The organism is Frateuria sp., from assembly GCF_035695185.1.
GTDB lineage: Bacteria > Pseudomonadota > Gammaproteobacteria > Xanthomonadales > Rhodanobacteraceae > Frateuria_A.
Map to the genome: position 1 here is coordinate 1 of NZ_DASSES010000037.1, position 40,992 is coordinate 40,992.

General features: G+C 70.1%; 31 protein-coding genes. 11 read left to right on the forward strand and 20 right to left on the reverse strand.

What is annotated here, in order from left to right; genetic code table 11:
* From VFH59_RS02625 to VFH59_RS02640, 4 genes are all read left to right on the forward strand, one after another.
* Positions 1-411 (forward strand): copper resistance protein B (locus VFH59_RS02625; protein WP_325163335.1); only part of this gene is annotated, 411 nt, incomplete at its 5' end.
* A gap of 88 nt (positions 412-499) precedes the next feature.
* The gene (gene dapB, locus VFH59_RS02630; protein WP_325163336.1) at positions 500-1,300 is read left to right on the forward strand and encodes a 4-hydroxy-tetrahydrodipicolinate reductase; all 801 of its coding nucleotides are present in this window, start codon (positions 500-502) and stop codon (positions 1,298-1,300) included.
* Between the two features lie 133 nt (positions 1,301-1,433).
* Positions 1,434-1,712, forward strand: a complete 279-nt coding sequence (locus tag VFH59_RS02635) for a hypothetical protein (RefSeq protein WP_325163337.1) — start codon at positions 1,434-1,436, stop codon at positions 1,710-1,712.
* Between the two features lie 211 nt (positions 1,713-1,923).
* A complete protein-coding gene (locus tag VFH59_RS02640; protein WP_325163338.1) occupies positions 1,924-3,333 on the forward strand; it encodes a deoxyribodipyrimidine photo-lyase in 1,410 nt (469 codons plus the stop codon).
* Between the two features lie 10 nt (positions 3,334-3,343).
* Here VFH59_RS02640 and VFH59_RS02645 read toward each other — a convergent pair whose 3' ends face one another.
* The 9 genes from VFH59_RS02645 to VFH59_RS02685 form a co-directional block, all read right to left on the reverse strand.
* Positions 3,344-3,850: a TspO/MBR family protein gene (locus VFH59_RS02645; RefSeq protein WP_325163339.1), complete on the reverse strand. Its 507-nt coding sequence runs from the start codon at positions 3,848-3,850 to the stop codon at positions 3,344-3,346.
* 45 nt (positions 3,851-3,895) lie between these two features.
* Positions 3,896-6,577 (reverse strand): malto-oligosyltrehalose synthase, encoded by a 2,682-nt coding sequence (gene treY / locus VFH59_RS02650; protein WP_325163340.1) that lies wholly within the window; start codon positions 6,575-6,577, stop codon positions 3,896-3,898.
* A gap of 178 nt (positions 6,578-6,755) precedes the next feature.
* Positions 6,756-8,849, reverse strand: a complete 2,094-nt coding sequence (gene malQ / locus VFH59_RS02655) for a 4-alpha-glucanotransferase (RefSeq protein WP_325163341.1) — start codon at positions 8,847-8,849, stop codon at positions 6,756-6,758.
* A 97-nt stretch (positions 8,850-8,946) separates the two neighbouring features.
* Positions 8,947-10,716 carry a malto-oligosyltrehalose trehalohydrolase gene (gene treZ, locus VFH59_RS02660; protein WP_325163342.1) on the reverse strand — a complete coding sequence of 590 codons (1,770 nt, stop codon included), beginning with the start codon at positions 10,714-10,716 and terminating at the stop codon, positions 8,947-8,949.
* Positions 10,713-12,824, reverse strand: coding sequence for a glycogen debranching protein GlgX (gene glgX, locus VFH59_RS02665; protein WP_325163343.1), 2,112 nt, complete (start codon positions 12,822-12,824; stop codon positions 10,713-10,715). Before glgX ends, treZ begins: the two co-directional genes overlap by 4 nt.
* A 100-nt stretch (positions 12,825-12,924) precedes the next feature.
* On the reverse strand, positions 12,925-15,102 hold the full coding sequence (gene glgB / locus VFH59_RS02670; RefSeq protein ID WP_325163344.1) for a 1,4-alpha-glucan branching protein GlgB: 2,178 nt from the start codon (positions 15,100-15,102) through the stop codon (positions 12,925-12,927).
* On the reverse strand, positions 15,099-18,401 hold the full coding sequence (gene treS / locus VFH59_RS02675; protein ID WP_325163345.1) for a maltose alpha-D-glucosyltransferase: 3,303 nt from the start codon (positions 18,399-18,401) through the stop codon (positions 15,099-15,101). The genes glgB and treS overlap by 4 nt, the downstream gene beginning before the upstream one ends.
* Positions 18,402-18,555: 154 nt before the next feature.
* Complete coding sequence (locus VFH59_RS02680) at positions 18,556-21,687, reverse strand: maltotransferase domain-containing protein (protein WP_325163346.1); 3,132 nt, start codon at positions 21,685-21,687, stop codon at positions 18,556-18,558.
* A 113-nt stretch (positions 21,688-21,800) separates the two neighbouring features.
* On the reverse strand, positions 21,801-22,016 hold the full coding sequence (locus tag VFH59_RS02685; protein WP_325163347.1) for a DUF3606 domain-containing protein: 216 nt from the start codon (positions 22,014-22,016) through the stop codon (positions 21,801-21,803).
* A 199-nt stretch (positions 22,017-22,215) separates the two neighbouring features.
* On the opposite strand from VFH59_RS02685, the gene VFH59_RS02690 reads away from it, so the two are divergent.
* Complete coding sequence (locus VFH59_RS02690) at positions 22,216-23,028, forward strand: NAD-dependent protein deacetylase (protein ID WP_325163348.1); 813 nt, start codon at positions 22,216-22,218, stop codon at positions 23,026-23,028.
* A gap of 96 nt (positions 23,029-23,124) precedes the next feature.
* Here VFH59_RS02690 and tadA read toward each other — a convergent pair whose 3' ends face one another.
* Entirely contained in the window at positions 23,125-23,631 is a 507-nt protein-coding gene (gene tadA / locus VFH59_RS02695) for a tRNA adenosine(34) deaminase TadA (protein WP_325163365.1), read from the reverse strand.
* Positions 23,632-23,753: 122 nt separating this feature from the next.
* Between tadA and VFH59_RS02700 the strand changes: the two genes are divergently transcribed.
* Together VFH59_RS02700 and VFH59_RS02705 are read left to right on the forward strand one after the other, a co-directional pair.
* The gene (locus tag VFH59_RS02700) at positions 23,754-24,386 is read left to right on the forward strand and encodes a peroxiredoxin-like family protein (protein WP_325163349.1); all 633 of its coding nucleotides are present in this window, start codon (positions 23,754-23,756) and stop codon (positions 24,384-24,386) included.
* Positions 24,387-24,418: 32 nt separating this feature from the next.
* Positions 24,419-25,186, forward strand: a complete 768-nt coding sequence (locus VFH59_RS02705; protein WP_325163350.1) for an SDR family NAD(P)-dependent oxidoreductase — start codon at positions 24,419-24,421, stop codon at positions 25,184-25,186.
* Between the two features lie 16 nt (positions 25,187-25,202).
* Here VFH59_RS02705 and guaA read toward each other — a convergent pair whose 3' ends face one another.
* The 3 genes from guaA to folD form a co-directional block, all read right to left on the reverse strand.
* Positions 25,203-26,783 carry a glutamine-hydrolyzing GMP synthase gene (gene guaA / locus VFH59_RS02710; protein ID WP_325163351.1) on the reverse strand — a complete coding sequence of 527 codons (1,581 nt, stop codon included), beginning with the start codon at positions 26,781-26,783 and terminating at the stop codon, positions 25,203-25,205.
* Between the two features lie 136 nt (positions 26,784-26,919).
* Complete coding sequence (gene guaB, locus VFH59_RS02715; RefSeq protein WP_325163352.1) at positions 26,920-28,377, reverse strand: IMP dehydrogenase; 1,458 nt, start codon at positions 28,375-28,377, stop codon at positions 26,920-26,922.
* 153 nt (positions 28,378-28,530) lie between these two features.
* Complete coding sequence (gene folD / locus VFH59_RS02720; RefSeq protein ID WP_325163353.1) at positions 28,531-29,382, reverse strand: bifunctional methylenetetrahydrofolate dehydrogenase/methenyltetrahydrofolate cyclohydrolase FolD; 852 nt, start codon at positions 29,380-29,382, stop codon at positions 28,531-28,533.
* 163 nt (positions 29,383-29,545) lie between these two features.
* On the opposite strand from folD, the gene VFH59_RS02725 reads away from it, so the two are divergent.
* Positions 29,546-30,118: a GNAT family N-acetyltransferase gene (locus VFH59_RS02725; protein ID WP_325163354.1), complete on the forward strand. Its 573-nt coding sequence runs from the start codon at positions 29,546-29,548 to the stop codon at positions 30,116-30,118.
* A gap of 56 nt (positions 30,119-30,174) precedes the next feature.
* On the opposite strand, the gene der is transcribed toward VFH59_RS02725, so the two are convergent.
* From der to ndk, 7 genes are all read right to left on the reverse strand, one after another.
* Positions 30,175-31,575 carry a ribosome biogenesis GTPase Der gene (gene der / locus VFH59_RS02730; RefSeq protein WP_325163355.1) on the reverse strand — a complete coding sequence of 467 codons (1,401 nt, stop codon included), beginning with the start codon at positions 31,573-31,575 and terminating at the stop codon, positions 30,175-30,177.
* A gap of 29 nt (positions 31,576-31,604) precedes the next feature.
* Entirely contained in the window at positions 31,605-32,819 is a 1,215-nt protein-coding gene (gene bamB / locus VFH59_RS02735) for an outer membrane protein assembly factor BamB (RefSeq protein WP_325163356.1), read from the reverse strand.
* Positions 32,816-33,466, reverse strand: a complete 651-nt coding sequence (locus VFH59_RS02740) for a tetratricopeptide repeat protein (protein WP_325163357.1) — start codon at positions 33,464-33,466, stop codon at positions 32,816-32,818. The genes bamB and VFH59_RS02740 overlap by 4 nt, the downstream gene beginning before the upstream one ends.
* 238 nt (positions 33,467-33,704) lie before the next feature.
* Positions 33,705-34,682, reverse strand: a complete 978-nt coding sequence (locus VFH59_RS02745) for a helix-turn-helix domain-containing protein (RefSeq protein WP_325163358.1) — start codon at positions 34,680-34,682, stop codon at positions 33,705-33,707.
* Positions 34,679-35,464, reverse strand: a complete 786-nt coding sequence (pilW, locus tag VFH59_RS02750) for a type IV pilus biogenesis/stability protein PilW (RefSeq protein ID WP_325163359.1) — start codon at positions 35,462-35,464, stop codon at positions 34,679-34,681. Before pilW ends, VFH59_RS02745 begins: the two co-directional genes overlap by 4 nt.
* Positions 35,454-36,617 (reverse strand): 23S rRNA (adenine(2503)-C(2))-methyltransferase RlmN, encoded by a 1,164-nt coding sequence (gene rlmN, locus VFH59_RS02755; RefSeq protein ID WP_325163360.1) that lies wholly within the window; start codon positions 36,615-36,617, stop codon positions 35,454-35,456. The genes pilW and rlmN overlap by 11 nt, the downstream gene beginning before the upstream one ends.
* Positions 36,618-36,679: 62 nt before the next feature.
* Positions 36,680-37,105 carry a nucleoside-diphosphate kinase gene (gene ndk, locus VFH59_RS02760; RefSeq protein WP_209618137.1) on the reverse strand — a complete coding sequence of 142 codons (426 nt, stop codon included), beginning with the start codon at positions 37,103-37,105 and terminating at the stop codon, positions 36,680-36,682.
* 228 nt (positions 37,106-37,333) lie between these two features.
* Between ndk and VFH59_RS02765 the strand changes: the two genes are divergently transcribed.
* From VFH59_RS02765 to VFH59_RS02775, 3 genes are all read left to right on the forward strand, one after another.
* A complete protein-coding gene (locus VFH59_RS02765; protein WP_325163361.1) occupies positions 37,334-37,948 on the forward strand; it encodes a TetR/AcrR family transcriptional regulator in 615 nt (204 codons plus the stop codon).
* Positions 37,949-38,028: 80 nt separating this feature from the next.
* Positions 38,029-40,398 (forward strand): 3-hydroxyacyl-CoA dehydrogenase/enoyl-CoA hydratase family protein, encoded by a 2,370-nt coding sequence (locus VFH59_RS02770; RefSeq protein ID WP_325163363.1) that lies wholly within the window; start codon positions 38,029-38,031, stop codon positions 40,396-40,398.
* 119 nt (positions 40,399-40,517) lie between these two features.
* The coding region (locus VFH59_RS02775; protein ID WP_325163364.1) for a beta-ketoacyl synthase N-terminal-like domain-containing protein at positions 40,518-40,992 on the forward strand (475 nt) is incomplete at its 3' end.

The window sequence follows — 40,992 nt, forward strand, 5'->3', positions numbered from 1 at the left end:
ACGCAACTGGGCGTGCGCACGGACACCGGCGAAGGGCCGGACCGCCAATGGGTCGCCTTCGGCATCCAGGGCCTGGCGCCCTACTGGTTCGAACTGGAGGCAACCGGCTACGTGGGGCCCGCGGGGCGGACCGCCGCGCGCCTGCGCGCCGATTACGAGCTGCTCTTCACCCAGCGGCTGATCCTGCAACCGGAGTTCGAACTCGACGCGTACGGCAAGGCCGACCCGGCGCGCGGGCTGGGCAGCGGCCTGGCCGACGCCTCGCTGGGCCTGCGCCTGCGCTACGAGCTCCGGCGCGAGGTGGCGCCGTACGTGGGCGGGGTCTGGATCCGGCGCTTCGGCGCCAGCGCCGACCAGGGGCGCGGCCGGTTGGAGTGGCAATGGGTGGCCGGCGTGCGCATCCAGTTGTAAAGGTCGCTGCGCCCGGCGAAGGCGCGGCGGCAAATCCACTGACGCTATCCTTGTGCGCACGAGCAACACGGGTAAGGAGCCATCGATCATGAGTCTCGACGTCTGTCTGGCGGGTGCGACCGGCTGGGCCGGTTCGGAACTGGCCAGGGCGATGGCGCACACGCCAGACCTGACCCTGGTGGCCGCGGTTGGGCGCCGGCATGCCGGGCAGGACCTGGGCGTGGCGCTGGGTGGCAAGCCACTCGCCTGCCCGGTCTTCGCCAGCGCCGGCGAGGCGCTCGCACGGCACTGCGATGTGTTCGTCGAATACACCGGCGTGGCGACGGCCAAGGCCAACATCCTCGCCGCCCTGGAGCACGGCGCCCACGTGGTCGTCGGCTCCTCGGGCCTTGGCGACGAGGACTACGCGCAGATCGATGCGGTCGCGCGCGCGAAGGACCTGGGCGTGCTCGCCTGCGGCAATTTCGCGTTGACGGTGGTGCTGCTGCAGAAGTTCGCCGAGATGGCGGCCCGCTACATCCCGCAATGGGAGATCATCGACTACGCGCACGACGACAAGCGCGACGCCCCCAGCGGCACCGCGCGCGAACTGGCCAGCCGGCTGGGGCGCGTGCAGACGCCACAGCCGACGGTACCGCTGGAGCAGACCCTCGGCGTCCGTGATGCGCGCGGGGCGACGCTGGCCGGGTCGCAGGTGCACTCGATCCGGCTGCCCGGCTTCGTGATCGGCGCCGAAGTGATCTTCGGCATGCCCGACCAGAAACTCACCCTGCGCCACGATGCGGGCAGCAGCGCCCGCCCCTACGTCGACGGCGCGCTGCTGGCCGTGCGCAAGGTGCCGGCGTTGCGCGGCGTGCATCGCGGACTGGACCGGGTGCTCGATCTCTGAACGGGGGCCAACCGGCTGGGGCCCGGCGCCTGCCCGACAGGTGTTTTTAAAGCATCGGCAGCCTTCTTTTCGCGCTCCGTAGACAGCCCGAAAAAGAAACTACATCCAGTTGTTTTGGAAGGTGTTTCGCCCGATGACCATGAACGTCCGCAGCCCCTCTACCCTCCGTCGCCATCCCGGCTTCATCCGCGATCACGACTGGACCATCAACGGACCGGCGATCGGACCGGAGCAGACACCGCGCTGGCCGACCGACGAGGACGCCCCGCAGGACCGTCGCCACTCCGAGATCGAATGGCCGATCGAGGACCGTCGCACGCCGCGCGTGCCGGTGCCGACCCCGGAACGCGAGGAGGAAGACGAGTTCCCCTGGATTTCCCCCACGCAGCCGGCCACCTGCTGGCTGATCTGAAGCGACAGCGGATGCTGACAAGGCGCGGCGACGGCCGCGCCTTTTGCATGCCCGTCCGCCGCAGCGCAGGCAAACCAGCCCGACGCCCGCCTGCCTGTCGGCCAGGCATGCGCGACATTGAGCGAGGCCCGGCGCGACGCTAGGCTGCGCCGATGTCCCGCTCCCCGCATCCCGGCGCGCGCAGCCTCACCCCGCACACCGCCGACCTGCGATGAGCGTCGCCCTGGTGCTGTTCCGGCGTGACCTGCGCCTGGCTGACAATCCCGCCCTGAGCGCCGCCTGCGCTTCGCACGCCCGCGTCCTGCCGGTGTACGTGCACGCGCCCGAAGAGGAAGGCGATTTCCCGCCCGGTGCCGCCAGCCGGTGGTGGCTGCACCATTCGCTGGCCGCGCTGGCGGGAGCACTGCGGGAACGACAGGCCGGCCTGCACCTGGCCCGCGGCCCCACGCTCGAGACCCTGCTTGCGCTGGTGGCGCAAAGCGGCGCGACCGCGGTGTACTGGAACCGGCTCTACGAACCGGCCGCGATCGCGCGGGACACCCGGCTGAAGTCCGCGTTGCAGGAACAGGGTATCGAGGTGCACAGCCACCCTGCCGCCCTCTGGTGCGAGCCCTGGCGCATCGCCACCGGGCAAGGCGGGCCGTACCGGGTATTCAGCCCGTACTGGCGGACGCTGCGCGCGCAACTGGCGTCGGAAGCGCCCCTGCCCGAGCCGTCCCTCGGGGAGTGGCGTGAAATGAACGGCGCGCTGCCGCTGTCCTCGCTCGGCCTGCTGCCGGACCGGCCCTGGGATGGCGGCCTGGCCGCGGCCTGGCGCCCCGGCGAGGCGGGCGCACACGAGCTGCTGGACATCTTTGCCGACGATGCGCTGGCGGACTACGCGCAGGTGCGCGACCTGCCGGCGCGCCACGGCACGTCACGGCTGTCGCCGCACCTGCACTTCGGCGAGATCTCGCCGCGCCAGATCCACCACCGGCTGGCCGCGCGCAACGAGCGTGCCGGCGGCCGCCTCGACCTCGAACCCTACCTGCGCGAGCTCGGCTGGCGCGAGTTCGCCCATCACCTGCTGTACCACTTTCCCGCCACCCCCACCACGAACTTCAACCCGCGCATGGGGGACGGGCTGTGGGAGGCGCCGGATGCGCACTCACTGGCACGCTGGCAACAGGGGCGCACCGGCATCCCGCTCGTCGATGCGGGCATGCGCGAGTTGTGGCACACGGGCTGGATGCACAACCGCGTGCGCATGATCGTGGCCAGCTTCCTGACCAAGAACCTGCGCCAGCACTGGCGCCACGGCGCCGCCTGGTTCTGGGACACGCTGGTCGACGCCGATCTGGCCAACAACACGATGGGCTGGCAATGGGTGGCCGGTTGCGGGGCCGACGCGGCACCCTACTTCCGCGTGTTCAACCCGGTCACCCAGGCGCTGCGCTTCGATCCGCAGGGCCGCTACCTGGCGCGCTGGCTGCCCGAGCTGGCCGCGGCACCCGCGCCGTTGCGGCACGAGCCGTGGAAGGATCCCGCGCTGCTCCGGCGCAGCGGGTATCCCGCGCCGATGGTCGACCTGGCGCGGTCGCGCCAGCGTGCGCTGCAGGCCTACCGGCAAGTCGGGGGCTGACGGGCCGGGTTCATCCCAGCACCGTCGGGTTGAGTTGCCACACGCGCCAGTTCAGCGCCGCGGCGAAGCTCACCCAGCCCAGGTACGGCAACAGCAGCGCACCGGCGACCGGGCGCACGCGCCAGAACGCCAGCACCGTCGCCAGCAACAGCAGCCACAGCACGGCGATGTCCACGAACGCCCATCCGCCCAGCTGCCAGCCGAAGAACAGCCAGCTCCAGGCGGCGTTGACGGCCAGCTGCGCGACGAACAACCCCAGCGCGCCGCGACGCCGGTTCCAGCCGCCGGCGCGCCAGACGCACCAGGCAGCCAGTCCCATCAGGGCATAGAGCAACGTCCACACCGGCCCGAATACCGCCGCCGGCGGCGCCCAGGACGGCTGCACCAGCTGGGCGTAGAACGCGCGGGCCTGGAGGGAGGCCGCTGCACCGATGGCCGCCGCGGCGAAGCTGAGCAGCCACCAGCCGGCCAGACCCAGCCAGGGATGGCGTGGTTCCGACGGATGCGCGTTCGTCATCTGCATGCTCCTCGCAGGGCCGGCCGCTGCACGGCCGGCGCCGGATCAGGACGCCAGCGGTTCCAGCACCGCGACCGGCAGCGGCGCCAGCCAGGCGGCCGGCGAGAGCACGTCGCCGACGCTGGCCACGCCTTCGCCGAACAGGCTGCGGTAGCGGCCGGGCGTGATTCCGCGTACACGCGCCCCGGGCGACAGCAGGCTGGCGCTCGCGGCGGCGTCCCAGTGCGGATCGCGCGCATCGAACAGTACCCCCGCCGTATGGCGCAGGGCCAGCACGACGACTGCCTGGCCGTCGAGTCCGCGTTCGAAGGCCAGCAGCCGGTTGCCGGCGTCCGCGCCGCCGGCCTCGACCGTCAACTGGCGATAGCCACCCTGGGCGAATGCCGCCGGATGGCGCGCGCGCAGCTGCAGCAGCTCGTGGAGCAGGCGCTGCTTGAGCGCGCCGTCGCGCCAGCGCCGCAGCAGGTCGTCCCAGGCCGCACCGGCGGCCAGCGCGGCGCGGTGGGCCGGGAAGTCGACCGGGTGGCGGTTGTCCGGATCGACCAGGCTGAAATCCCAGAACGTGGTGCCCTGGTAGGTGTCCGGCACGCCGGGGGTGGTCAGCCGCAACGTGGTCTGCACCAGGCTGTTGGCGGCACCGGCGGCGGCGATGCGCTGCACGAACGCGTGCAGTTCGCCGGCGAAGCCGCTGGCCGGCGCCAGCAGGGCGGCAAGGAAGCGCTCGCAGGCGTCCTCATAGGGCTCGTTGGGACGGGTCCAGCGCGAACGGCGCTTGGCTTCGCGCAGCGCCTTGCGCTGCCACTGCGCGATGCGTTCACGGAAGGCGGCCAGCCCGTCCGCATCGTCCGGTGCGAGCGTCAGCGGCCATGCGCCGACCAGGGTCTGGTACAGCATGTATTCGTCCGCCGGCGAGGGCGCCGTCGCCCCCTCGAGCAGCGTATGCAGCGAAGCGTTGCGCTCGCGCCAGCGCTGCACGGTGCCGGCCCAGTGCGGCACCACGGCGGCCTGCGAGAGCACCGCCAGGCGGGCACGCGCATCCTCGCCGCGCTTGTGGTCGTGCGTGGCGGTGGCCAGCAGGTTGTGCGGGAAATCATGCGCGCGCTCGGCGCACAGCGCGTGGAAGGTGGGGATGTCCAGCGCCAGGTGACCGGGATCGGCGCCGACCTCGTTGCGGGAGAGCAGCCGGCCGTAGCGGTAGCAGGCGGTGTCCTCCACCGCCTTGGCCGCCATCGGCGAGGTGGCCTGCTGGAAGATGCGCATCGCCCGTTCGCGCGCCTGCCGCACGCGGCCCGGCGGCAGGCCGCGTGGCGCCTGCCCACCGAGCCAGGCGGCCACCTCGGCGAGCAGCTCGCGGTCCTCGATGCGCACGTGGTGGCGTGCACGTGCATAGGCCTGCTGGAACACCGCCTCGTCGACCGCGTCGCGGCCCAGCCCGCCGGCATAGGTGCGGTAGACCGGGAAGTGCACCAGCAGCTCCACCAGGACGCGGCGGATCGCCGGCAGGCTGACGTCGCGGGTCGAGACATCGGCGCGTGCCGCGTCGAACAGCGCGCGGGCGGTACGGTCCAGCTCCGATTCGAAGCTGTCGACCAGGATCTGGCGCCGCGCGGCACTCGCCACCGCCGCGAAGTCCGCGCGCTCGCCACTGATGGCCTGCCACAGCTCGGTCAGCATCCCCTCGCCGGCGCCGTCGTGCAGCAGCGCGCCGACCTGGTCCATGAACTCGTAGCCGGTGGTGCCGTCCATGCGCCAACCCTGCCGCAGCCGTTCGCCTTCGGCGAGGATCTTCTCCACCACCAGGTAGGCCGGGCCGCGCGGCGCGTCGGCCGGACGCTGGCGCTGCAGGCGGCGCAGCCGGTGGCGCAGCTGGCGACAGTAGCGGTGCGGGTCGGCCAGTCCGTCGACGTGGTCCACGCGCAGGCCATCGATCAGGCCCTCGGCATAGAGCCGGAACAGCAGCGCGTGGCAGTCCTCGAACACGCGCGTGCGATCCATGCGCAGGCCGGCCAGTTCGTTGATGTCGAAGAAGCGCCGGTAGTCGATCGTGTCGTTGGCCAGCTTCCACAGCGCGAGGCGGTAGTGCTGCTGTTCCAGCAGGGCGTGCAACCGCTGGAAGCCGTCTTCGTGCCGGCCGTCGTGCGCGGCCAGCACGGTGGCCGCTTCCCCTGCCCCGCGCAGCGCGGCGATCGTGGAGGGCGCAAGCGGCAGCGGGCTGTCGTGCACGCGCAACCCGTATTCCGGCCCGTCTCGCTCCAGCCGCACGTCGCCGTCGCGCAGCGCCTGCGCATACGGCTTGCCGAGGATGGGCAGCAGCACGTGTCCGCGCACCAGCGGATCGGGGCTGCGCCAGTCGATGTCGAAATAGCCCGCGTAGCGACTGGCGCGGCCGTGGCGCAGCAGGTCCGTCCACCAGGCGTTGCCGGGACCGGCGAACATGTGGTTAGGCACGATGTCCAGCACCAGGCCCATGCCCTGCGCGCGCAGTCGCCGGACCAGCCGGCGCAGCGCCGGCTCGCCGCCGAGCTCGGGGTTGACCTGGTGGTAGTCGACGACGTCGTAGCCGTGGTTCGAACCGGGGCGCGCGGCGAACAGCGGCGAGGCATAGAGGTGGCTGATGCCCAGGTCGGCGTAGTAGTCGACCTGCGCAGCGGCATCGTCGAGGGTAAAGCCGGCATGCAGTTGCAGCCGGGCCAGCGCGCGCGGCGGGACAGGTGCGGGATCGCTCACGGCAAGGCCCTTCGGCTTCGCCTCGCTGCGTCCAGGGCGAACGGAGGAGAGGATCCTCCGGACGGAAACCTCCGCCCTTCCGAAAGGTCCGGGGTGAGGAAGCGGGTTTGCGGCAGCCCCCCGCGGACGCACCGTCGTGCTTCCCGCGGCGTCGAGACAGCGCGGCGCAGCCGTGCAGTCATGACACGCCACGCGCGGCGGCGACGGCTCCACAGCAGGCCTGCGCCACCGGACCGTCGAACAGCGCGGCGGCCGACTCGGGCAACCGGCGGCGCCAGTTGGGATGCATTGCATCGGTGGGACCCGGCAGGTTGGGCTGCTCCGGCAACGCCAGCAGGTCCTCGGCCGGGATGACCACCAGCGGCGCCGGCGCACGGGCGACGTGACCCGCCGCGGCGATGGCCACGGGGGCCACGTCCTCCGGCGAGGGCGGGCGATTCTCGTCAGGCGAGCCACCGGCATCCTGTGCCGCGCCCGAGGCACAGAGCGCGCGCCAGAGGCGTTCGCGGTCCATCGCGCGCTCGGCGGCCTCGTCGACGCCCGGCTCGGCCAGGCCCGTGCGCGCGCGCCACTCGATATCGCGCCCACTCCACCAGCCGGCCACCGTCGGCACGTCGTGGGTGGAGGTGGTCGCCATCGCCTCGGACGACCAGTGCGCCGGCGCGATGAAGCCGCGATCGGCCGCACGCTCGAACCAGAGCACGCGAATGCCCAGCGCGCCGGCCGCCGCGAGGCGCTGGCGGAAGTCGGCCGGCACCGTGCCGAGGTCTTCGCCGATCACCACGGCGCGGTAATGGTGCGACTCGATGGCGAGCAGCCGCAGCATGTCGTCCAGCGGGTAGCGCACGTAGGCCCCCTCGGTGGCGCCGAAGCCGTGCGGCACCAGCCACAGGCGCTTCAGGCCCAGTACGTGGTCGATGCGCACGCCGCCGGCGTGGGCGAGCGCGGTCCGCAGCATGGCCAGATAGCCGGCGTAGCCGCTGCGCTCGAGCCCCCGCGGCGAGAACGTGGTGAGCCCCCAGTCCTGCCCGTTGCGGTTGAGCAGGTCCGGCGGCGCACCGACCGAGAGGCCGTGCAGTACCTCGCCATGGTGGCTCCAGGCCTGGCTGCCGCCCGGATCGGTGCCGACCGCCAGGTCCGAGATCAGCCCGATCGCCATGCCCGAGGCGCGCGCGGTGTGCTGGGCGTCTTCCAGGCCGCGCTGGGCGAGCCATTGCAGGAACGCATGGAAGGCCACCTCGCGGCCGTGTTCTCGCGCGAAGGTCGCCACCGCCGGGCTGGCCGGGTCGTGGTACTCGGTCGGCCAGGCCTGCCAGCCGCCCGGCGTGCCGTGCGCCCGGAAGTGCACCTGCAACGCCTCGAAGCGCGCATGGCGCTCGAGCGCCTCGCCCTGCTCGCGGCGGAAGGCGCACAGCGCCCGGGTGAGCGTCGAGTCGGCCGAGGACCATTCGAACAGCGCATGCAACAGCGTCATGCGGGCGCGGGCGGCGCGCGGCCAGTCGATCAGATCCAGCCATTCCAGCTCGGCCAGCTCCTGGCGCAGGTTGTGCGCGTCGGCGACGGTGCGCAGGGCGGCGGCGCCACCCACGCGGCCCGGATCGACGTACAGCGGGTTGAGGAACAGGCGGCTGGAGGGCGCGTAGGGGCTGTAGCGCTCGGGCGCGGCGGCGAACAGCGCGTGCACCGGGCTGATCGCCAGCGCGTCGGCGCCCCGGGCGGCCGCCGCGCGCGCGCACTGTTCCAGCGCGGTGAAGTCACCGATGCCGCCATCGCCCGGCCGGCGCAGGCTGGCCAGCTGCACGGCCACGCCCCAGGGGCGCTGCGCATGGGCGATGTCGCCCACGCCGAACGCGCGCCGGGGCGCGGCGGCGAGCGTGCACTCCTCACCGCCGAGCAGGAGGCGGTAGTAGCCGGGTGCGACGGGCGCGCGCAGCGAGCACTCGCCGGCCGGCACTGTGCCCTCGCCGACCGGTTGGCCATGCGGGTCATCGATGCGCCAGCGGCGCGACGCCGTCGCCGGCGGCACCCGGAACGGGAGGCCGGCATCGGCGACCTGCAGGCGTGGCAGTTGCGTGCCGGCGCGTTCGCGGCGCAGGCGTTCGAGGCTGGCCGCGATGTCGTCCGCGTTCGAGCATGCCAGACCGAGGGCCTCCAGCACCGCGCGCAGGGTGGGTGCGGACACCCGTTGCGGGCGGTCGTTGGCATCGCGCCAGTGCACGTCCACACCGGCCTGCCCGGCCAGTTCGGCGAGGCGCGCGTCGATATCGCTCACGAACGCCCTCGGGAGCACCTGCACGCGTGCGCCCGGTGCGCTGCGCAGCCGCGCGCCGGGTGCGTCCCTGCAGGGCCAGGGAAATTGGCGTTGACATTCATGCCGAAGGTTCCAGGAAGACCAGGGTGCAGGCGGGTTCGAGGCGGCCTTCGGCCAGGGCGGCGATCGCCGACGCCTCGCCGTGCAACCATCGCGCATCGGGTGTTGCCTTGGCGTCGACGGCAGCCGGGCGGTCGCCGAGGTTGCAGTACACGTGCAGGCGCGCATCGCCCAGTTGCCAGTGCGCCTGCAACGCGTGCGTGCCGATCGCCCTTGCCCCCAGCGGTCGTGCCTGCTCCAGGCGCGGCAGCAGGTGCCGCCGGCGCTGTGCCAGCAGCAGCCGCACCAGGGTCAGGCGCGCGAGGCCTTCCGGGCTGGCCGCCTCGCCCGGGTCGGGCACCGAGCGTTCGAAGGTCGATGGCGCGTTCGGGTCGGGCACGTCCTGCTTGCCGTGACCTTCGAATTCGGCGAATTCCTTGCGCCGGCCTTCGCGCACGGCGGTGCGCAGCTGCTCGTTCTGGTGGTCGGTGAAGAACAGGAACGGCCGGCGGCTGCCCCACTCCTCGCCCATGAACAGCATCGGCACCGACGGCGTGAGCAACAGCAGCGCGTAGGCCGCATCCAGCCGTTTCGGATCGACCAGCACGGTGAGGCGCTCGCCCAGGGCGCGGTTGCCGACCTGGTCGTGGTTCTGCAGGAAGTCGACGAAACACAGCGGACTCAGCCGGCCGCTCGGCTCGCCGCGCGGCTTGCCGCGCATCGGCTCGCCCTGCCAGGCGAAGCCCTCGGCCAGGCAGCGCGCCAGCCTGCCGGCCGGATCGTCGGCGTAGGCACCGTAATAGCCGGCGGTCTCGCCGGTCAGCAGCACGTGCAGCGCGTTGTGGAAATCGTCGTTCCACTGCGCGTCGAAGCGGCGTGGGCCGAGCAGGTGCGCCTGGTTGGCCTCGTTCTCCAGCACCAGGTGGACCTGCCGGCCGGCAGCGGCCGCCCGCACGCGCGCGGCGAGCGCGAGCAGCCAGGCCGGGTTGTGCAGCGCATGCACGGCATCCAGGCGCAGGCCGTCGAAGCGGTACTCCTCCAGCCAGTACAGCGCGTTGTGCACGAAGAAGTCGCCCACCTGCGGCAGCGCCACGTCGATCGCCGCGCCCCAGGGCGTGCCCGGGCCATCCGTGCGGAAGAACGGCGAGGCGTAGGCGCCCAGGTAATTGCCGTCCGGGCCGAAATGGTTGTAGACCACGTCCAGCATCACCATCAGCCCCAGCCCGTGCGCGGTGTCGACGAGGGCCTTGAGCTCGTCGGGCGTGCCGTAGGCCGCGGCCGGGGCGAAGGGAAGTACGCCGTCGTAGCCCCAGTTGCGACGTCCCGGGAATTGCGCGATCGGCATCAGCTCGATGACGGTCACGCCCAGCGCGTGCAGGTCCGGCAGCATCGTCCGCACGCCGCGGAAGCCGCCGCAGGCACCCACGTGCAACTCGTAGACCACCGCCTCGTGCCAGGGACGCCCGCGCCAGCCGGGGTGACGCCAGGTGTAGGCGCCGGGATCGACCACGACGCTGGCGCCGTGCACGTCGCCCGCCTCCTGCAGGCGGGAGGCCGGATCGGGTACGCGCAGGCGGTTGCCCGCGCAATAGCGGTAGCGGGTCCCGGCGGGCGCTTCGCACAGGCACTCGTGCCACCCATCGTCCAGCGCGCGCATCGGATGGACGCCACCCGGCTCGAGCTCGAGCCGTACCTGCGCGGCGTCGGGCGCCCACAACCGGAAGCGGGTACGTCCATCACCCTGCAGTTCCGCGCCGTAGGGCATGGCGTGGCGGAAGCGCCCGCTCATGCACCGTCCTGCCGCGGCGCGGCAGAGAGCAACATGACGCTGGAACCCTTCAGCTCCAGTGTGGCCTCGGCGATGTCCCGCTCGGGCGCGTCGGGGTTGCCGGTGTCGATGCGCAGGCGCCAGGGCAACCGGGGCTCGGGCAACGTGAAGGTGTGCGGTTCGCCGGTGCCGTTGACCAGCAACAGGGTGACGTCGATGTGCCGCCGTCCCTTGGGACAGGCGCGGCGCAGCATCAGCAGGCGGCCCTGCGCGTCGTCCCAGTCGCCCTGGCGCATGGCGGCCCCGCGCTCGTTGAACCACGACACCGGGGTGAGTCCCGGCAGCAGCTCCGGGCCGCCATGCATGAACGTGTCCGCGCGCAGTGTCGGGTGCTGCGCGCGCAGGCGGACCAGCCGGGCGACGAAATCGGTCAGCGCACGGCCGCCATCGGATTGGGCCAGCTTCCAGTCGAACCAGGAGATCTCGTTGTCCTGGCAGTAGGCATTGTTGTTGCCGCCCTGGCTGCGGCCGAACTCGTCGCCACCGAGCAGCATCGGCGTGCCGTGCGAGAACAGCAGCGTGGCCAGCATCGCGCGCTTGGCACGACCGCGGGCGTCGAGGATCGCCGCATCCTCGGTCGGCCCCTCGGCGCCGTGGTTGTTGCTTTCGTTGTCGTTGGCCCCGTCGCGGTTGTCCTCGCCGTTGGCCTCGTTGTGCTTGTGCTCGTAGCTGACCAGGTCCTGCAGGGTGAAGCCGTCGTGCGCGGTGACGAAGTTGAGCGAGGCCCACGGCCGGCGGTGCTGGTGGTCGAACAGCTCGGCCGAGCCCTGCAGCCGTCCGGCCAGTGCGCCGCGCAGCCCGGCGTCGCCCTTCCAGAAGCGGCGCACGTCGTCGCGGAACTGGCCGTTCCACTCGCCGAAGCCGGGCGGATGGTTGCCCAGCTGGTAGCCGCCGGGGCCGACGTCCCAGGGCTCGGAGATCAGCTTGACGCCGTTGAGCACGGGGTCCTGGCGCATGGCGTCGAACAGGCCGCAGTTCGGGTCGAAGCCGTGCGCTTCGCGCCCCAGCGTGACGCCAAGGTCGAAGCGGAAGCCGTCGACATGGAAGGTCTGCACCCAGTAGCGCAGCGAGTCCATCACCAGTTGCTGCACGCGCGGGTGCGCGGTGTTGACGGTGTTTCCCGTACCGGTGTCGTTGATGCAGTGGCGCGGGTTGTCCGGCAGCAGGCGGTAGTAGCTGGCATTGTCCAGCCCGCGGAAGCTCAGCGTCGGACCAAGCTCGCTGCCCTCGCCGGTGTGGTTGTAGACCACGTCCAGGATCACTTCGATGCCGGCCACGTGCAGCGCCTGCACCGCGGCGCGGATCTCGTTCAGCGCGCCCTCGGCCAGGTAGGCCGGCTCCGGCGCGAAGAATGCCAGCGTGTTGTAGCCCCAGTAGTTGCGCAGCTTCATCTCGGCCAGGCGCCGGTCCTGCACGAAGGCGTGGATCGGCAGTAGCTCGATCGCGGTGATGCCCAGGTTCACCAGGTGGTCGATCACGTACGGATCGGTCAGCGCGAGGAAGGTGCCGCGTTCGTGCGGGCGGATGCGCTTGAGCAAGCGGGTGATGCCCTTGACGTGCGCCTCGTAGACGACCGTCCGCGACCACGGCGTGCGCGGACGCCGGTCGCGCCCTTCCCAGTGCATCGATTCGTCGACCACCACCGCCTTGGGCATGGCCGCGGCGCTGTCGCGGCGGTCGAACGACAGGTCGGCGCGCGGCGAGGTCACGCGATAGCCATGCAGCACGTCCGACCACCGCAGCTGGCCGGCAAGCTGTCGCGCGTAGGGGTCGAGCAGCAACTTGTTCGGGTTGAAGCGGTGGCCCTGCTCCGGCTCGTACGGGCCGTGGGCGCGGTAGCCGTAGAGCTGCCCGCCGCGCAGCCGCGGCAGGTAGCCGTGCCAGATCTCATCGGTGCATTCGGGCAGTTCGTAGCGGGCGATCTGGCGGCGGCCGGACGGATCGAACAGGCACAGTTCGATGCGCTCGGCGTGGGCGGAGAACACCGCGAAGTTGGTGCCGATTCCGTCGCAGTGCGCGCCCAGCGGGTACGGCGAGCCTGGCTGCATGCGTTCGGGAAGGGTGGGCATCAACGGAGCTCCGGCAGTCCTGGACGCATCCTGCGCGCGCTCGCGTGGTTGCGACGTGGTCAGGCTGGCACGCCCCGGGTGCGCTGCGTCATGGAGCCACTCACGGCTGGCCGGCCAGGTAGATGACCGTTGCCAGCGGAGGCAGCGTGAGTGCCAGCGAGTGCGGCTGGCCGTGGATCGGTACCGGATCGGCCTGCGCCTCGCCCTGCCCCACGCCCGAACCGCCGTAGCCGGCGTCGTCGGTGTTGATCGCCAGCTGCCAGCGGCCCTCCTGCGGCACGCCGATGCGGTAGTCGTGCAACGGCGAAGGCGTGAGGTTGCTCACCACCAGCGCCGGACGCGCGCCTTCGGCGAAGCGCAGCCAGGCGAACACGCTGTTGTTCGCGTCGTCGCCGATCGCCCAGCGGAACCCGCGCGGGTCGCCATCCCACGCATGCAGCGCGGGTTCGCGCGCGAGCAGGTGGTTGAGATCACGCAGCAGCTGCTGCACGCCGCGGTGGCGCGGATCGTCCAGCAGGTGCCACGGCAGCTGCGCATCGTGGTTCCACTCGGTCGGCTGCGCCAGCTCGCCGCCGGCGAACAGCAGCTTCTTGCCCGGGTGCGCCCACATGAAACCGTAATAGGCGCGCAGGTTGGCGAAGCGCTGCCAGTCGTCACCGGGCATGCGGCCGAGCAGCGAGCGCTTGCCGTGCACCACCTCGTCGTGCGAGAGCGGCAGCACGTAGTGCTCGGAGTACGCGTACACCATCGAGAAGGTCATCTCGTGGTGATGCCAGCGCCGGTGGATCGGATCGCGCGACATGTACTCGAGCGTGTCGTGCATCCAGCCCATGTTCCACTTGTAGTCGAAGCCCAGGCCGCCTTCGGTGGCTGCGCGGGTGACCCCGGGCCACGCGGTCGATTCCTCGGCGATGGTGAGCACGCCCGGGTGGCGCTGGTGTACCACGGTGTTGAAGCGCTTGAGGAAGGCGATCGACTCCAGGTTCTCGCGCCCGCCATGGACGTTGGGCACCCACTCGCCGTGCTTGCGGCTGTAGTCGCGGTAGAGCATGGAGGCGACCGCGTCCACGCGCAGGCCGTCGATGTGGAAGCGCTCCAGCCAGGCCAGCGCGCTGCCGATCAGGAAGCCGGAGACCTCATCGCGTCCGAGGTTGTAGATCAGCGTGTTCCAATCCTGGTGGAAGCCTTCGCGCGGGTCGGCATGTTCGTACAGCGCGGTACCGTCGAAATGGGCCAGGCCGTGCGGGTCGGTCGGGAAGTGCGCCGGCACCCAGTCGACGATCACGCCCAGTCCCGCCTCGTGGCAGCGGTCGACGAAACGCGCGAAGGCTTCCGGCGGGCCGAAACGCGCGGTCGGCGCGTACTGGCCCAGCGGCTGGTAGCCCCAGGAGCCGCCGAAGGGATGCTCGGCCACCGGCAGTAGCTCGACGTGGGTGAAGCCCATGCCGACCAGATAGGGAATCAGGCGCGCGGCCAGCGCGTCCCAGCCGGGCGCCTCGCCCTGCTCCGTGTGCCACCACGAGCCGGCGTGCAGCTCATAGATGGACAGCGGCGCATCCAGCCGCTGGCGCCCCGCGCGCTCGGCCATCCAGGCATGGTCGGTCCAGCGGAACGGTGCATCGGCGGCGACGATGGAGGCGGTGGCTGGTGGTGCCTCGGTGACCAGCGCCACCGGGTCGGCCCGCTGTTGCACCGAGAAGTCGGCGCCAAGGATCTCGTACTTGTAGCGGGCGCCGGGCAGCAGGCCGGGCACGAACAGCTCCCACACGCCGTGGGGCAGGCGCAGGCGCATCGGGTGGCGGCGACCGTCCCACTGGTTGAAGTCGCCGACCACGCTGACCCGCCGCGCATTCGGCGCCCACACCGCGAAGCGCACGCCGGGCACGCCGTCGCGCTCGACCGGATGCGCCCCCAGTTGTCGCCAGAGCTCCGGATGCTGGCCTTGGGCGAGCAGTTCCAGGTCGTGGTCGGCCAGCAGGGTGCCGAAGGCGTACGGGTCGTCCAGCTCCTGCGCCGCGGTCGGCCAGTGCACGCGCAGGCGGTAGCGACCTTCGCCGGGCACCGTCCCCGCAAACAGGCCGTCTGCCAGCGGCACCAGCGAGGCAAGGACCTGACCCTGCGGATCGACCGCGTCGACGCCATGCGCCCCCGGCTGCAGCGTGCGGACCACGCGCCGGCCGTCGAGGTGATGTGGCCCCAGCACCGCGAAGGGATCGCCGTGCCGCGCCTGCAGCAACGCGTCCACGGCACCGGGGTCGAGTGCGCCCGGACCGTTCATGTGCCCGCTCCGCCGATGGCGGCCTCGTCGGTCAGCCGCAACAGGCCCTGCAGCGGCACGCCCAGCCAGCCGGGCCGGTTGGCCGCCTCGTAGGCGATCTCGTAGGCGGCCTTGTCCAGCAGGAACAGCTCCAGCATCGGCGCCAGCGCTTCGGCGCCGATCCAGCGCACCGGCGCGCGCTCGAGCACGGCGATGTAGGCACCCAGGAACACCTCCGAGGCGCGCAGGCGGAAGCGTTCGAGGAAGGGCGCGAAGAGTGGATCCTCGGTCGGCGCCACGCCTTCCTCGCCGCGCTGGGCGACGGCCGCGACATAGTCGAGCGAGCGCAGGAAGCCGGCCACGTCACGCAGTGGCGTGGTCTTGACGCGCCGGTCTTCCAGCGGGCGGGCCGGCTCGCCCTCGAAGTCGATCAGCCAGGCGTCGCCCTGCACCACCAGCACCTGGCCCAGGTGGAAGTCGCCGTGCACGCGCGTGCGCAGCGTGCCCTCGCCGGACCGGGCCAGGCTGTCGATGCGCTGTTCGAGCGCGGCGCGGCGCTGGAACAGGCGCTCGCGCTGCTCGCGCAAGGCGGCGTCCTGGGGATCCAGGCTTTGCAGCGCCTCGATCGCCCGCTGCAATTGCCCGCGCGCGTCGGCCACCCAGTCGCCGACATCCGCGGTGCTGGCGGTCTCCGGGCGGAAGGCCTCGTCCTCGCTCGGTTGCGCGAGCACCGCATGCAGTTCGCCCAGGCGGGTGCCCACGGCCGCGGCGAAACCGTCGTAGTCGGCAAGGATCTCCGTGCGCGCGTCGGCATCCTGCGCATGGCTGAATTCGTCCCAGGTGCGCCGCAGGTAATCGAGCGTCCAGCGCCAGGCGTCGCCCTGGTTGCGCACGAAGCCCTGCAGCACGGCCAGCGCCGAGGGGATGCCGTCGGCGCCCACGTGCAGCACCTCGCCCAGCAGCGGGGGGGTGTTGGCGTAGCCCACGCGGGTCAGGTGGCGGCCCATCTCGAGCTCCGGGTTCAGGCCGTGCGAGATGTGGCGGTAGAGCTTGAGCATGCCGCGTTCGCGCACGATCACCGAGCTGTTGGACTGCTCGGCCGACAGCCAGCGGTTCTCGGCCTCGGCCGGGAACTCCAGCGCGTCGAAGGCCGGCGTGGCGGTGAAGCGGATCACTCCTCCCCGCTTGAGCGGCAGTTCCAGGCGCTGGCGCAGGCCCCGCAGCAGGCCCGAGACGAAGGCGTCGAGCACGAAACCGTCGGTGAGGTAGCCCACGCGGCGGCCGCGTCGCACCCGCGCCAGCGCCAGCTGCTGCGCGCGCGCGGGCGGGTTCTCGTCTTCCCAGATGATGCCCAGCGGCAGGCAGTAGCGTTCGGTGCTGCCGTCGGCGAGGGTGGTGATGATCTCGGTGATCACCAGGTCCTCGCCGCGGTCGGGCCAGGGCTGGCCGTACATCACGCTGATTGCCGGCACGCCGCGGTCCTTGGCGCCGAACCAGCGGCGACGGCCCAGGTAGGTGGGCAGCACGTCACGCTCGATGACCCCGCGGTGGTGCGCCATCACCGGGCCGTCCACCAGCGGGCCGCGCAGGACCAGCGTCTCGAAGTCCGGCATCGGTTCGGCAGGAACCTGGTGCCAGGCCGGCATCTGCGCGTTGGCGCACAGCTGGAAGGCGTAGAAGCCGAACGGCGGCAGGGTCAGCAGGTACGGCAGGCGGCCGATCGGCGGGAACGAGGTGCCGCCGAGGATCTCCACCGGCACGCGGCCGTCGAACGCACCCAGGTCCAGCTCCACCGCCTGCAGCGTGCGCGACATGTTGGCCACGCACAGCACCTGCTCGTCCTCGTACTCGCGCAGGTAGGCCAGGATCTTGCGGTTGCCCGGGTAGAGGAAGCGGATGCTGCCGCGGCCGAACGCCTTGTAGCGCTTGCGCACGGCCAGCACGCGACGGGTCCAGTTGAGCAGCGAGTGCGGGTCACGCGCCTGCGCCTCGGCGTTGACCGCCTGGTAGCCGTACAGCGGGTCCATGATCGGCGGCAGCACCAGCTTGGCCGGGTCGGCCTTGGAGAAGCCGCCGTTGCGGTCCATCGACCACTGCATCGGCGTGCGCACGCCGTCGCGGTCGCCCAGGTGGATGTTGTCGCCCATCCCGAGCTCGTCGCCGTAGTAGAGCACCGGGGTGCCGGGCATGGTGATCAGCAGCGAGTTCATCAGCTCGATACGGCGGCGGTCGCGCTCCAGCAGCGGCGACAGGCGGCGGCGGATGCCGAGGTTGATGCGCGCGCGGCGGTCGGCGGCGTAGGTCTCCCACAGGTAGTCGCGCTCGGCGTCGGTGACCATCTCCAGCGTCAGCTCGTCATGGTTGCGCAGGAAGATCGCCCACTGGCAGTTGTCCGGGATCGCCGGCGTCTGGCGCATGATGTCGGTGATCGGGAAGCGGTCCTCGCGCGCGATCGCCATGTACATGCGCGGCATCAGCGGAAAGTGGAACGCCATGTGGCATTCGTCGCCGTCGCCGAAGTAGTCCTGGGTGTCCTCCGGCCACTGGTTGGCCTCGGCCAGCAGCATGCGGTCGGGATAGTGCTCGTCGATCTCCTTGCGGATCAGCTTCAGGATGTCGTGCGTCTCGGGCAGGTTCTCGTTGTTGGTGCCCTCGCGTTCGATCAGGTACGGCACCGCGTCGAGTCGCAGGCCGTCGACGCCGAGGTCCAGCCAGAAGCGCATGACCCCGAGTACGGCCTTGATCACCGCCGGGTTGTCGAAGTTGAGGTCGGGCTGGTGCGAGAAGAAGCGGTGCCAGAAGTACTGGCCGGCGACCGCGTCCCAGGTCCAGTTGGACTTCTCGGTATCGAGGAAGATGATGCGCGTGCCCGAATAGGCCTGGTCGGTGTCCGACCACACGTAGAAGTTGCGTGCGGCCGAGCCGGGCTTGGCCAGGCGGGCGCGCTGGAACCACGGGTGCTGGTCGGAGGTATGGTTGATCACCAGCTCGGTGATCACGCGCAGGCCGTGCGCGTGCGCCGCGGCGATGAAGCGCCTGGCATCGGCGAGCTTGCCGTAGTCCGGGTGCACCGCCTTGTATTCGGAAATGTCGTAGCCGTCGTCGCGGCGCGGGCTCGGGTAGAACGGCAGCAACCACAGCGTGTTGACGCCCAGCTCGACGATGTAGTCGAGCTTGTCGATCAGGCCCTGGAAGTCGCCCACGCCGTCGTCGTTGGAGTCGAAGAACGACTTGACGTGCACCTGGTAGATGATCGCGTCCTTGTACCAGAGCGGATCGCTGGTAAAGCTGCGCCTGGGGGTCCTGGGCTGCGCGCTCATGCGGAATTCCTTGGCTCTGGCTGCTCCCCCTGCCTGCAGGGGGAGGCTGGGAGGGGGGCGCCCGGGCTAAGCGAAAAGCACCCCTCCCCAGCCCTCCCCTGCAGGCAGGGGAGGGAGCAGGAGCGATGCGCGCAGGCTGCAGTCATCCGCATGCTCAGGCCTCCACACGCCAGATCGCATACGGCATGCCCTGCCCCAGCCACACATGCTGGCGGCCGCCGCGCCAGGTCAGCGTGGCGTCGTGCAGCAGGTCCTCGACGATGAGCGGTGCGTCCTCGTCCACACCCCAGTGGGCCAGCGGCAGGTGCAGCGTGGCGCCGTGCGCGTGGTGCGGGTCGAGGTTGATCGCCACCAGCACGCGGTCGCGCCCACCGGGCGCCGTCTTCTCGAAGAACAGCACCTGCTCGTTGTCGGCATGCAGGAAGCGCACGCCGAGGTGGCTCTGCAGCGCCGGCTGCTCGCGTCGGATCGCATTGAGCTGGGTGATCTCGGCGACGATGTTGCCCGGCGCCTCCCAGTCGCGCGGCTTGATCTCGTACTTCTCCGAGTCGAGGTACTCCTCCTTGCCGGGAATCGGCACCGACTCGCACAGCTCGAAGCCGGAGTACATGCCCCACAAACCCGACAGCGTGGTCGCCAGCGCGGCGCGGATGAGGAACCCCGTGCGGCCGGAGCGCTGCAGGAAGTGCGGATTGATGTCCGGCGTGTTGACGAAGAAGTGGGGACGGAAGAACTCGCGCGGCGGCCCGTGCGCCAGTTCGGTGAGGTACTCGGTGAACTCGTGCTTGGTGTGGCGCCAGGTGAAATAGGTGTAGGACTGGCTGAAGCCGAGCTTGGCCAGCCGGTACATCGGCTTGGGCCGGGTGAAGGCCTCGGACAGGAACAGCGCATCGGGGTACTGGCCGCGCACGCGCGCGATCATCCATTCCCAGAACGGAAACGGCTTGGTATGCGGGTTGTCCACGCGGAAGGTGCGCACGCCCTGGCCCGCCCAGTACAGCACCACGTCGCACAACGCCTGCCACAAAGAGGGGACGGCGTCCTCCTGGTAGAAGTCGACGTTGACGATGTCCTGGTATTTCTTCGGCGGATTCTCCGCGTAGCGCAGGCTGCCGTCCGGGCGCCAGTCGAACCATTCGGGGTGCTCGGTGAGCCACGGATGGTCGGGCGAGCACTGGATGGCGAAGTCCAGCGCCAGCTCCAGTCCATGCGCATGGGCCGCGTCACGCAGCGCGCGGAAGTCATCGAGGGTGCCCAGCTCGGGATGGATGGCGGTGTGGCCGCCCTCGGCCGAGCCGATCGCGTAGGGGCTGCCCGGATCGTGCTCGCCGGGCGTGAGCGTGTTGTTGCGCCCCTTGCGGAAGGCACGGCCGATCGGGTGGATGGGCGGGAAGTACAGCACGTCGAAGCCCATGTCGCGGATCGCCGGCAGGCGTCCGATCACGTCGCGGAAGGTGCCGTGGCGGTCGGGGCTGTCGGTGATCGAGCGCGGGAACAGCTCGTACCAGCTGGCGAACCGGGCGGCGCGGCGGTCGACCTCCAGCGGCAATGGCGGATGTTCCACGGCGAACGCGCGCAGGTCGCCCTCGGTCATCGCCCGGGCCGTGTCCTCGGCGATCATCAGCCGGTAGCGGGCCTCGTCGTCCGCCGCCTTGGCCAGGGCACTGGCGAGGGCGCGCAACGGCTTGCGCCGGGCCGGTACGGTGCCGGCGGCGGTCTGCTCGACCAGGTGCTGGCCTTCGCGCATTTCCAGCGCGATCGGCACGCCGGCATCGTGCTTGGCGACGATCTCGTGGCGGTAGCTCGCGTAGGCATCTCGCCAGGCCTGCACGATGTATTCGTAGCGCCCCATGCGGGAGGGCGTGAAGCGGCCGCGGTAGCGGTCGTTGCCGAGCGGCTCCATGCGCAGTTCCTGCCAGTGCTTCTCGTCCAGTGCGCGCCAGCGCAGCGCCACGGCGAGCTTGTCGTGGCCGTCCATGAACACGTCCGCCTCCACCGTCACCACGTCACCGACCACGCGCTTGACCGCGAAACGCCCATCGTCGACGCAGGGCGTGACCGCCTCGATGGCGATGCGCGGCGACTGCGTGGCCGCGGCCAGCGCCTGCCTGGCCGCGGTGGTGCTGGTGCGCGTGGCGACCGCTCGGGTGCGGGTGCCTTCGAGGATGCGCACCTCGCCCGGGGCCAGGGTGATCGGCTCGGCGACGGACGCGCCGTCGGGCGCCGTCCAGTCGCCGTAGGCGCTGGCCGCGCCACCGGCGACCGCGCCCAGCTCCACCGGGGTGCCGGCATCCAGCCGGGCGTTGAAGAGCGCAAGCCACGCCAGGTCGCCATGCCGGCGCAGGACACCGACCCAGGCGTCGTCGACGTGGATCACCGCCGGCTCACGTGCCTGCGCGCCCAGGCGGCACAGCCAATCATTGATGGCGAGGATCTCGCCGGTCAGGTCGAGTCCCTGCTGGTCGTCGCGTGCGAAGCCGGCGGGCATCAGCCAGCCGCCGGCGCAGGTGGCGGCAAACCACGCGGCGCGCCGGCGATGGCGCTCGGCGAGATCGCGCGCGCCGAAGCCACGATCCGCCGCGGGGTCGCCAAAGGGCGCCGCCGCGCAGGCCAGTGGGGAGGCGACCCCGGCAACACGCCGCAATTCGCGGGCCAGCCAGCCGGTACGGAAGTCCCACCACTCGGCCGAGCAGAACGCATGATCGAAACCGACCTCGGCGAACGCCGCCAGGTCGGCCGGTGCCAGTCCCTGGGTCCAGCCCAGGAACAGCGCTTCCGGCACCTTGCCGCGCAGGCCATCGACCAGGTGCGCCCACCAGGCCGGCGGGGCGGCATCGAGCGAGCGCAGCCGCAACCCCGCCGCGCCGGCCCGCAGCGCCCCGAGCAACCGTTCGCACCACCAGGCCAGCGCGTCGGGCGCCACCGTGTCGTCGTGGAAGCGCCAGCGCACCCCGGCTTCGGCCGCCGGACGACGCGGGTCGGGCAGCACCCCGGGATCGGGTACGGCATGGAACCACTCCGGATGCTCGGCGCGCAGGGTCGCCTCGGGTGGCAACGGGCGTGCCACGTCGACATCGAGCAGCAGGCCCAGGCCGTGTTCGCCGCAGACGCGAACCATCGTGTCGATCGCTTCGACGCCCTCCTCCAGCAACGTCGCCGGCGCGAGCACGTGGCTGAAACCGAGTTCGCCGGCATGCGCCAGCCAGGAGGTACGCCCTGCGGTGCCGGCATCGAGCCCGGCGGGAAGACTGAGGATTCGAAGCGGTGCGGCCGCGTGTGCCGGCATGGAGGCTCCCGGGTCGGAGGTCGGGCCCGCCATCGCGGCAGGCGGCGGGCGGCGGCGCCGTCCGGCGACGCCGGGGCCTGCGGGCACGTCCGCTGTCCCCTTGCGCCGGGCCATCAGTCGCCGCGTCGGCGGCTGGCGCCGCGCGGCTTGTCCGCATGGCTGGCCTGCGGCCGGTTGGTGTACTGGCGCACCGCCTGGGTATTGGTGCCGACCACGGCGATCGCCTCGCGCAGGTCATGCTCGGAGATGCGCAACTGCTTGGACCAGTACCGCATCGCGAACGGATCTCTGTCGTTGATCGTGCTCAGGGTCCGGTCGGACTGGCTCATGATTCACCCGTGGGCGGCGGTGCTGCGGCAGCGCAGGCATCTTGGTGGTGGCGCATTGAAGGCGCCGTCACGGAAAGATGAGACGCTCGTAAAGCGTTCCTGTAGGAGCGCCCGCGGACGCGACCGCACCGGTACCGCCGGAGGCATGGCGGCCACGCCCGGGCATCCCGCGGGGCGCGTGCCGCGCCATACTTGCGCCATGCATGCCACTGCCCCGCTCACCCGCTTCATCGACGCCCATCCCCGCCTGTTCGTGCTGACCGGCGCCGGCTGCAGTACGGACTCGGGCATCCCGGACTACCGCGACGCCGAGGGCGCCTGGAAGCGCACGCCGCCGGTGACCTACCAGGCCTTCATGGGCGAGGAGCGCACGCGCAGGCGCTACTGGGCGCGCAGCCTGGTCGGCTGGCGCCACTTCGGAAAGGCCCGGCCCAACGGGACCCACCACGCCCTGCAGCGGCTGGAGGCGCAGGGCCGGCTGGAACTGCTCGTCACGCAGAACGTGGACGGCCTGCACCAGCGCGCCGGCCAGCGCCAGGTGGTGGACCTGCACGGGCGGCTGGACCAGGTCCGCTGCATGGGTTGCGCCTGGCGCCAGCCGCGCGAGGCGTTCCAGCAGGAACTCGACCGCCTCAATCCAGGCTGGTCCACGCTGGCTGCCCGCGAAGCGCCGGATGGCGATGCCGACCTGGACGCGCCGCACTTCGACGATTTCGTGGTGCCGCCGTGCCCGGCGTGCGGTGGCGTACTCAAGCCCGACGTGGTGTTCTTCGGCGAGAACGTGCCGCGCGAACGGGTGATGCAGGCGATGCAGGCGATGGAAGCGGCCGACGCGGTGCTGGTGGTCGGCTCCTCGCTGATGGTGTTTTCCGGCTACCGCTTCGTCCACGCGGCAGCGCGTGCCGGCAAGCCGGTGGCGGCGGTGAACCTGGGGCGCACGCGGGCCGATCCGTTGCTGGACCTGAAGGTCGAGCAGCCATGCGCGGAGGCGCTGGCGTTCCTGCTTGCCTGAAGACCCCGGCGGCGCGGGCGCGGCCGGGGCCCACCCGGCAAGGGAATGCTGCCTGATAGCCGGCAGTACGCCGCTTCACCGCCGCGCGAGACCGCTTCACCGCCGCGCGCGGAAGAATTCCCGCAGCATGTCGCCCGACTCCGCGGCCAGCAGCCCGCCCTGCACCAGCACGCGGTGGTTGTGCCGGTCGGATATCAGCGTGTCGAACACGCTGCCGGCCGCGCCGGTCTTCGGGTCCGTCGCCGCGTACACGACCCGGCCGATCCGCGCGTGCACCAGCGCCATCGCACACATCGCGCAAGGCTCCAGCGTCACGTAGAGGGTGGCGCCGACGATGCGGTGGTTCGCCAATTTCTCGCCCGCCGCGCGCAGGGCCATGATCTCGGCGTGCGCCGTGGGGTCATGCAGGGTGATGTTGCGGTTCCAGCCCAGCCCGACGATCTGGCCCTCGTGCACCAGCACCGCGCCCACGGGTACCTCGCCTTCCGCGTCGCGCGCATGCGCCGCCAGTTGCAGGGCCCGGCGCATGCACTCCGTATCTTGCGGTGAGAACGCCGGCTCGGGCGGCTTGGCGGGATCGATCAGGGACACGCGCGGAACCATTGACGAAAGACGGGGCATTGTACCGGCGGGCTCATGGAACCGCCCCACGCCCGAGGCCGCCTTGACGGGTGGTTCAACCCGGACGGGCCAGCATCCGGCTGTTCCGCTCACCAGGAGCCGCCATGAATCCCGATGTCGCCGTGGGTCGGACCTTCCCCGACTTCGTCCTTCCCGACCACACCCGAACGCCGCGTCGCCTGTCGGACCTGCAAGGCACGGCCGACCTGATGCTGCTGGTGCTGATCCGCGGCTTCTTCTGTCCGAAGGATCGCGAGCAGCTCAAGGCACTGACCGCGTTCCACCCGCAACTGGTCGTGGGCAGCTGCCACCCGGTGGTGATCACCATCGACGACTGGCACACCACCAACAACCTGCGCCAGCAGCTGGGCGCGCACTACCCGTTCCTGTACGACGAGAAGCACCAGGTGCGCGATGCACTGGATATCCTCGAATACACCGACCCCACGCACCAGCCGATGATCCCGCACACGTTCCTGCTCGCGCCCGGGATGGAGATCCGCCGCATCTGGAACGGCTATTACTACTGGGGACGCCCGTCGACGGCGGAACTTCACCAGGCCCTGCGCGAGGCGACCCAAGCCATCCGCCGGGACTGGGATCTTTCCGATCCGGAACTCAAGCGGCAGTGGGATGCCGGCGACAAGTCGAACTTCTACCCCTACGGCGTCAAGTCGATGGAGCAGACCCTCGTCGAGATGGCCGGGGCGGTGGACCAGTACGCCGGCTCCGCCTGATGGCGAGCCGGGCTGGATCGGGAGCACCCGGCTTGCGCATCTTCATCACCGGTAGCACCGATGGCCTCGGCCGCGCGGCGGCCCGCGCGCTCCTCGGACAGGGCCACGCGGTCGTGCTGCACGCGCGGTCGAACGAACGCGCTGCGGCCCTCGCGGACCTCGCGCCCCGCGCGGCGGGCGTCGCGATCGGGGACCTTGCAAGCCATGTGGAGACCTGCGACGTCGCCCGGCAGGTCAACGCGATCGGGCGCATGGACGCAGTGATCCACAACGCCGGCATCTACGCCCGTCCAGGTCGCGACACGACGCCGGAGGGCCATGCCGGCACCCTGGCGGTGAATACGCTCGCGCCGTTCCTGCTGACGGCGAAAATGGAACGGCCCGGTCGGCTGGTCTACCTCAGCAGCGGCCTTCACCGCCAGGGCGAAGGTCCCCTGCGCGACATCGACTGGACCGAGCGCCGCTGGGATCCCTCCCGGGCCTACGCCGAAAGCAAGCTGTACGTCGTGGCGTTGGCCTTGTGCCTGGCGCGCAGATGGCCCGACGTGATCAGCAGCGCGGTCGATCCCGGCTGGGTGCGCACCCGCATGGGCGGCCCCGGGGCCCCGGTGGACATCGACACGGGACAGCGCACGCAGAGCTGGCTTGCCGCCAGCATGGACCCCGAAGCACGGGTCAGTGGCCGCTACTGGCACCACATGAAGCCCGAGCAGCCGGCTGCCCAGGCGATGGATCCCGCATTCCAGGAGGCGCTGGTGGCGCGCCTCACGGAACTGACCGGCGTCGTGCTGCCCGCCTGACCCGGCTTGCCATCGGCTATTCCCACTCGATCGTGGCCGGTGGCTTGCCGCTGATGTCGTAGACCACGCGCGAGACGCCACGCAGCTCGTTGATGATGCGGTTGGAGACCTTGCCGAGGAACTCGTACGGCAGGTGTGCCCAGTGCGCGGTCATGAAGTCGATGGTTTCCACCGCGCGCAGCGCGATCACCCATTCGTAGGCGCGCGCGTCGCCGACGACGCCGACGGACTTGACCGGGAGGAAGACCGCGAAGGCCTGGCTGGTCTTGTCGTAGAGGTCGGCCTTGCGCAGTTCGTCGATGAAGATCGCATCGGCGCGGGCGAGCAGTTCGGCGTACTCGCGCTTCACCTCGCCCAGGATGCGCACGCCCAGGCCGGGCCCCGGGAACGGATGGCGGTAGACCATCTCGCGCGGCAGGCCCAGCGCGACGCCGATGCGGCGCACCTCGTCCTTGAACAGCTCGCGCAGCGGCTCGACCAGGCCGAGCTTCATGTCCTCCGGCAGGCCACCGACGTTGTGGTGGCTCTTGATGACGTGCGCCTTGCCGGTCTTGCTGCCGGCCGACTCGATCACGTCCGGATAGATGGTGCCCTGGGCCAGCCACTTCACCTGGCCATGCCCGGCTTCGGTGACCCTGGCCGACTCCTCGTCGAAGATCTCCACGAACAGGCGGCCGATGATCTTGCGCTTGGCTTCCGGGTCCGCCACGCCTTCGAGCGCCTGGAAGTAGCGATCGGCAGCGTCGACGCGGATGACTTTCACGCCCATGTGCTCGGCCATCGTGGCCATCACCTGATCGCCTTCCTTGAAGCGCAACAGGCCGGTGTCGACGAACACGCAGGTGAGCTGGTCGCCGATCGCCTTGTGCAGCAGCGCGGCGACCACCGAGGAATCCACGCCGCCGGAAAGGCCCAGCAGCACATGGTCGCTGCCGACCTTCTCGCGCACGCGCGCGATCTGGTCCTCGATGATGTTGTCGGCGGTCCACAGCGTGGCGCAGCCGCAGATGTCGACCACGAAGCGCTTCAGCAGCGCGTTGCCCTGCTTCGTGTGGGTGACTTCCGGGTGGAACTGCACGCCGTACCAGCGCTTGTCCTCGTTCTCCATCACGGCTACCGGGATGCGGTCCGTGGTGCCGGTGACGGCGAAGCCTGGCGGCGCCTTGCTGACGTGGTCGCCGTGACTCATCCATACATCGAGCCGATGCGTGTCGGTGTGATCGCTGAGGCCGGCGAACAGGCGGCTTTGCAAGGTGATGTCCACCTCGGCGTGGCCGAACTCGCGGGCATCGGCAGCCTCGGTGGCGCCACCCAACTGCGCAGCCAGGGTCTGCATGCCGTAGCAGATGCCGAGGATCGGCAGGCCCGCATCGAACACTTCCTGCGGCGCCTTGGGGGCGCCCGGCAAAGTGGTCGACTCCGGACCGCCCGACAGGATGATGCCCTTGGGCGCAAAGCGGGCGATTTCGGCCGGGTCGTGGTCCCACGCCCAGATCTCGCAATAGACGCCGAGCTCGCGCACGCGACGCGCGATCAGCTGCGTGTACTGCGCGCCGAAGTCGAGGATGAGGATCTTGTCGGAATGGATGTTCTGCATCGGACCGGGCTCTTTGGGCTGTCGTCCAGAAACGGACCGGCGTCATTCCCCGGGAGCGGGGATCGATGGATGCGACAGGTCTGCTGCCGCGGGAATGGCGCCATAAGAAATCGGGGCCCGCATTGGGCCCCGTGTGTCACGAGTTCAGCCGGTAGTTCGGCGCTTCCTTGGTGATCTGGATGTCGTGCGGGTGCGCCTCGGTCACGCCGGCGGAGGTCACCTTCACGAACTGCGCCTTCTGGCGCACGTCCTCGACCGTGGCGGCGCCGAGGTAGCCCATCGAGGCACGCAGGCCGCCGATCAGCTGGTGGATGATGTTGCGCAGCGGACCGCGGTACGGCACGCGGCCCTCGATGCCCTCGGGCACCAGCTTGTCGGCGTCGGCCTCGTCCTGGAAGTAGCGGTCCTTGGAGCCCAGCGCCATCGCGCCGAGCGAGCCCATGCCGCGGTAGCTCTTGTAGGAGCGGCCCTGGAACAGTTCGACCTCGCCGGGCGATTCCTCGGTGCCGGCGAACATCGAGCCGAGCATCACCGTCGACGCGCCGGCGGCCAGCGCCTTGGGAATGTCGCCCGAGTAGCGGATGCCGCCATCGGCGATCAGCGGGATCTCGTCCTTGAGCGCGGTGGCGACCATGTCGATGGCAGTGATCTGCGGCACGCCGACGCCGGCGACCACGCGGGTGGTGCAGATCGAGCCCGGGCCCACGCCGACCTTGACCGCATCCACGCCGGCATCGAGCAGCGCGCGTGCCGCCTCGCCGGTGACGATGTTGCCGGCGATCACCTGCACCTGCGGGTAGCGCTGCTTGACCCAGCCGGCGCGCTCGATCACGCCCTGCGAATGGCCATGCGCGGTGTCGACCACCAGCACGTCCACGCCGGCGTCGACCAGGGCCTCGACCCGCTGTTCCGTATCGCCACCCACGCCGACCGCGGCGCCGACCAGCAGGCGCTCGTGCGAATCCTTGGCCGCGTTGGGGTTGTCGCGAGCCTTCTGGATGTCCTTCACGGTGATCAGGCCGCGCAGCTGGAAGTCGTCGTTGACCACCAGCACCTTCTCGATGCGGAACTTGTGCAGCAGCTGCAGCACCTCGTCCTGGCTGGCGCCTTCGCGCACGGTGACCAGCTTGTCCTGGCGCGTCATGATGTTGCGCACCGGATCTTCCAGCTTGCGCTCGAAACGCAGGTCGCGGCTGGTGACGATGCCGACCAGCTTCTCGCCGTCGACCACCGGCACGCCGGAGATGTTGTGCGCGCGGGTCAGCTGCAGCACCTCGCGGATGGAGGTGTTGGGTCCGACGCTGATCGGGCTGCGGATCACCCCGGCCTCGAACTTCTTCACCAGGCGCACTTCGGCCGCCTGCTGCGCGGCGGTCATGTTCTTGTGGATGATGCCGATGCCGCCCTGCTGGGCCATGGTGATGGCCAGCCGCGCCTCGGTGACGGTGTCCATCGCGGCGGACACGATCGGGATGTTCAGGCGCAGGTTGCGGGTCAGGCGCGTGGAGGTGTCGACGTCGCGCGGCAGGACGGCCGAGTGGGCCGGAACGAGGTACACGTCGTCGTAGGTCAGGGCCTCGGCGAGGATGCGCATGCGGGTGGGTCTCGCTGCAAAGATGGGATTATACGCGAGGAGATGCGGGGCGGGCGAGAAAAGGTCGTGGGGAGCGCGACAGGCGGATGCCGGCAGTACGCCGGCGCACCGACGCCATCCGGGCGCCCACGCCACCGGTCTCCCGCCCCGGCTTCACCCCCGCGCCTCGGCCGCCTCGAGCGTGTTCTCGATCAGCGTCGCGACCGTCATCGGCCCCACGCCGCCAGGCACCGGCGTGATCCAGCTCGCGCGGTCGGCCGCGGTAGCGAACTCGACGTCGCCCACCAGTCGCCCGTCGTCCAGCCGGTTGATACCCACGTCGATCACGACGGCGCCCGGCTTGATCCATTCGCCTTTGACCAGGCCAGGCTTGCCGACCGCGACGATGACGATATCGGCCTGGCGCACGAACGAGGCCAGGTCACGCGTGAAGCGATGGCAGCAGGTCGTGGTGCAGCCGGCGATCAGCAACTCCAGCGCCAGCGGTCGCCCGACGTGGTTGGACACCCCCACGACGACCGCGTGCTGGCCACGCACCGGGCGGTCGGTGTGCCCGAGCAGCGTCATCACGCCCTTGGGCGTGCAGGGCCGCAGCCCGAAACGGCGCAGCGCCAGGCGGCCCACGTTCACCGCCTGGAAGCCATCGACGTCCTTGTCGGCATCGATGCGGTCGACCAGCGCGTCCTCGTCGATGTGCGGCGGCAATGGCGACTGCACCAGGATGCCGTGCACGGCCGGATCCGCGTTGAGCCGGTCGATCAGCGCGAACAATTCCTCCTGCGTGGTGCTGGAGGGCAGGTCGTAGTCGAAGGAACGGAAGCCGACCTGGTGGCAGGCCTTGCGCTTGTTGCGCACGTACACCGACGAGGCCGCATCGTCGCCCACCAGCACGACCGCAAGTCCGGGCTCCGGCAGCCCCTGCGCCCTGCGCTCGGCCACGCGCCTGCCCACGCGATCGAGCAATTCCTGGGCGATGCGCTTGCCGTCGAGGATGCGTGCGGTCATGGGTCTGCCTGCTTTGCGAAGACGGTCATTATCCCGTCGGCGCCAAGGCTGCACAAACGGAGGCGTGCCCGCGGGGTGGATTTCAGCCGCCGGGCCCGCTGCCGCACAATCACGGTCTGCTGAAGCCAACCCCACGACCATCATGCGATCGACGGAAACCACCGTGCCCCTGCCCGCCGACCTGGAACTTGCCGAAGGCCCCCTGCTCCTGCGCCCGTGGCGGCCCGGGGACGCGCCGGCGCTGCACGCGGCGGTGCAGGAGTCGCTGGAATCCGTGGGCTGCTGGCTGCCCTGGTGCCATGCCGGCTACGACCTTGCCGCGGCGCAGGCCTGGATCGGGCATTGCCGGGCGGCCTGGGCGGACGGTGAGCATTTCGCCTTCGGCGTCTTCGCGCGGCACGACGGTGCCCTGCTCGGCAGTGTGGGACTGAACCAGCTCAACCGCCTGCATCGCAGCGCCGCGCTGGGCTACTGGGTACGCCAGTCGCGGCAGGGCGAGGGCATCGCGTGGCAGGCGGCGAGGCACGCGGCCGGCTTCGGCTTCGAGACGTTGGGGCTGGTCCGGATCGAGGTCGTGGTGCTGCCCGACAACCATGCCAGCCGGCGGACGGCGGAACGGGCGGGCGCGCGGTTCGAGGCGATCGCGCGGCACCGGTTGTGGATGCGCGACGAGGCCAGGGACGCGGCGGTATATGCGTTGGTGCCCGGCGATCCGGCCGGGCCGCGGACCAGCTGAACGGCAGGGCCCGGGCTCGCCCCGAGAGGGGAGACCTCCGCGCCGGGGCCGACCGGCTACTTCTTGCGCCGCTTCATCTCGCGGATCATTCGCTGGCGCTTGCGCTGCTGGCTCTCGGTCAGGACGTTCCGGCGCCCGGCGAACGGATTGTCGCCGTCGCGGAAGTCGATCCGGATCGGCGTGCCTTCCATCCGGTAGCGCTTGCGGAAGAAATTTTCCAGATAGCGGCGATAGGCCGGCGCGATGTGCTTGGTGCGGCTGCCGTGGATCACGATGGTCGGCGGGTTGGAGCCGCCCGGATGCGCGAAGCGCAGCTTGGGCGCGTGGCCGCGGACCAGCGGCGGCTGGTAGGCCTCGTAGGCTTTCTCCAGCGTGCGGGTGAGGTCGGACGAGCCCAGTTCCAGCGTCGCCGAGGCGTGCGCGCGGACGATGGCGCGCATCAGCTCGCGCAAGCCGGAGCCGTGCAGCGCCGAAATGAACACGGTCTTGGCCCAGTCGACGAACACCAGCTTGCGCTCGAGCGTGCGCTGGCATTGCTCCCGCTGGTAGGCGTCCATGCCGTCCCACTTGTTGACGGCGATCACCAGCGCGCGACCCTCTTCGACCGCATGGCCGATCAGGGTGAGGTCCTGGTCGGCGAGGTTTTCGCGCGCATCGACCATCAGCACGACCACCTGGCTGGCCGCCATCGACTGCAGCGTCTTGATGACGCTGAACTTCTCCACGCCCTCTTCCACGCGCGCCCTGCGGCGCACACCGGCGGTGTCGATCAGCGTGTAGCGCTTGCCGTCGCGCTCCAGCGGCACGCGGATGGGGTCGCGGGTGGTACCGGCGACGTCGGACACGATCAGCCGGTTCTCGCCGAGCAGGCGGTTGATCAGGGTGGACTTGCCGGCATTGGGACGGCCGACGATGGCGACGCGGATGCTGTCGTCCTCGACGTGTTCGGCGGATTCGTCCTCGTCCGGCGGCAGCAGCGGCAAGGCCGCGGCGATCAGCTCCTCGGTGCCGCGGTTGTGCGCGGCGGACAGCGGCAGCGCGGCGGCGATCCCGAAGCGGGCGAACTCGGCCAGCGCGTCCTGCACTTCCAGGCCGTCGGTCTTGTTGACCCCCAGCAGGATCGGCTTGCCGCTGCGGCGCAGCTCGCCGAGGATGCCCTGGTCCTGCGGCAGCAGGCCGTCGCGCGCATCGACCACGAACACCAGCACCTGGGCCTCGTCGATCGCCAGGCGCACCTGCTGCGCAGTGAGCGCGTCGAGCCCTTCCTCGACCCCGGACAGGCCGCCGGTATCGACCACCACGAACGGGCGCGCGCCGAGATGGCACACGCCGTAGTGGCGATCGCGGGTGACGCCCGGCATGTCGGCGACCAGGGCGTCGCGGCTGCGCGTCAGTGCATTGAAGAGGGTCGATTTACCGACGTTGGGGCGACCGACCAGGGCGACGACGGGCAGCATGATTCAGCATCTTCCTTGCGAGGCGGCGATCAGCGCGCACCGCCGAGACGGTAGGCGCCGATGCGGCCCTCCACGTCCTCGACGTACACGACATCACCCACCACCAGCGGCTGGGCGCGGATGGCGTGCCTGGAGAGCCGCTCGCGCGCGGCCAGGGCACCGTCGCCGGTCTGCAGCCAGTGCACGTAGCCCTCGATGTCGCCGACCACCACGTAATCGCCCTGCACCGCCGGGCCGGTCAGCCAGCGGTACTTGAGCTTGTCGTTCTTCCACATCTCGGCGCCGCCGCTCTTGTCGAACGCCCACACCCGCGAATCCTCGTCGGCGGCGTAGAGCGCGTTGCCCTTGAGCGCGAGCGAGGTGTAGGTGGAGAACGCATGCGCCCACATCGGCCGGCCGCTGGGGCCGTCGATGGCCACCAGGTTGCCGTGGTAGGCGGCGCCATAGAGGGTGCGCCCGTCGAGCAGGATCGAGCCGTCGGCATCGTCCAGGCGCTCGATCTCGGTGCGGCCCTCGCCACTGGCCAGGTTCTGCTCCCACAGCTTCTCGCCGGTATCCAGGCGCAACGCGACCAGTTTGCCGCCGTCGCTGCCGAAGAACACCACGCCGTTGGCGACCAGCAGCGGACCGTTGCCGCGCAGGCTGAGCAGCGGCACTTCGCTCTGGTCGTAGACCCAGCGGCGCTCGCCACTGGCGGCGTCCAGGCCATAGACGCGACCGTCGCCGGTGCGCACCACGACCAGGTCGCCGACAACGACGGGCGAGGCCAGCACCTCGGACTTGAGCGTGGCTTCCCAGCGCGGGCTGCCGTCCTTGGCGTTGACGCCGTAGACGTGGCCGTCGAGCGTGCCGACGGCGAGCAGGTCGCCGCTGACCGCCGGGCCACCGGCGTAGAAGGCGTCCTTGCGCTTCTTGTCGCCCCAGCCGAACCAGCCATGGGTGCGCGAGCTCTTGGACCAGATCGTCTTGCCGGTGGCGGCATCGAGGGCGACCAGCTTGCCGTCCGCGCTATCAGCGTAGAGCACGCCATCGACCACCGTCGGGCGCAGGCGCACGCCGGTGTCCTTTGCCCCGTCGCCGATGGACTCGCGCCACAGGCGGGTGACCTGCACCGTGGGCTTGAAGTCCTTCGACAGCGGCGTCGGCGGCTCGACGTTTTCCTTCTTGGCGTTGTGGCAACCCGCCAACGCGACCAGGCCGACCAGCGCCACCATTACCGCCCGCTTCATGCCAATTACCTTCATGCGCCCTGCTTCCCGGCCACGGCCAGATCGTCGAGTTTGAGTTGCAAGGCGGCGCGCTGCGGCGCGTCCTCACCCATCGCGGCCAGCGCCGCCCGGTAGGCCTTGCGCGCGTCGTCCGCGCGACCAAGCTTGACCAGCGCATCGCCACGTAGTTCCTGGCGCAGCGCCTCGTAGCCCTTGGCGTGGACCGCGTCGAGCGTGCCCAGCGCGTCCTTGGCCTTGTCGGCGGCCAACTGCACCTTGGCCGTACGCAGCTCGACCAGCGGCTTGAGGGCGTTGTCGCCGACGTGCTCGCTCGCCCAGTGCAGCGAAGCCAGCGCCTTGTCCAGCTGCCTGGCCTCGACCAGGCGCTGGGCCTGGTCGCTGGCGGCGAAGACTGCATAGGCCGACTTCGCGTATTCCTTTTCGAGGCGATCGACCAGCTTGTCCGCTTCGCCCGTGTTGCCGGAGGCCAGCGCGGTCTGAAGCTGCTGGTAGAGGTTGGAAGCCTCCATCTCGCGCGTGGCCTGGTGGTTGCGCCACTGCTGCCAGCCGAAGATCGCGACCAGGCCGATGACGATGCCGATCACGATGGACAGGCCGTTCTGGCGCAGCCATTGCTGTACACGTTCGCCTTGTTCGTAATCGTCGTATGCGTCGAATGCCATGCGGGTGTCCATCAAAAGCGCGCGCCGCGACGGCTGGAGCCGACCCGGCGCAGGGCTGAATGTGAGTTGGGAAAAGCCATGACCGCGCGTGAACAGCGGTCAATGGACAAGCATAACCGAACCACCGCGGCCGCGGGCAGTTCGGTCACCTCCCGGCGAGATCCGCAGCCGTCCCGAACGGCACCTTCTGCGCAGCCGGCATGGCGGTCGTGCGCCGCTTCCGCGACGACCGGACCGATCAGGCGTCGCCGGGCGCGGGCTTGCCGTCCTGCACGCGGAAGTGGGCCACGTTGGCATGGCGGTAGGCGTCCAGTGACAGCGGCTGGCCGTCGACGCTGACCTTGGCGGCGCCGGCGTTGCCGATGCGTACGTCCAGCGGCTGCGTGCTGTTCCAGGTCCTGGTGCTACCGGCCGGAAGCAGGCCGTATTGCAGGCGCGAGCCATCGGCGGCCACGACCTCGACCCAGCTGGCCTCGCCGAGTGTGACGCTGACGCTGTGCCCGCCCGGGGCAACGGCGGCCGGGGCCGCGGCGGTGGTCGCCGGATCCGGCTTGGCGGACGTCAGGCTACCGCCGTCCAGGCCGGGAAACGGCGCCATCGAAGCGAGCAGCGGCTGCTGCTCCTCCGTCGACGCCGGGGCTGCGGCCTTGTTCGCGGACGTGGTCGCGGCGACCCGGGGGCTGTTGCCGGCCGGCGCGGCCTGCTGGGCAGCGACCGGGGTGGCATCCAGCGGCGCCAGGTGGCTGAGGTCGCGATCGAGCGTGCCGCGCACGCCCAGCCACACCATCGGCACCACGATCACCGCGGTAAGCACCACGTAGGTCGCGGCCGTGGCATAGCGCTCCAGCAGGTAACGCGAGTGCGACATGCCGCCGGTGGCCACCAGCGTCGGCTCGGCGCGCCTGAGGCTCGCCAGCTCCGCCTGGATGGCGTCCTCGTCGACGCCCAGGTGGCGCGCGTACTTGGTGATGTAGCTGGCCAGGTAGACGGCGTAGTCGATGCCTTCGCGCTGGTTGCCCTCGAGCTGGCGCAGCACGCGCGCCGGGAGCTTGAGCGCGTGTGCGCAGGCATCGATGTCCAGGCCGCGTGCCTCACGGGCGGCGCGCAGGCGGCTACCGAAACTGGGGGACTGTTCGTTCGACGGGCCATCCGTGATCGCCGCGACGGCGAACAGATCAATCGCGCGATGGCCGGGATTGGACTGCTGGAAGGTCATGGGCTAGCGGGTGCGTCGAGGGCGTGGGCCTGATCCGAATCCGGGAACTGGCTTTGCAGTCGCCTGCGGTAGTTTTGGGCAGCGTCCGTGTTGCCCAGGCGGGTTTCGATGTCGTGGCCGAGCTTGAGCGAGTCGGCGCTAGGCTGGCCCAGCGCGTCGAAGCGCTGGATGAACGCCCTGGCGCGGAAGGCATCGTTGTTCAGGTAGAGCACCTTTGCCAGGTGCAGCAGCGCGTCGCCGTCCTGTGGATTGGCGTCGAGCGCCTTGCGCAGGCTGCCCTCGGCACCGGCCAGGTCCTTCATGCGCAGCTGGCAGATGCCCTTGTTGGTCAGCGCCACGTCCGGTGTCCGGTAGAACGGATCCTTCAGCGCCCGGTCGAAGAACCGGATCGCCTCGGCGCCCTTGCCGATGCGGCACAGGAAGGTGCCCAGATTGTTGTTCGGCATGCCCTTGTCGGGCTCGAGCTGGACCGCGCGGCGGTAATGCTCTTCGGCCAGTTCAGGCCGGTTGATGCGCTCGTCGAGCACGGCCATCACCGTGTGCGCCGGCGCGTAATCCTTGTCGAACTGCAACGCCTTGGTGAGCTTGTCCATGGCCGTCTGCAGGTCACCCTGTGCCAGGTAGCGCTGCCCGAGTTGCGTATGGATGCGCGCGGCATCCTCGGCCTCCTGATGCACGTTGCCCCGGGGCAGTGCGGCGCCCAGTCCGTTGTCGGTCGTCGTGGTGACGCAACCGGCCAGTGCCAGTGCGAGCGCTGCCCCCATCCAGCGTTCAAGACGCATGCGCGACTCCCTGCCCCTGATCCAGTCGTTTGCGGAACTCCGCCTGCCGGCGGGTGCGGTCCAGCACCTGGCCCTTCAACTGGCCGCAGGCGGCATCGATGTCGTCGCCGCGCGTGCGACGCAACATGGTGAGCACGTTCGCGTTGAGCAGCTGGGTCTGGAAGGCGCGGATCGTCTCGGCATCCGAGCGCTCGAAGCGCGTACCCGGGAAGGGGTTGAACGGAATCAGGTTCACCTTGGCGCTGCCGGTAGGCAGCTTGCGCATCAGCTTGATCAGCTGCTTCGCGTGCTCGGGCTGGTCGTTCACGCCCTTCATAAGGGTGTATTCGAAGGTGATCGAGGTACGCGGGCGTCGTTCGATCCAGCGCTGGCAGGCCCCCAGCAGCTCGGCGATCGGATAGCGCTTGTTGAGCGGCACCAGCTCGGTGCGCAGCTCGTCGTTGGCCGCGTGCAGCGAGACCGCCAGCGACACGTCGATCGCCTCGGACAGCTTGTCGATCATCGGCACCAGGCCGGCGGTGGAGAGCGTCACGCGCTTGGACGCCAGGCCGAAGCCCAGGTCGTCGCGCATCAGGCTCATCGCCGCGACCACGTTGTCGAAGTTCAGCAGCGGCTCGCCCATGCCCATCATCACCACGTTGGTGATGCGCCGGTTCTGGTGCGTGACGTTGCCCAGGTGCTTGGCGGCCACCCACACCTGTCCGATCACCTCGGAGGTCGCGAGGTTGCGGTTGAAGCCCTGCGTCGCGGTCGAGCAGAACTGGCAGTTCAGGCCGCAACCGACCTGCGAGGACACACACAGCGTGCCGCGGGTCGGCTCGGGGATGTAGACCGCCTCGACGGCGTTGCCGCCGTCCATGCCGAGCAGCCACTTGTGCGTGCCGTCGGCCGCGGCCTTGTCGAACAGCGTCTTCGGGGGACCGACGTAGCACGAGGCTTCGAGCTTGGCGCGCAGCGCCTTGCCCACGTCGGTCATCTTGCCGAAGTCGTCTTCCAGGCGATGGTAGATCCACTTCATCACCTGCTCGGCGCGATACGGCTTCTCGCCCAGCTGCGCGAAGAAATCACGCAGGCCCTGGCGATCGAAGTCGAGCAGGTTGACCTTGTCGCTTGCGGCTTTCGGGTCGGATGGAGTGGAAGTGACCTGGTTCATTTTGAGAGTGCGGCCATGGCTGGCCGCTTTTTGACCTTCGCGCTCACGGATGAGCGCACGAGTTACCTGGGGGAGACTTCCGTCTCCGCGAAGAAGTAGGCGATCTCGACCTTGGCGGTCTCGGCGGCATCGGAGCCGTGCACCGCGTTGGCGTCGATCGAGTCGGCGAAGTCGGCGCGGATCGTGCCCGGCGCGGCGTCCTTCGGATTGGTGGCGCCCATCAGCTCGCGGTTCTTCGCGATCGCGTTCTCGCCCTGCAGCACCTGGATCATCACCGGGCCGGAGATCATGAACTCGACCAGCGCGTTGAAGAACGGGCGCTCCTTGTGCACTGCGTAGAAGCCTTCGGCCTCCTTGCGCGAGAGCTGCTTCATCTTCGCGGCGATGACCTTCAGGCCGGCCTGCTCGAAACGGGAGTAGATCTGGCCGACCACGTTCTTGGCGACGGCATCGGGCTTGATGATGGAAAGGGTGCGCTCCAGCGCCATGTGTCTGCTCCGGGAAAACTGGTATCTGAGTGGGCTATCGGCTGGCTTGCCGATCAATGTAGGACCAAATCCGACACGAAATGCGGATTTAGCTCACGAAAGTTTGACAGATTCTAAGCTGATCGCAAGCGGACACGGCCTGAGCCGAACGGCCGTTTGACGCGCCGGAAGCCCCCCGCGTATGCTCAAACGATCGTTTGATTCCCACCCGTGCGAGCGAGCCCCAGCGTGAACAGTTCCGCCTCGACCAAGGAACGCATCCTCGCCGCCGCCGAGGTGCTGTTCGCCCAGCGCGGCTTCGACGGCGCCTCGCTGCGCCAGTTGACGGCCGCCGCCGGCGTCAATCTCGCCGCGGTGAACTACCACTTCGGCTCCAAGGACAAGCTGGTCGAGGAGGTGTTCCGGCGCCGCCTGGACACGCTGAACGCGCACCGACTGGCCGCACTGGCGAAGGTCGCCGGGGAACCGGACACCACGCTCGAGGACGTGCTCGATGCGTTCATCCGCCCGGCCCTGGCGCTCTCCGGCGACGGCAGCGGCTCGCTGTTCATGCGCGTGCTCGCGCGCGCGTTCGCCGAGCACGACGATCACCTGCGCCAGTTCATGTCGGAGAACTACGGCCACGTCATGCGCCAGTTCACCGCCGAATTCGCCCGCCTGTTGCCGCAGCTCAGCCGCGAGGAGCTGTACTGGCGCATCGACCTGGTCACCGGCGCGCTGACCCATGCCATGTCCGGTTTCGGCATGATCCAGCGCAAGGGCGGTGTCAGCGAGGCCGCCCACCGCGAGCAGACCATCGCGCACCTGATCCGCTTCGCCAGCGCGGGCCTGAGCCACCCCTGACCCCTTCCGACTCACCGGCCAGCCACGACTGGCTGCCTAGCCTCTTTCCGTTTCGCTGTCCGCATCCCCTGGAGAAGCCAATGCCCGCAACACTACGCATCCGCAAGGCCGCCGTGCTGGGCGCCGGCGTCATGGGCGCGCAGATCGCCGCGCACCTGACCAACGCCGGTGTCGAGACCGTGCTGTTCGACCTGCCCGCCAAGGAGGGGCCCAAGAGCGGCATCGCGCTGAAGGCAATCGAGAACCTCAAGAAGCTCTCGCCCGCCCCGCTGGCGGACAAGAACCTCGCGGCCGCGATCATCCCCGCCAACTACGACGAAGACCTCGATCACCTGAAGGAAGTCGACCTCGTCATCGAGGCGATCGCCGAGCGGATGGACTGGAAGCTGGACCTGTACAAGAAGATCGCCTCGCATCTGTCGAAGACCGCGGTCATCGCGTCCAATACCTCGGGCCTGTCGATCAACACGCTGGCCGAGGCGCTGCCCGAGGAGATGCGCCATCGCTTCTGCGGCGTGCACTTCTTCAACCCGCCGCGCTACATGCACCTGGTCGAGCTGATCCCGACCCGGTTGACCGATGCCAGCGTGGTCGAAGGCCTCGAAGCCTTCCTCGCTACCACCGTCGGCAAAGGTGTCGTCATCGCCAAGGACACCCCGAACTTCATCGGCAACCGCATCGGCGTGTTCTCGATGCTTGCCACCATGCACCACACCGAGCAGTTCAAGCTCGGCTTCGACACGGTCGATGCACTGACCGGCCCCGCCATCGGCCGCCCCAAGAGCGCCACCTACCGCACCGCCGACGTGGTCGGCCTGGACACCATGGCGCACGTGATCAAGACCATGGGCGACACCCTGGCCGACGATCCCTGGCACAAGTACTTCAAGACGCCCGCCGTGCTTCAGGGCCTGATCGATGCCGGTGCACTCGGCCAGAAGACCGGCGCCGGCTTCTACAAGAAAGTCGGCAAGGAGATCATGGTCCTCGATCCTTCCAAGCAGGACTACGTGCCGTCCGAACAGAAGGCTTCGGACGAAGTCGCCGCGATCCTGGCGATCAAGGACCCGGCCGAGAAGTTCGCCAAGCTGCGCGCCTCAACCGACCCGCAGGCGCAGTTCCTGTGGGCGATCTTCCGCGACCTCTTCCACTACACCGCCTACCACCTGGCCGACATCGCCGACACCGCGCGCGACGTCGACTTCGCCATCCGCTGGGGCTACGGCTGGAAGCTGGGCCCGTTCGAAACCTGGCAGGCCGCGGGCTGGCAGCAGGTGGCCGGCTGGATCGCCGAAGACATCCAGGCCGGCAAGGCGATGAGCGACGCGCCGTTGCCCGCCTGGGTCACCGACGGCCGCACCGGCGTGCACGGCAAGGCCGGCTCGTACTCGGCCGCGTCGAACACCGACAAGCCGCGCTCCACGCATGCCGTCTACGCCCGCCAGCTCTTCCCGGACGCGATCCTCGGCGAGAAGTTCGACCAGGGCACCACCGTGTGGGAGAACGACGGCGTGCGCCTGTGGACGCTCGGCGACGACGGCGTCGGCATCCTCTCGTTCAAGACCAAGATGAACACGGTCAACGACCAGGTGCTCGACGGCATCCAGCACGCCATCGGCGTGGCGGAGGAGAAGCTCAAGGCGGTGGTGATCTGGCAGACCGGCGAGCCGTTCTCGGCCGGTGCCGATCTGAAGGGCGCGCTCGGCCTGCTCAAGAACGGCAAGTTCGACGCCTTCGAAGCGATGGTCGAGAACTTCCAGCGCACCAGCATGCGCATCAAGCACTCGCTGGTGCCGGTCGTCGCCGCCGTGCGCGGCCTGTGCCTGGGCGGCGGCTGCGAGTTCCAGATGCACTCGGCCCGCACCGTCGCTGCGCTGGAAAGCTACATCGGCCTGGTCGAGGCCGGCGTCGGTCTGCTGCCGGCCGGTGGTGGCCTGAAGGAGCTGGCCGTGCGCGCCGCCAACGCCAACCCGGCCGATCCATTCGAGTCTCTGAAGAAGGTGTTCGAGACCGTGGCGATGGCCAAGGTTTCCGGCAGCGCACTGGAAGCGAAGCAGCTCGGCCTGCTGCGTGACTCCGACATCGTCGTGTTCAACGCTTACGAGTTGCTGCACGTGGCCAAATCGGTCGCCGTCGCGCTGGCCGAAAGCGGCTGGCGCCCGCCCCTGCCCGCCCGCGCCATTCCGGTCGCCGGCGACACCGGCACGGCCACCTTCAAGGCCTCGCTGGTCAACCTGCAGGCCGGCTACTTCGCCTCCGAGCATGACGTGGCGATCGCCAGCCGCATCGCCGACACCCTGTGCGGCGGCGGCATCGAGCGTGGCTCGGTGGTCGACGAGGCGTGGCTGCTCAAGCTCGAGCGCAGGCACTTCGTGGAGCTGGCGAAGACCGAAAAGACCCAGGCGCGCATCGATCACACGATGAAGACCGGCAAGCCGCTTCGCAACTAACCGCGCACCCGCCCTGCTCCCTCCCCTTCAAGGGGGGGCCGGGGTGGGGATGGGTTTCCCGCACAGCCACGACACACCCGCCCAAACCGCGCAGCGCGCGACGGGCATCGGAGACCGAGATGACCAAGCAAATCCAGGACGCCTACATCGTCGCCGCCACCCGCACGCCGGTCGGCAAGGCGCCGCGCGGCGTGTTCAGGAACACCCGCCCGGACGACATGCTCGCCCACGTGATCCGCGCCGTGATGGCGCAGGCGCCCGGCATCGACCCGCAGCGCATCGGCGACGCCGTGATCGGCTGCGCCATGCCCGAGGCCGAGCAAGGCATGAACGTGGCGCGCATCGGCGTGCTGCTGGCCGGCCTGCCGCATACCGTGCCCGGCGTCACCATCAACCGCTTCTGCTCGTCCGGCCTGCAGGCCGTGGCCTATGCCGCGGACGCGATCCGCCTCGGCGAGGCGGACCTGATGATCGCCGGGGGCACCGAGAGCATGAGCATGGTGCCGATGATGGGCCACAAGGTGGCCATGAACCCGGCGATCTTCGACAACGAACACATCGGCATTGCCTACGGCATGGGCATCACCGCCGAGA

Bases quoted from the DNA above. Each gene is read 5' to 3' on its own strand.
- guaA (WP_325163351.1), bottom strand. From the start codon at position 26,783: ATGCAGAACATCCATTCCGACAAGATCCTCATCCTCGACTTCGGCGCG.
- VFH59_RS02740 (WP_325163357.1), bottom strand. From the start codon at position 33,466: ATGGCATTCGACGCATACGACGATTACGAACAAGGCGAACGTGTACAG.
- VFH59_RS02700 (WP_325163349.1), top strand. From the start codon at position 23,754: ATGAATCCCGATGTCGCCGTGGGTCGGACCTTCCCCGACTTCGTCCTT.
- rlmN (WP_325163360.1), bottom strand. From the start codon at position 36,617: ATGAACCAGGTCACTTCCACTCCATCCGACCCGAAAGCCGCAAGCGAC.
- guaB (WP_325163352.1), bottom strand. From the start codon at position 28,377: ATGCGCATCCTCGCCGAGGCCCTGACCTACGACGACGTGTACCTCGTT.
- bamB (WP_325163356.1), bottom strand. From the start codon at position 32,819: ATGAAGGTAATTGGCATGAAGCGGGCGGTAATGGTGGCGCTGGTCGGC.
- der (WP_325163355.1), bottom strand. From the start codon at position 31,575: ATGCTGCCCGTCGTCGCCCTGGTCGGTCGCCCCAACGTCGGTAAATCG.
- dapB (WP_325163336.1), top strand. From the start codon at position 500: ATGAGTCTCGACGTCTGTCTGGCGGGTGCGACCGGCTGGGCCGGTTCG.
- glgX (WP_325163343.1), bottom strand. From the start codon at position 12,824: ATGCCCACCCTTCCCGAACGCATGCAGCCAGGCTCGCCGTACCCGCTG.
- VFH59_RS02690 (WP_325163348.1), top strand. From the start codon at position 22,216: ATGCATGCCACTGCCCCGCTCACCCGCTTCATCGACGCCCATCCCCGC.
- VFH59_RS02645 (WP_325163339.1), bottom strand. From the start codon at position 3,850: ATGACGAACGCGCATCCGTCGGAACCACGCCATCCCTGGCTGGGTCTG.
- tadA (WP_325163365.1), bottom strand. From the start codon at position 23,631: ATGGTTCCGCGCGTGTCCCTGATCGATCCCGCCAAGCCGCCCGAGCCG.
- ndk (WP_209618137.1), bottom strand. From the start codon at position 37,105: ATGGCGCTGGAGCGCACCCTTTCCATCATCAAGCCCGATGCCGTCGCC.
- VFH59_RS02635 (WP_325163337.1), top strand. From the start codon at position 1,434: ATGACCATGAACGTCCGCAGCCCCTCTACCCTCCGTCGCCATCCCGGC.
- VFH59_RS02680 (WP_325163346.1), bottom strand. From the start codon at position 21,687: ATGCCGGCACACGCGGCCGCACCGCTTCGAATCCTCAGTCTTCCCGCC.
- treS (WP_325163345.1), bottom strand. From the start codon at position 18,401: ATGAGCGCGCAGCCCAGGACCCCCAGGCGCAGCTTTACCAGCGATCCG.
- VFH59_RS02640 (WP_325163338.1), top strand. From the start codon at position 1,924: ATGAGCGTCGCCCTGGTGCTGTTCCGGCGTGACCTGCGCCTGGCTGAC.
- VFH59_RS02745 (WP_325163358.1), bottom strand. From the start codon at position 34,682: ATGACCTTCCAGCAGTCCAATCCCGGCCATCGCGCGATTGATCTGTTC.
- VFH59_RS02770 (WP_325163363.1), top strand. From the start codon at position 38,029: ATGCCCGCAACACTACGCATCCGCAAGGCCGCCGTGCTGGGCGCCGGC.
- glgB (WP_325163344.1), bottom strand. From the start codon at position 15,102: ATGAACGGTCCGGGCGCACTCGACCCCGGTGCCGTGGACGCGTTGCTG.
- VFH59_RS02685 (WP_325163347.1), bottom strand. From the start codon at position 22,016: ATGAGCCAGTCCGACCGGACCCTGAGCACGATCAACGACAGAGATCCG.
- folD (WP_325163353.1), bottom strand. From the start codon at position 29,382: ATGACCGCACGCATCCTCGACGGCAAGCGCATCGCCCAGGAATTGCTC.
- treZ (WP_325163342.1), bottom strand. From the start codon at position 10,716: ATGAGCGGGCGCTTCCGCCACGCCATGCCCTACGGCGCGGAACTGCAG.
- pilW (WP_325163359.1), bottom strand. From the start codon at position 35,464: ATGCGTCTTGAACGCTGGATGGGGGCAGCGCTCGCACTGGCACTGGCC.